The 57,258-nt window shown below is 69.1% G+C and carries 55 protein-coding genes and 1 pseudogene (1 of these 56 only partly in view); 38 read left to right on the forward strand and 18 right to left on the reverse strand.

What is annotated here, in order from left to right; translation table 11 throughout:
• The 4 genes from B4E30_RS06195 to B4E30_RS06210 all read right to left on the reverse strand — a co-directional run.
• Positions 1-764, reverse strand: a 764-nt coding sequence (locus tag B4E30_RS06195) for an alpha/beta fold hydrolase (protein ID WP_286794012.1), incomplete at its 3' end; no start/stop codon positions are given.
• A 309-nt stretch (positions 765-1,073) separates the two neighbouring features.
• Positions 1,074-1,226, reverse strand: coding sequence for a LysE family transporter (locus B4E30_RS06200; protein ID WP_212743478.1), 153 nt, complete (start codon positions 1,224-1,226; stop codon positions 1,074-1,076).
• 774 nt (positions 1,227-2,000) lie between these two features.
• Complete coding sequence (locus B4E30_RS06205) at positions 2,001-2,984, reverse strand: PDR/VanB family oxidoreductase (protein ID WP_286794014.1); 984 nt, start codon at positions 2,982-2,984, stop codon at positions 2,001-2,003.
• Between the two features lies 1 nt (position 2,985).
• Positions 2,986-4,116, reverse strand: coding sequence for an aromatic ring-hydroxylating oxygenase subunit alpha (locus B4E30_RS06210; RefSeq protein WP_286794016.1), 1,131 nt, complete (start codon positions 4,114-4,116; stop codon positions 2,986-2,988).
• Between the two features lie 101 nt (positions 4,117-4,217).
• Between B4E30_RS06210 and B4E30_RS06215 the strand changes: the two genes are divergently transcribed.
• The 9 genes from B4E30_RS06215 to B4E30_RS06255 all read left to right on the forward strand — a co-directional run bounded on the left by B4E30_RS06215 (position 4,218) and on the right by B4E30_RS06255 (position 13,534).
• Complete coding sequence (locus B4E30_RS06215; RefSeq protein WP_286794018.1) at positions 4,218-4,814, forward strand: PadR family transcriptional regulator; 597 nt, start codon at positions 4,218-4,220, stop codon at positions 4,812-4,814.
• Between the two features lie 80 nt (positions 4,815-4,894).
• The gene (locus B4E30_RS06220; RefSeq protein ID WP_286794020.1) at positions 4,895-5,572 is read left to right on the forward strand and encodes a GntR family transcriptional regulator; all 678 of its coding nucleotides are present in this window, start codon (positions 4,895-4,897) and stop codon (positions 5,570-5,572) included.
• Entirely contained in the window at positions 5,569-6,384 is an 816-nt protein-coding gene (locus B4E30_RS06225) for an SDR family NAD(P)-dependent oxidoreductase (protein WP_286794022.1), read from the forward strand. The genes B4E30_RS06220 and B4E30_RS06225 overlap by 4 nt, the downstream gene beginning before the upstream one ends.
• A 189-nt stretch (positions 6,385-6,573) precedes the next feature.
• Entirely contained in the window at positions 6,574-7,686 is a 1,113-nt protein-coding gene (locus tag B4E30_RS06230) for an IS1249 family transposase (protein ID WP_286794024.1), read from the forward strand.
• A gap of 42 nt (positions 7,687-7,728) precedes the next feature.
• Positions 7,729-8,571: an SDR family NAD(P)-dependent oxidoreductase gene (locus B4E30_RS06235; protein WP_286794026.1), complete on the forward strand. Its 843-nt coding sequence runs from the start codon at positions 7,729-7,731 to the stop codon at positions 8,569-8,571.
• On the forward strand, positions 8,568-10,148 hold the full coding sequence (locus tag B4E30_RS06240; protein ID WP_286794028.1) for an FAD-binding oxidoreductase: 1,581 nt from the start codon (positions 8,568-8,570) through the stop codon (positions 10,146-10,148). Before B4E30_RS06235 ends, B4E30_RS06240 begins: the two co-directional genes overlap by 4 nt.
• A gap of 188 nt (positions 10,149-10,336) precedes the next feature.
• A complete protein-coding gene (locus tag B4E30_RS06245) occupies positions 10,337-10,843 on the forward strand; it encodes a flavin reductase family protein (protein WP_286794030.1) in 507 nt (168 codons plus the stop codon).
• 65 nt (positions 10,844-10,908) lie between these two features.
• Positions 10,909-12,444, forward strand: a complete 1,536-nt coding sequence (locus B4E30_RS06250) for a 4-hydroxyphenylacetate 3-hydroxylase N-terminal domain-containing protein (RefSeq protein WP_286794031.1) — start codon at positions 10,909-10,911, stop codon at positions 12,442-12,444.
• A 64-nt stretch (positions 12,445-12,508) separates the two neighbouring features.
• Complete coding sequence (locus B4E30_RS06255) at positions 12,509-13,534, forward strand: helix-turn-helix domain-containing protein (protein WP_286794033.1); 1,026 nt, start codon at positions 12,509-12,511, stop codon at positions 13,532-13,534.
• A 30-nt stretch (positions 13,535-13,564) separates the two neighbouring features.
• On the opposite strand, the gene B4E30_RS06260 is transcribed toward B4E30_RS06255, so the two are convergent.
• From B4E30_RS06260 to B4E30_RS06290, 7 genes are read right to left on the reverse strand one after another with little or no spacing between them, the layout of a single operon-like run.
• On the reverse strand, positions 13,565-14,590 hold the full coding sequence (locus tag B4E30_RS06260) for an MDR family NADP-dependent oxidoreductase (protein WP_286794036.1): 1,026 nt from the start codon (positions 14,588-14,590) through the stop codon (positions 13,565-13,567).
• Positions 14,587-16,149 carry an FAD-binding oxidoreductase gene (locus tag B4E30_RS06265; protein ID WP_286794038.1) on the reverse strand — a complete coding sequence of 521 codons (1,563 nt, stop codon included), beginning with the start codon at positions 16,147-16,149 and terminating at the stop codon, positions 14,587-14,589. Before B4E30_RS06265 ends, B4E30_RS06260 begins: the two co-directional genes overlap by 4 nt.
• A gap of 29 nt (positions 16,150-16,178) precedes the next feature.
• Positions 16,179-17,069: an intradiol ring-cleavage dioxygenase gene (locus tag B4E30_RS06270; protein ID WP_286794040.1), complete on the reverse strand. Its 891-nt coding sequence runs from the start codon at positions 17,067-17,069 to the stop codon at positions 16,179-16,181.
• 25 nt (positions 17,070-17,094) lie between these two features.
• A complete protein-coding gene (locus B4E30_RS06275; protein ID WP_286794042.1) occupies positions 17,095-17,910 on the reverse strand; it encodes an SDR family oxidoreductase in 816 nt (271 codons plus the stop codon).
• Positions 17,907-18,797, reverse strand: coding sequence for an NAD(P)-dependent oxidoreductase (locus B4E30_RS06280; RefSeq protein WP_286794043.1), 891 nt, complete (start codon positions 18,795-18,797; stop codon positions 17,907-17,909). Before B4E30_RS06280 ends, B4E30_RS06275 begins: the two co-directional genes overlap by 4 nt.
• Positions 18,790-19,140, reverse strand: coding sequence for a carboxymuconolactone decarboxylase family protein (locus B4E30_RS06285; RefSeq protein ID WP_414683189.1), 351 nt, complete (start codon positions 19,138-19,140; stop codon positions 18,790-18,792). The genes B4E30_RS06280 and B4E30_RS06285 overlap by 8 nt, the downstream gene beginning before the upstream one ends.
• Before the next feature lie 44 nt (positions 19,141-19,184).
• The gene (locus B4E30_RS06290) at positions 19,185-20,039 is read right to left on the reverse strand and encodes an N-acyl homoserine lactonase family protein (protein ID WP_286794047.1); all 855 of its coding nucleotides are present in this window, start codon (positions 20,037-20,039) and stop codon (positions 19,185-19,187) included.
• A 92-nt stretch (positions 20,040-20,131) separates the two neighbouring features.
• On the opposite strand from B4E30_RS06290, the pseudogene B4E30_RS06295 reads away from it, so the two are divergent.
• The 9 genes and pseudogenes from B4E30_RS06295 (at position 20,132) to B4E30_RS06335 (ending at position 30,596) form a co-directional block, all read left to right on the forward strand.
• Positions 20,132-21,010 (forward strand): annotated as a pseudogene (locus tag B4E30_RS06295) (SMP-30/gluconolactonase/LRE family protein).
• 93 nt (positions 21,011-21,103) lie between these two features.
• Positions 21,104-22,315, forward strand: coding sequence for an FAD-dependent oxidoreductase (locus B4E30_RS06300; protein WP_286794049.1), 1,212 nt, complete (start codon positions 21,104-21,106; stop codon positions 22,313-22,315).
• Positions 22,312-23,463, forward strand: coding sequence for a serine hydrolase domain-containing protein (locus B4E30_RS06305; RefSeq protein ID WP_286794052.1), 1,152 nt, complete (start codon positions 22,312-22,314; stop codon positions 23,461-23,463). The genes B4E30_RS06300 and B4E30_RS06305 overlap by 4 nt, the downstream gene beginning before the upstream one ends.
• The gene (locus tag B4E30_RS06310) at positions 23,460-24,476 is read left to right on the forward strand and encodes an alpha/beta fold hydrolase (protein ID WP_286794055.1); all 1,017 of its coding nucleotides are present in this window, start codon (positions 23,460-23,462) and stop codon (positions 24,474-24,476) included. Before B4E30_RS06305 ends, B4E30_RS06310 begins: the two co-directional genes overlap by 4 nt.
• Complete coding sequence (locus tag B4E30_RS06315) at positions 24,473-25,264, forward strand: SDR family NAD(P)-dependent oxidoreductase (RefSeq protein ID WP_286794057.1); 792 nt, start codon at positions 24,473-24,475, stop codon at positions 25,262-25,264. Before B4E30_RS06310 ends, B4E30_RS06315 begins: the two co-directional genes overlap by 4 nt.
• Before the next feature lie 99 nt (positions 25,265-25,363).
• Positions 25,364-26,566, forward strand: coding sequence for an ABC transporter substrate-binding protein (locus B4E30_RS06320; RefSeq protein ID WP_286794059.1), 1,203 nt, complete (start codon positions 25,364-25,366; stop codon positions 26,564-26,566).
• Between the two features lie 99 nt (positions 26,567-26,665).
• Positions 26,666-29,419, forward strand: coding sequence for an ABC transporter permease subunit (locus B4E30_RS06325; protein ID WP_286794061.1), 2,754 nt, complete (start codon positions 26,666-26,668; stop codon positions 29,417-29,419).
• Positions 29,416-30,108, forward strand: a complete 693-nt coding sequence (locus B4E30_RS06330) for an ABC transporter ATP-binding protein (RefSeq protein ID WP_286794063.1) — start codon at positions 29,416-29,418, stop codon at positions 30,106-30,108. The genes B4E30_RS06325 and B4E30_RS06330 overlap by 4 nt, the downstream gene beginning before the upstream one ends.
• An 11-nt stretch (positions 30,109-30,119) precedes the next feature.
• A complete protein-coding gene (locus B4E30_RS06335) occupies positions 30,120-30,596 on the forward strand; it encodes a nuclear transport factor 2 family protein (protein ID WP_286794065.1) in 477 nt (158 codons plus the stop codon).
• A gap of 12 nt (positions 30,597-30,608) precedes the next feature.
• Here B4E30_RS06335 and B4E30_RS06340 read toward each other — a convergent pair whose 3' ends face one another.
• Genes B4E30_RS06340 through B4E30_RS06355 form a run of 4 tightly spaced genes read right to left on the reverse strand, consistent with a single transcriptional unit; the run spans position 30,609 to position 34,924 of the window.
• Positions 30,609-31,817: a Bcr/CflA family efflux MFS transporter gene (locus tag B4E30_RS06340; RefSeq protein WP_286794067.1), complete on the reverse strand. Its 1,209-nt coding sequence runs from the start codon at positions 31,815-31,817 to the stop codon at positions 30,609-30,611.
• Positions 31,814-32,665, reverse strand: a complete 852-nt coding sequence (locus tag B4E30_RS06345) for a citryl-CoA lyase (RefSeq protein WP_286794070.1) — start codon at positions 32,663-32,665, stop codon at positions 31,814-31,816. Before B4E30_RS06345 ends, B4E30_RS06340 begins: the two co-directional genes overlap by 4 nt.
• Positions 32,658-33,836 carry a CaiB/BaiF CoA transferase family protein gene (locus B4E30_RS06350; RefSeq protein ID WP_286794072.1) on the reverse strand — a complete coding sequence of 393 codons (1,179 nt, stop codon included), beginning with the start codon at positions 33,834-33,836 and terminating at the stop codon, positions 32,658-32,660. Before B4E30_RS06350 ends, B4E30_RS06345 begins: the two co-directional genes overlap by 8 nt.
• Complete coding sequence (locus tag B4E30_RS06355) at positions 33,833-34,924, reverse strand: maleylacetate reductase (protein WP_414683188.1); 1,092 nt, start codon at positions 34,922-34,924, stop codon at positions 33,833-33,835. Before B4E30_RS06355 ends, B4E30_RS06350 begins: the two co-directional genes overlap by 4 nt.
• 242 nt (positions 34,925-35,166) lie before the next feature.
• On the opposite strand from B4E30_RS06355, the gene B4E30_RS06360 reads away from it, so the two are divergent.
• Both B4E30_RS06360 and B4E30_RS06365 read left to right on the forward strand, forming a co-directional pair.
• Entirely contained in the window at positions 35,167-36,120 is a 954-nt protein-coding gene (locus B4E30_RS06360) for a VOC family protein (RefSeq protein ID WP_286794077.1), read from the forward strand.
• A gap of 70 nt (positions 36,121-36,190) precedes the next feature.
• On the forward strand, positions 36,191-36,826 hold the full coding sequence (locus tag B4E30_RS06365; RefSeq protein WP_286794079.1) for an alpha/beta hydrolase: 636 nt from the start codon (positions 36,191-36,193) through the stop codon (positions 36,824-36,826).
• Here the strand turns inward: B4E30_RS06365 and B4E30_RS06370 are convergent.
• Positions 36,765-37,634, reverse strand: a complete 870-nt coding sequence (locus tag B4E30_RS06370) for a helix-turn-helix transcriptional regulator (RefSeq protein WP_286794081.1) — start codon at positions 37,632-37,634, stop codon at positions 36,765-36,767. The genes B4E30_RS06365 and B4E30_RS06370 overlap by 62 nt on opposite strands.
• Positions 37,635-38,084: 450 nt before the next feature.
• Between B4E30_RS06370 and B4E30_RS06375 the strand changes: the two genes are divergently transcribed.
• From B4E30_RS06375 to B4E30_RS06390, 4 genes are all read left to right on the forward strand, one after another.
• Complete coding sequence (locus B4E30_RS06375) at positions 38,085-39,377, forward strand: MFS transporter (protein ID WP_286794083.1); 1,293 nt, start codon at positions 38,085-38,087, stop codon at positions 39,375-39,377.
• 70 nt (positions 39,378-39,447) lie between these two features.
• Positions 39,448-40,218, forward strand: a complete 771-nt coding sequence (locus tag B4E30_RS06380) for a 3-oxoacid CoA-transferase subunit A (protein WP_286794084.1) — start codon at positions 39,448-39,450, stop codon at positions 40,216-40,218.
• Positions 40,215-40,886: a 3-oxoacid CoA-transferase subunit B gene (locus B4E30_RS06385; protein WP_286794085.1), complete on the forward strand. Its 672-nt coding sequence runs from the start codon at positions 40,215-40,217 to the stop codon at positions 40,884-40,886. The genes B4E30_RS06380 and B4E30_RS06385 overlap by 4 nt, the downstream gene beginning before the upstream one ends.
• The gene (locus B4E30_RS06390) at positions 40,883-42,052 is read left to right on the forward strand and encodes a thiolase family protein (protein WP_286794087.1); all 1,170 of its coding nucleotides are present in this window, start codon (positions 40,883-40,885) and stop codon (positions 42,050-42,052) included. The genes B4E30_RS06385 and B4E30_RS06390 overlap by 4 nt, the downstream gene beginning before the upstream one ends.
• Before the next feature lie 379 nt (positions 42,053-42,431).
• Here B4E30_RS06390 and B4E30_RS06395 read toward each other — a convergent pair whose 3' ends face one another.
• Positions 42,432-43,463: a hypothetical protein gene (locus B4E30_RS06395; RefSeq protein ID WP_286794088.1), complete on the reverse strand. Its 1,032-nt coding sequence runs from the start codon at positions 43,461-43,463 to the stop codon at positions 42,432-42,434.
• A gap of 137 nt (positions 43,464-43,600) precedes the next feature.
• On the opposite strand from B4E30_RS06395, the gene B4E30_RS06400 reads away from it, so the two are divergent.
• The 10 genes from B4E30_RS06400 (at position 43,601) to B4E30_RS06445 (ending at position 52,518) form a co-directional block, all read left to right on the forward strand.
• Positions 43,601-44,725, forward strand: coding sequence for an ImmA/IrrE family metallo-endopeptidase (locus B4E30_RS06400; protein WP_286794089.1), 1,125 nt, complete (start codon positions 43,601-43,603; stop codon positions 44,723-44,725).
• A gap of 8 nt (positions 44,726-44,733) precedes the next feature.
• Positions 44,734-45,273: a hypothetical protein gene (locus tag B4E30_RS06405; RefSeq protein WP_286794090.1), complete on the forward strand. Its 540-nt coding sequence runs from the start codon at positions 44,734-44,736 to the stop codon at positions 45,271-45,273.
• Positions 45,274-45,413: 140 nt separating this feature from the next.
• Positions 45,414-46,061 (forward strand): multiubiquitin domain-containing protein, encoded by a 648-nt coding sequence (locus B4E30_RS06410; protein WP_286794091.1) that lies wholly within the window; start codon positions 45,414-45,416, stop codon positions 46,059-46,061.
• Positions 46,036-47,223 (forward strand): ThiF family adenylyltransferase, encoded by a 1,188-nt coding sequence (locus B4E30_RS06415; protein WP_286794092.1) that lies wholly within the window; start codon positions 46,036-46,038, stop codon positions 47,221-47,223. The genes B4E30_RS06410 and B4E30_RS06415 overlap by 26 nt, the downstream gene beginning before the upstream one ends.
• Positions 47,220-47,651 carry a DUF6527 family protein gene (locus B4E30_RS06420; RefSeq protein WP_286794093.1) on the forward strand — a complete coding sequence of 144 codons (432 nt, stop codon included), beginning with the start codon at positions 47,220-47,222 and terminating at the stop codon, positions 47,649-47,651. The genes B4E30_RS06415 and B4E30_RS06420 overlap by 4 nt, the downstream gene beginning before the upstream one ends.
• A gap of 122 nt (positions 47,652-47,773) precedes the next feature.
• Positions 47,774-48,712 carry a UvrD-helicase domain-containing protein gene (locus tag B4E30_RS06425; RefSeq protein WP_286794094.1) on the forward strand — a complete coding sequence of 313 codons (939 nt, stop codon included), beginning with the start codon at positions 47,774-47,776 and terminating at the stop codon, positions 48,710-48,712.
• Positions 48,709-49,176, forward strand: a complete 468-nt coding sequence (locus B4E30_RS06430) for a flavin reductase family protein (protein WP_286794096.1) — start codon at positions 48,709-48,711, stop codon at positions 49,174-49,176. The genes B4E30_RS06425 and B4E30_RS06430 overlap by 4 nt, the downstream gene beginning before the upstream one ends.
• Positions 49,177-49,186: 10 nt before the next feature.
• Entirely contained in the window at positions 49,187-51,109 is a 1,923-nt protein-coding gene (locus B4E30_RS06435) for an MFS transporter (RefSeq protein ID WP_286794098.1), read from the forward strand.
• A gap of 55 nt (positions 51,110-51,164) precedes the next feature.
• Positions 51,165-51,803, forward strand: a complete 639-nt coding sequence (locus B4E30_RS06440; RefSeq protein WP_286794100.1) for an NAD(P)-dependent oxidoreductase — start codon at positions 51,165-51,167, stop codon at positions 51,801-51,803.
• Positions 51,804-52,152: 349 nt separating this feature from the next.
• Positions 52,153-52,518 (forward strand): hypothetical protein, encoded by a 366-nt coding sequence (locus B4E30_RS06445; protein WP_286794101.1) that lies wholly within the window; start codon positions 52,153-52,155, stop codon positions 52,516-52,518.
• Here the strand turns inward: B4E30_RS06445 and B4E30_RS06450 are convergent.
• A complete protein-coding gene (locus B4E30_RS06450) occupies positions 52,515-53,423 on the reverse strand; it encodes a LysR family transcriptional regulator (protein ID WP_286794102.1) in 909 nt (302 codons plus the stop codon). The genes B4E30_RS06445 and B4E30_RS06450 overlap by 4 nt on opposite strands.
• Positions 53,424-53,543: 120 nt before the next feature.
• Between B4E30_RS06450 and B4E30_RS06455 the strand changes: the two genes are divergently transcribed.
• The 4 genes in view from B4E30_RS06455 to B4E30_RS06470 are tightly spaced (at most 19 nt apart) and all read left to right on the forward strand, a layout consistent with a single transcriptional unit that may run on beyond the window.
• On the forward strand, positions 53,544-54,572 hold the full coding sequence (locus tag B4E30_RS06455) for an amidohydrolase family protein (protein WP_286794104.1): 1,029 nt from the start codon (positions 53,544-53,546) through the stop codon (positions 54,570-54,572).
• A gap of 19 nt (positions 54,573-54,591) precedes the next feature.
• Positions 54,592-55,290 carry a 4-carboxy-4-hydroxy-2-oxoadipate aldolase/oxaloacetate decarboxylase gene (gene ligK / locus B4E30_RS06460; protein WP_286794106.1) on the forward strand — a complete coding sequence of 233 codons (699 nt, stop codon included), beginning with the start codon at positions 54,592-54,594 and terminating at the stop codon, positions 55,288-55,290.
• 2 nt (positions 55,291-55,292) lie between these two features.
• A complete protein-coding gene (locus tag B4E30_RS06465; protein WP_286794107.1) occupies positions 55,293-56,246 on the forward strand; it encodes an amidohydrolase family protein in 954 nt (317 codons plus the stop codon).
• Position 56,247: 1 nt separating this feature from the next.
• A protein-coding gene (locus B4E30_RS06470; protein ID WP_286794108.1) for a protocatechuate 4,5-dioxygenase subunit alpha/beta crosses the window boundary here: on the forward strand, positions 56,248-57,258 show its 5' portion. It continues 369 nt past the right edge of the window; only the first 1,011 of its 1,380 coding nucleotides appear in the window; it begins with the start codon at positions 56,248-56,250; its stop codon lies off the right edge, out of view.

Here is a 57,258-nt window from a genome sequence, read left to right on the forward strand (position 1 = left end):
TGGCTCCCCGGCGAGCTCGCGGTCGTGGGGTTCGTGAGCCGGTCTGCTGATGCGCGGTACAACTCCTGCGGCACAGCCCGATCCTCTTGCAGGAAGATGTAGCCGCTCGGCACGTCACCGGTGCCGGCCGTCCGAAGACGGATCGGCTCGTCGAGCCAACCGCCAGGCGACGGCACCAGACGAGGCTCGACCTGCGCGTGAAGCTCCTCCGATCCGTCCTGCAAGAAAGCCGTCATGAATAGCTGCGGCGGGATCGGCACGCTCTGGTCGGGCGAGGACGCGGCTGTGCCACGGGCGAAATTCGCCAACTCGGCGGGGAGGATCGCATTGATCGACTCGCCGTCGGCGAGTACCCACGCGTCGATGAAGATCGCCTGCTCCACCTGCTCCGGCATCGCCTCAGCTACGAGTTGGATGAGCGGGCCGCCGCCACTGTGGCCGACTACGACGAACCGGTCCCACCCCTTGTCGGCGATCCGGCCGATGAGATTGTCCGCCATGGTCGAGAGCGTGACACCTGCACGGTCGTCGTTGTCACCGTGACCCTGCAAGGTTGGGGCCCATACCTCGTGGCCTGCCTTCGTGAGCTCAGCGACAACGCCGTCCCACGCCCAACCACCCTGCCAACCTCCATGAACCAAGACGATGCGCATTCTGGAACTCCTTTGTTCACCGACGGCGGGTTCCGTCGGATGGAATCCCACTCTACCTAGCAGAATCTGTGCAGAACAACAGTCCTGTTCAATCCCTTCAGAAAGGGTCATTCGTACTCGTCGAGCTTCCGGAGGACGGTCTATCTGAGCGGCGTCTCACGGAGGTCCTGCAGCATGATCGCCCGGTTCAGGGGCGAGATGCATTGCGGGACCTCTCTGGCCAGCGTGACCGCCACTGCGCCGAGCGGGGTGCCGGATCCATGTGAGTCGCGTCGACACGAATCCGGAGATTGTGCCGGCGCCCAGCACGATGAGGGAGTTGACGATCATCCTGACGATGATCTGAACTCCGCCGAGAACGAATCCCTGAGCGGTCGTGTTTCCCTGCCCGTGATCTATGAACTGCGGGATGATCGCGAGTTACATGACAGCGGCCTTGGGGTTGAGCAGGTTGGTGACGAGCCCCATCCGGAACAGCTTCGACCGGGAGTCGCGCGCGTGGGATTGTGTCTCGAATAGCCCGTTGCCGCCGGGGCGCAGGGTTGCGGACGCCAGCCACGCGAGATAGAGCACTCCAGCGGCTGTCCCGGTCCAGCTCACCTTGACAGGGCTCTCAGGGGTGAGTGCTCGACCGGACGATCCCCCGCGGACTCGCCATGGAGCCACGGCCAAGGAATGCGGAGATCGAGGACGCCGGTCGCGCTGAGCAACACCGGGATGAGGAGAAGAGTGAGCCGCCCCGTCGGCGATCGCCCTCGCCTCTGAACGGCGCGGCTGCTCACTCGTTAACACACTCTAGGTCGATCTGCCTGCCGCAAGCGGGCATCTGAGTTGAGTCGGACCAACTGTAGGAAAATGCCATTTCGCGTGGAATCCTGGCCCTGAAACCGTTGCCAACTACCGTGGAATCGCGAGGGGTTCATGCCATCTCGAGCGGGAACCCACAACGGGGCGCGTCCGTCGACCGCGTGGAGCGGCGGTGAGTTCCGACGCTCCTGAGGACGACGAACCGAACCTCCATCTCGACACGATGCAGTGACAGCTCTGGGTGGACAGACAGGCCCTGGTCTGCACCACCTGGCGCCGCTGTTCATGGAGCTCACGTCAGCGAAGACCGCGCCGAGATGGGCGCGTTTTGGGGTGAAGGTCACCCATCGGTGCACCCGTGAGCACGGCGAACCGCCGACGCTCGCGAGCGGTTCACTGACCTCGCCGCACAAAACCCCAACGTCGCCGACCATGAGGAGAAGTGGTCATCTCGGGTGGTCCGTCGCCTCGCGATGGTGCATTGGCGCAAGCAGGAATGGGTTCTGGCCGCCGGCTCGGATCAAACCGTCGAGGGCACGGTCAGGTGGCGATGATCGTGACGATGGCGTGAGTCCCGGCGGGGGCGACGACGCGGGAGACGCAGCAGCACATCTTCTCGCGGGCGTTGCGCTGCCGCTCGCTGTAAAACACGTCACGATGGTCGATCTCGCCGTCGAGCGCCGCGATGCGCACCTCGCACAGGCCGCACTCGCCCTTGCGGCAGTCCGAGAGCATGTCGGCGCCGGCGTGCTCGAGCGCCTCGAGCATCGTCTGGTTGGGCTTGACCTTCGTCTCCAGACCGATCGCGGGGATGCGGACGGTGAATTCCTGCGCGTCGAACCAACCGCTGTTGCCGAACGTCTCCATGCGGAGGTCCGCGATCGGCAGACCGCGGTCGAGCCAGGCCCGACGCACGGCATCCATCAGGCGGATCGGTCCACATACGTATACCTCGGTGCCGGGTTGGATCGTCCCCACGATCTCCGGCACCGACATCGACGTGCCCTCGTCCCGCACGAACACCGACATCCGCCCGCCGTGGCGCTCCGAGAGGTCGTCGAGGTATGCCATCAGGGGGCGACTGCGGCCCGCGTACAGCAGCCGGTAGTCCGCGTTCCGTGCGCGCAGGCTCTCCGCCATGCCTGCCATTGCTGTGATACCGACGCCGCCCGCGAGCAGGACGTAGCGCGGCGCGCCGGGACGGAGCGGGAAGTCGTTGAGCGGCTGGGTGATCTCGATCTCATCGCCGACCCCGAGCGCGTTCATGGCGGTGGCACCACCGCGGGTCACCGGCGACGTGTATACGCTGAGCGAGATACGCGAGCCGTCCGGCGATGCGTCGACGATCGAGTACGACCGGCGCTCCACCTCGCCGCCGATCGTGACGCGCACGTCGACGTGGGCGCCCGGCTCGACGCGCACCGGCTGCGGCACGTCGATCTCGATGCGGCGGATGTCGGGGGTCAGTGGGCGGGTCGCGGCGATCGTGCCCTGCTGCCAGACCTCGGTGTGGGCGACGGCCATGTCAGCTTGCCCGCGGCAGGACGCCCCGCGGACCGGTCGTGCGCACCGGACCGACATTCGTATCCTCGCGGCCCTCGGCGGCGAGCATCCGCTCGAGGAGCTTCCGCACCCACATCCCGCCGGCGTCGATGTTGAGGCTGTAGAACTCGTAGTCGGGGTTCGCGTCGATCGCCTGCTGCTGGGCCGTGAGCATCGCCTCGTCCTCGCCGAAGACGCCGTGCACGCCGTCGCGCAGCTGCGTCGTGATGAGCTGGCTCTCCAGGCGGTAATTGCGCTGGAACGACCAGAAGTAGTGGCTCGTGCGGTCGGTCTCCGGCGTAATGGTGTTCATGACATAGCCGTTGACGCCCTGCGAGCGGTCGCCCTCGGGGGCGCCCGTCCCCGCCTTCGCGACGCCGACGTCGATGCAGATGGTCGACGGCGCCTCGTAGTGGATGATCTGCCAGCGGTCGACGCGCCCCTCGAAGCCGGGGAACTTGTCGCGCATGTTCTTGCGCCAGAAGGGTGGGGCCTCGATGTCGTGCATCCACCGCTCGACCGTGACGGTCGTGTCGGTGTGCGAGGTGATGAAGTCCGACTCGCTCAGCTCCTTCTGGCCGATGCTCGACGAGTGTACGAACTCCTCGTGGGTCAGGTCCATGAGGTTGTCGAGGATCAGCTGGTAGTTGCACGGCGCCTCGATCGTGAGGCCGTCGCCGGCCCAGGCCGGGTCGGTCATCTGGTGCATGTCGGGGATGAGGTCGGGGTCGGCGAGTGCCGGGTCGCCCACCCACACCCAGATGTAGCGGTAGCGGTCCTCCGCCGGGAAGGACGGCACGAGCGCGCTCGGGTTGATCGTCTCCTGGGCGGGCATCGAGGTGCAGCGCCCGCGCGAGTCGTACGTGATGCCGTGGTAGGGGCAGCGGATGTCCTCGGATCCGACGAGGGCCCCCTGGGACAGCGGCGCGAGGCGGTGCCAGCAGGCGTCGGCAAGCGCCACCGGGCGGCCGTCCTCGGTGCGGTAGAGCGCGAGCGGGCGCCCTGCGATGGTGCGCGAGAGGATGCCCTTGCGTCCGACCTCGTGGTCCCACGCCGCCACATACCAGGCGTTGCGCGGGAAATCGAGCAGCTTCGCCGTCACTGTCTCGGCCATCGGGACCTCCTCGTCCAAATAACTATCGGGATAGATATATCGAGGAAGATACCCTAGGGATGCCGTCACGCGCAACAGCGCGCGAGCGGGGAAGGAGCGGCATGAGTCTTCGGTACGCGTTGCTGGCCCTGCTCACCGCACAGCCCATGACCGGCTACGACCTCGCCAAGTCCTTCCACGTCTCCGTCGGGCATGTCTGGCACGCGCCCGACTCGCAGATCTACCCCGAGCTGAAGCGCATGCTCGCCGACGGCCTCATCGAGGGCGAGTCGGTGCCGTGGGGGCCGAGGTCCACGAAGACGCTCTACACGATCACGGACGAGGGCGCGGAGGCGTTCCGCCGGTGGATGGGCGAGCCCGTCGAGTACGCGCACGAGCGCGACCCCCTGCACCTGCGCGCCGCCTACTTCGAATGGGCGGACCCGGATGCCGCGCGGAACCGCCTGCGCGACCACATCGCGCACTACCGCGCGCGGCGCGCCCAGTGGCAGGCGCAGCTCGACGCGATCCAGGCGCGCACCCACCCCATCCTCGCGCGGCGGCTCGAGACTGACGCCGACCACGACCCGCGCGCGATCGTCGCGTTCAAGGTCTACACGTACGAGGGCTTCATCCAGCAGGCCGACCACGAGATCGCCTGGGCCGAGCGCGGCCTGGCGCTGCTCGACTCGCTGGAGGGCGACGCATCGGCATCCTGACCCCGAGTCGACGCGGCGATCCTCCCCGAATCGGACGCCGACCCGTAAGGTGTATGACAGATATACATTTGGGAGGCAGGATGTCTGACGTTCCGGATCTCGCCGTGAGGCGGCACCCGCCCATCCGCGACCAGATCGCCACGACTCTGCGCAACGCGATCATCAACCAGGACTTCGCACCCGGCCAGGTGCTCGTCGAGCGCGAGCTCTGCGAGAGGACCGGCGCGTCCCGCCCCTCCGTGCGGGAGGCTCTGCGTCAGCTCGAGACCGAGGGGCTCGTGGAGTCGCGCAACGGCCGGGGGACCGTCGTGCGCGTCCTGACCGCGCAGGAGACCGAGAACGTCTACGAGGTCCGTGCCGACCTGGAGGGACTCGCCGCGCGCCTGTTCTGCGAACGGGCGATCGAGTCGGAGCGCGAGGCTCTGCAGGACGCGGTGCGCCGGCTCGACGACGCGACGCACGGCGGCCTCGGCCGCAACTCCGAGATCCTCGCGGCGCAGCGCGCCTTCTACGCCGTGCTGTTCGCCGGCACGCGCAACCCGGTCCTCGAGCAGCTCGTCCAGGGGCTGATGTCGAGGGTCGCCCAGCTGCGCGCCACGACCCTGTCCGCCCCGGGACGTGCTGAGCAGTCCCTCGCGGAGTTCCACGAGATCGCCGCCGCCATCGACGCGCGCGATGCGGCTCGCGCCGGAGCTCTCGCCGCCGAGCACGTCGAGAGGGCGGCGGCGGCGATGCGCACGGTGCGTCCCGCCGAATGATGGCGGCCGACCCGGCGCCGGACGACCCGCCGGTCGCGATCGTCACGGGCGCAGCCCACGGCATCGGCCGCGCCACGGCGCACGTGCTGCTGGAGAACGGCTACCGGGTCGTCGCGGTGGACGTCGACCTCGAAGGCGCCCGGGAGACGCTCGCCGGTGGGCCCGAGCGCGGTCTCGCGATCGCGGCCGACATCGCCGACCCCGCTCAGGTCGCCGCGGCGTTCGCCGCCGCCGAACAGGCGTTCGGGCGCATCGATGCCGCGCACCTCAACGCCGGTATCGTCTCGAGTCTCGATCCGTTCGAAGACGTCGACCTCGACGAGTTCGACCGGGTCATGCGCGTCAACGTGCGCGGCACCTTCGTCTGCCTGCAGGAGGTGTTCCGGCACTGCCGGCGCCGCGGCGCGGGCGCCGCAGTCGTCGTGACGGGATCGATCCACGGGCACCGCGCGGCGACCGACCTCGCCGCGTACCAGGTGTCCAAGCACGCCCTCGTGGGTCTCGTGGGCACGGCGGCCATGGCGGGGGCGGCCCGCGGTATCCGCGTCAACGGCGTCGCCCCTGGCGTCGTCCCCACCGCGCGCGACGACGGAGTACGCGCAGACATGCGCCGCCGCAGCGCGACGACCCCGATCGGGCGCGCGGGCACCGAGCGCGAGGTTGCCGAGGTCGTCGCCTTCCTCCTCTCCGATGCGTCGTCCTACATCGTCGGGCAGATGATCGCCGTCGACGGCGGCGCCTCGATCGTCAACACGGTGCGCCCTTCGGGCGGGGCGGGCGCATGGGCGCCGCCGTGGTCGCCGCAGACCTGATCCGAGCCTCGCACTGGCGAATTGCTGCTGTCGCCTCTATATTTGTCTGACAGATGTTCGTCTCCCGCGCAATGGAGGGCAAGGATGACGCAGTTGCGGGTTATAGGCCAAAACGTGTGGATGGGATGTTGATCTAACCGTGTGATTCCGCGGTGATTCGGGGATTGGTATGGTCCGCGACGCTTAGTCGTGGACCTTCCCTCGAATTCAACGTCGTGTCTGGTATGCGGTTCGCGGCTGGTGAAGAACGGGAAGACCGCGGCCGGGACGCAGCGGTGGCGGTGCCCGGGGTGCGGGTCTTCGTCGGTGCGTCGACGCCCGGACGTGACGCGTCGGGAGCAGTTGCGCCGGTTCGTGATCTGGCTGACCGGAAAGCTCACCCAGGCCGAGATCGATGGCACCGCGACCGGACGGACGTTCCGTCGCGACACCGCGTGGTGCTGGGCCGTGCAGCCCCGTCTGGAACCGGCAACCGAGATCCATCACGCCGTGCTGGTCGACGGGATCTGGGTCGGGACCTGGTGCCTGCTGATCGCGATCAGCGACAACGGTGAACTGCTGGCCTGGCAATGGTGCGGACGCGAGACAACCGCCGCATGGACGGCACTGTTGGAACAAGTCCCCGCTCCCGCGGTGATCGTCTCCGACGGCGGCTCCGGACTGCCGTCCGCCCTCCGCGCCTGCTGGCCCGAGACAGCGCATCAACGGTGCATCTTCCACCTGCAGATGAACACCACCCGTCACCTGACCCGCAACCCTCGCACTGACGCCGGGAAAGCCCTGCGCGGACTGGTGATGAACCTCAGCGACGTCGATGACGAGGACACCGCGATCGGCTGGCAACTCCAGCTCGAACAGTGGTGGCAGACCTTCGGTCACCTCACCCGGGAACGCACCATGTTCCGCAACGGACAGTTCGGGTTCACCCACGACCGACTCCGCAAAGCATGGATACTGATCCGGAAAGTCACCCGCGACGGCGTCCTATTCACCTGGATCAGCTACGGCAACCCGCGCACCACCTCACCTCTCGAGGGCGGCATCAACAGCCAAATCCGCGACCTGCTCCGCCGCCACCGCGGCATGACCGAGGAACACCGCCGCCGCGCCGTCGAGTGGTTCCTCGTGCTCCACAAGCACCACATCGACCACGCGATCAGCCTCGCGACCACCGCCCCGACGACACCATCAGAAACAGCAACCGAACCCGACGACGAGCCCCTCGGCCCCACGCTCTACGACACCGGCCTCGACGCCACCGAAGGTCTCTGGCTCAGAACCGGATGGGCAGGACGCGCATGACACGCCCGACCCCATCCACACGTTTTGGCCGATAACCCGCAGTTGCAGGACGCCGTCGCCGTTATCACGGGCGGTGCCACAGGGATCGGCCGCGGCATCGCCGAGGAGTTCCTCGCCCAGGGCGCGACGGTCGTCATCGCCGACATCGAGCAGGACGCGCTCGATCGCGCCGCCGATGAGCTTGGCGTCGTCGGCATCCGCACCGACGTCGCCGACGCCGCATCGGTGCAGGCGCTCGCCGACGCCGTCGTCGCGCGGTACGGCCGCGTCGACGTCGTGGTCAATAACGCCGGCGTGGGCCCCGCGGCCCGCATGGCCGACCTCACGATCGACGACTGGCGCTGGATCCTCGACGTCAACCTCTTCGGCGTCATCAACGGCGTGACCTCGTTCCTGCCGCTGCTGCGGGCCAACGCGCGCGGCGGCCACATCGTCAACACCGCCTCGATGTCCTCCTTCGCGCCGCTTCCCGGACTCGGCGCCTACGCGGCGTCTAAGGCGGGCGTCGCCGCGCTCTCGGAGGTCCTCGCGGCCGAGCTCGCCGAAGACGGATCGGCCGTGCACGTCACGCTCCTCACTCCCGGCAGCGTCCGCACCGACATCGCGCGGAGCCTCCGCAACCGGCCGGAGGGATCCGCCGGCGCCCTCGCCGACATCGACCTGGCCGCCGATCCCGAGCGCGCCGCACGCTCGATGTGGCTGACCCCGCGCGAGGCGGGCGCGGTCGTCGCGCGTGCCGTGCTCGCCGACGACTTCTACGCCATCACCCACCCCGGTCTGCTGCATCGGGTCGACGAGCGTCACGAGCAGATCCGCCGAGCCTTCCTCGCCTACCCGCCCATCGACCAGAGCCGCACGCCCGACTCGGACAAGGAGATCCGATGACCGACGCACCCACCACCCTGCCGACCCTCGACGCCGAGGTCGTCGACGCCCTCGCCGCCGTGGTCGGCGCCGACGCCGTGTACGTCGAGCGACAGAAGGTCGACGAGTTCAAGGACGCCTACTGGATCCCCGGCGACGAGACCTACGCTGCCGCGGCCGTCGTCCAGCCGACGACGACCGAACAGGTGCAGGAGATCATGCGCATCGCGAATCGGTATGGGATCCCGGTGTGGCCGCACGGCCAGGGCCGCAACGTCGGCTACGGTGGCCCGTCGCCGCGCGTGCGCGGGTCGATCCAGATCGGCTTCCAGAACATGAACCGCGTGCTCGAGATCAACGAGGAGCTGGCCTACGCCGTCGTCGAGCCGGGCGTGCGCTGGTTCGACCTCTACGACGCCGTGAAGGAGGCGGGCTACGCCCTGATGACCCCGTGCCCCGATCTCGGGTGGGGCTCGGTCATCGGAAACTCGATGGACAGCGGCATCACGTACCAGTTCTACGGCGCCGACTACATGTTCCCCACCGGGTTCGAGGTCGTGCTCCCCGACGGCGACCTCATGCGCACCGGCCCGGGCGCGATCCCCGGCAGCAAGGCGTGGCACCTGTACAAGCGGAGCCTCGGACCCTCGCTCGACCCGTTGTTCGTGCAGTCGAACCTCGGCATCGTCACGAAGATGGGCGTCTGGCTCAAGCGCCTGCCCGAGGCGTACGCGCCCGTCATGCTCGCCATCGGCGAGGACGAAGACCTCGAGCAGGCCATCGACACCATCCGCGAGCTGCGGCTCGGCGGTCACCTCGAGGGTGTGCCGACGTTCTACCCGACGCTGCGCGCCGCGGTCATGCTGAAGGACGACCTCGTCGTCGATGCGCGGACGCAGCTCACCCCCGAGGAGGTGCGTGCGATCGGCGAGCGCACCGGCGTCGGCGCGTGGGCCGCGCGCGCGGGCGTGTGGGGGGATGCCGACATCGTCGAGCTCCAGCTGAAGAAGATCCGCACCGCGTGGGAGAAGATCCCGAGCGGGCGCATGGAGGCGCCGCGCACGTACGCGCCCGACGAGTACGACCAGATCGTGTACTCCGCCGACCAGATCATGATCGGCATCCCGACACTGAAGGCGATCGAGAACACGCCGTCGCACGTCGCGCACGTCGGCTTCTCGCCGGTCGTGCCGATGCAGGGCACCGAGGTGCGCTACGTCATCGACCAGATGCGCAGGCTCATCACGGAGGCGGGTCTGAACTTCTCCGGCGGCATCATGGTCACCGGCGAGCGCGCCGGCGTCGTCGTCGCGGGCATGCAGTACGACCGCACCGACCCGGCCGCCGTGCGCAATGCCTTCGACCTCGCCAAGCGCCTCGTCGCCGAGATCGGCAAGCTCGGCTACGGGGAGTACCGCGCCCACCTGGAGTTCATGGACCTGGCGGCCGACCAGTACTCGTTCAACGATCACGCCTACCGGCGGTTCGTCGAGAAGATCAAGGATGCCGTCGACCCGCGCGGCATCCTCTCGCCCGGCCGCCACGGCATCTGGCCGGCGGCCTACCGCGACGGCGGGGAGCTGTCGGCGCGCCGCTGAGCGCGCGCACGGAGGGCCGGGGAGCGATTCCCCGGCCCTCCCGCGTTGCGCGCGCACCCACCGGTCTGGTCGCCGGAACGGGAGTGCGCAAACCTGCAAGTCGGCCACGTCGCCGTCCAAGTCCCGAGTCGCTCGTGCTCGCGACAATCGATCATCGATCACCGTCGACCACCATCGAGGAGGATGCCATGTCACTGATCACCGCCGAACGCACCGACCAGCCCTTCGACTTCGACCCGCGCGATTTCCGCCGCACGCTCGGCCGATTCGCCACCGGGGTCACCGTCGTCAGCTACGAGCTCGACGGCGCCTGCTTCGGGGCGACCGTGAACTCGTTCACGTCGGTCTCGATCGACCCGCCGCTCGTGCTGGTCTCGCTCGCGACCGGCAGCCGTGCCGCACACGCGCTGCCCGACCGCCCCTTCGCGATCAACGTGCTGCACCACGACCAGCACCCCGTCGCGATGCAGTTCGCCGGCAAGCCCGCGCTCGCGGAGCCCGTGGAGTGGCGCATGGACCACGCCGCGCCGCGGCTGGCCGAATCGCACGCGTCGTTCGTCTGCACCCCCTGGAGCGTCCACGAGGCGGGAGACCACGTCCTGGTGCTCGGCCGCGTCGAGCACTATGAGACGAGCGAGAGCGACGCGCTCGTCTTCTACCAGGGCCAGTTCCAGCGCGTCGGCCGCTCCGACTGACCCCGACCGCGTCACCCGACCCAGCCGACACGCCCCACCCGACACGCCCACCCAAGGAGACACCGATGTCCCTCACCGAGACCACGACCACCGCGACCGGCGGAGCGTCCGCGTCGCGCCCCCTCACCGGCGCCGAGTACATCGAGAGCCTGCGCGACGATCGGGAGGTGTACATCTACGGCGAGCGCGTCAAGGACGTCACGACCCACCCGGCGTTCAAGACGCCCGTCCGCTCGATGGCACGCCTGTACGACGCCCTGCACGACCGCGAGGGCGGCATGAAGGTCGTGCCGACCGACACCGGCAACGGCGGGTACACGCATCCCTTCTTCAAGATGGCGCGCAGCTCGGACGACCTCCTCGACGCGCGCGACGCGATCGCGCACTGGGCGCGGATGACCTACGGATGGATGGGGCGTACCCCCGACTACAAGGCGGCGTTTCTCGGCACCCTCGCCGTCAACGACGAGTTCTACGGCGAGTACCGGATCAACGCCCAGCGCTGGTACCGCGAGTCGCAGGAGAAGGTCCTCTACTGGAACCACGCCCTCATCAACCCGCCGATCGACCGCAATCTGCCGCCGGACGAGATCGGCGACGTGTTCGTGCACGTCGAGAAGGAGACCGACGCCGGCATCGTGCTCTCGGGCGCCAAGGTCGTCGCGACGGGCTCCGCGACGACGCACATGGCCTTCATCGCGCACGCGGGCGCACCGGTGCGTGACCGGAAGTTCGCGGTCGTGGCCGGCGTCGAGATGAACACGCCCGGCGTGAAGCTGATCAGCCGCACCTCCTACGCGCAGACCGCCGACACGACCTCCTCGCCGTTCGACTACCCGCTGTCGAGCCGCTTCGACGAGAACGACGCGATCCTCGTGCTCGACAAGGTGCTCGTGCCGTGGGAGAACGTCTTCCTCTACGGCGACGTCGAGCAGTTCAACCAGTTCGGCGTGAAGTCCGGGTTCGCCGCGCGCCTGACGCTGCAGGGCGCGACGCGTCTCGCCGTCAAGGTCGACTTCATCGCGGGGCTGCTGCTGAAGTCGCTCGAGCTGACGGGAACGCGCGACTTTCGCGGCGTCGAGGCGCGCCTGGGTGAAGTGCTGTCGTGGCGGTCGACGTTCTGGGCGATCACCTCCGAGATGGCGCGCAACCCCGAGCCGTGGCTGGGCGGCAGTGTGCAGCCGAACCCCGACGCGGTGAACTCCTACCGCTGGCTCAGCATGGTCGGCTACGCGCGCATCCGCGAGATCGTCCTGCAGGACCTGGGATCGGCGCTCATCTACCTGCCCTCGAGCGTGAAGGACTTCGACAGCCCCGACATCCGCCCCTACCTCGACCAGTACGTGCGGGGCTCCGGCGGCGTCGACGCCGAGTCGCGCGTCAAGACGCTGAAACTGCTGTGGGATGCCGTAGGCACCGAGTTCGGCGGGCGCCACGAGCTGTACGAGCGCAACTACCAGGGCAGCCACGAGCAGGTGCGCCTGCTGGTCGCGTGGGACCACGCCGGCCGCGGCACGAGCAAGAAGCTGATGGAGTTCGCCGACCAGGCCATGAGCGAGTACGACCGGGACGGCTGGACCCTGCCGGAATTACGGGACTGAGCGGCGGGCGCGACCGGAGGCCGCGGCGTCCGGTCGCGCCGCGTTCGCTGGTTAGGCTCGGCCCATGAGCGGAAGCTATCAGGAGATCCGCGGCCACGCCGACGACCTCAACAGCTGGCGTGCGCTGATCACCGGCGACCTGCCGGCCTTTCAGCGCGTCGAGAATCCCGGTGGTGAGGAGTTCGAGGGCACCCTGTCGCGTCAGATCCTCGACCGGATCAGCGCGCACCTCATCCAGATCCGCACCACCCGGCACGTCATCCACCGGACCGCCGAGCACATCCGGCACACACCGGAGCCGCTGTACGTGGTCATGTTCCAGATCGCGGGCACGTCGATGTTCACCCAGGCCGGCAGCAGCGCACCGCTCGGTCCCGGCGACTACACGGTGTCGACCTCGAGCGTGCCCTTCGACTGGGACTTCCACGGCGACTTCACCGTGTTCATGCTGCGCTTTCCGCAGGCGTTCATCGACGCGCCGCCGCAGTCCTTCCTTCCGCTGCTCGGGCGCGCCATCACGCCTCGCGACGGCTTCGGCCGCCACCTCTCGCCCTTCGTCGCCTCGGTCGCCGCCGACCCCGACCTGCTGCGCGGACCGGTCGGGCGCCGAGTCGCGCAGAACCTCGTCGACCTGTTCACGACGAGCTTCATCTCCGAGGCGCGCCTCGCCGAGCATATCGACGACGCCTCCTCCTCGCTCTTCCAGCGACTGACCGGCTACATCGCGGCACACCTGCGCGATCCGGAGCTCGACCCCGGCTCGATCGCCGCCGCGAACTTCATCTCCACCCGCTACCTGCAGGCGGTCTTCCAGGAGCACGGGACGACGGTCACCTCATGGGTACGGGAGCGCCGCCTGGCCGGCATCCGCCGGGATCTGGGCGATCCGATGCTGCGCGAGCGCTCGATCGGCGAACTCGCCGAGCACTGGGGCTTCCTCGACCAGGCCTACTTCTCCCGGGTGTTCCGTGCCGCGTTCGGCGAGAGCCCCAAGCAGTGGCGGGCGCGGTCGACGCGCGCCGAGACGGCGACGGACCGCGACCCGGCGCGGTGGGCGGGGAGGGGCGACGCAGGGGCCGGGTGGTCCTAGCCACCCGGCCCCCGGCCTGCCTGCGGAGCCCTAGGCGAGGGGCGCCGACGGCTCTCCCACGCGCACCATCACCTTGCCTCGATTGGAGCCGTCGAGGTTGATGCGCACGGCCGTCGCGGCGTTCTCGAGTCCCGCGACGACGTGCGAGCGCCCGCGCAAACCACCGTCCGCCCACGCCTGTCGCAGCACGTCGTCGAACTCGGCGAAGCGGTCGGCGAAGTCGGGCACGACGTAGCCCTCGATCCGCGCCCGCCGCCACAGCATGAGGGGCAGGTTCCGCACGCCGTAGGCCTCGGACGGGTCGCTCAGGTCGTACTGCGACATCGCGCCGCACAGCGCGATGCGGCATCCCACCGCCATGTGCGCCAGGACGGCGTCGAGCGTCGCGCCGCCGACGTTGTCGAAGTACACGTCGACGCCGTCCGGGCAGAGCTCGCCGAGGCGCGTCGCGACGTCCTCGCTGCGGTAGTCGATGGACTCCGCGGCGCCGATCTCGCGCGCGTACGCGCACTTCTCGGCGCCACCGGCGATCGCGATGACCCGGTTCCCGCGTGCGGCCGCCAGCTGCACCGCGATCGACCCGGTCGCCCCCGCGGCGCCGGAGACGACGACGACGTCGCCGTCCCGCAGTGCCGCGACCTCGAGGAGGCCGATCGTCGCGGCGCGCCCGACGTGCGAGAACACCGACAGCAGCGCCTCGTCGCCCACCTCGGCCGCCTCGGGACGTCGCTCCAGCAGCGCGGGGTCGGCGCGGGCGTACTCCGCGCACTCCCAGAGGCCGACGACCGTGTCGCCGGCCGTGAAGCCGGGATGCCGGGACTCGACGACCTCGCCGACGGCGCTGCCGATGACGGCGTCGCCGACCCCGAACGGGATGAACTGCTTCGCCGGGTCGAGGGTGAGCCAGTTGCGGGTGGTGGGGTCAATCGACAGCAGCAGGGTGCGGACGACGACCTCGCCCTCAGCGGCGACGGGGGCGGGGCGCGTCTGCAGGTCGATGCAGTCCGGCGAGTACTCGCCGACGACCGGCTCCCGGACGATCCACCCCCGGTTCACCGGGCGTCCGCCGCGTCGCCCTCCCGGTACTGCTTCGGCCAGATGCCGTGGCGACCGGGAGAGAGGATGCCCTTCGGGTCGATGGCGTCCTTCAGCGTCTCCGCGAACCGGCGGTAGGCGCCGTCGTTCCAGTTGTAGACGGCCTGCGCCTCGTCCATGTAGTCGATGTGCGCGCGGTACTCGCCGTACCCGAGGGCGCCGACCTCCTTCACGAGGCGGCGCACCGCATTGAATGCGCGTTCCGCTTGCTCCCTGTCGGTCACGTCGAACGGGATGCCGCCGACGACGCACGCGGAGCGCTCGTTGAACGCCATGACGCCGCCGAGGAAGTTCAGCCCCGCCTCCTCGACGCGCTTGCGCATCTCGTCGACGACGAAGCGGACCTCGCGCCCCTGCAGCGGCACGATCGGCGAAAAGCCGATGTGACCCATGTTCGGCGGGGTCGCCTCGATCAGCTGAAGGGTCGGGATACCGGCGTGGATCTGATCCGACGAGTTGGTGAGGCCCTTGTAGTCCTCGGGCGTGTAGAGCGGCGAATGGATGACGGTGGCGCCGGGGATCGCCTCCCACACCTCCTTCACGCGCTCGAGCTTGTACTCGACGATCTTCGTCGGGCCCCACAGCGCCGCGCGGGTCGCCCAGCGGCCGAGCCCGGTCCTGTCGGCGATCTCCTGGATCTGCTCCTCGGTCATGAGCGCCGGGCCATCGATGTCCGCGTCGATCAGCTGCGGAGCGGCGGTGAGGATCGTGTAGATGCTCGGCACGCCCTCAAGGATGCCCTCAAGGCGCAGCTCGCGGATCGCGTCGACGCCGGCCTCGAGATCGGCGTCCTTGGCGAGCGTGAGGCCGAGCGTCATGTAGCCCGCCGGCTTGCGCTTGAGCCAGACGCCGGCGCTGACGACGATGCCGTAGTTCGACTGCGCGAACAGCGGCTCGATGACCGGGCCGAGGCCGCGGCGGTACAGGTGCCAGGCCTTGTTGTCGGGGATCGCGCCCATTCCGGTGCGCACGAGCGACCCGTCCGGCAGCACCACCTCCAGGCCGCACAGGATCTGAAAGTCCGCGCCGTACGGCTGATAGGTCATGCCGTTGTCCATCGAGTTGCCGATGACCGAGCCCCAGCCGAGGTCGGGGACCGACAGCATGAGGGAGTGGCCCCCGGCCTCGATCGCGTCGTACAGGTCGAACCAACGCACACCCGGCTCGACGACCGCGTAGGCGAGCTCCTCGTTGATCTCGAGGACGCGGTTCATCTTCTTGAGACTGATCTGCAGCGACCCCCGCACGACGGGCGACGGGCCGCCGTAACCGTAGTTGCGTCCCTGGCTGTGCGGCCAGACCGGGACGCCGAATTCCGTGGCGATCCGCATGACCGCCTGCACCTCCTCCGTCGAGGTGGGCTCGACGACGGCGGATGCCGTGAAGGTGTCGTCACCGGGGATGTAGTACGGGTCCTTGAACTCGTCGACCGCGGCGGGGTCGACGATGACGCGCTCGTCGTCGAGAGCGTCCACGAGACGGGCCAGGACGGTCTCGTTGAGGGTGGGGCGATCGGCCATGATGCTTCCTGTCGGGGTTGGGTGGGCGGTCAGTCGTGGGCGGGCGGAAGGACGATGTCGAAGCGGACGGATGCCCACTGCGCGTCGGGGCTGGTGCCGTCGGGGGCGGTGGTCCCCGCGGGGTGGTGCGTGAACGTCTTGATGAGCGACTCCTTCACGCCGAACACCGAGTCGTCGGCGAGCTGCGGGTCGCCCTCGACGAAGATGTGCGTGACGAGGCGCCGGTAGCCGGGTGCGGTCACCATGAAGTGCAGGTGCGACGCGCGCCAGGGCGAGCGCGCGCACGCGGCGAGCATGTCGCCGACGGGACCGTCGTGCGGGATCGGGTAGGGCGTCGGGAACACGCCCCAGAACCGGTAGTCGCCCTCGGCGTCCGAGTACAGATGCGCGCGGCCGGCCGTGCGGTCGTCGTCGTACTGCACGTCGTAGAAGCCGTCCTCGTCGGCCTCCCACACCTCGATACGGGCGCCGGCGATGGGCTCGCCGGTCGTCGAGCGCACCGACCCCTCGACCCAGCAGGGTTCGCCCGTCGCGCCGGCGGCGATGTCGCCGCCGAGGGGGACGAGGGGGGCGTCGTCGACGAAGAACGGACCGAACACCGTCGCCTCGGTCGCGTCGCCCTCGACGGGCTGGTTGATCCCCACCGTCAGCATCGACAGGCCGAGCACGTCGGAGAGCAGGATGAACTCCTGCCGGCGGTCGTCGGTGATGTGGCCGACCCGGGTGAGGAAGCCGATCGCGTGCTCCCACTCGGCCTCGGTGAGGCGCACCTCGCGCGTGAACGCATGCAGGTGCCTGACGAGCGACTGCATGATCTCGCGCAGGCGCGGATCGGGCGTGCCCTCGAAGCTGCGCAGGACGGTCTCGGTGACGAGCGCCTCGGCGCGGTCCTGCTGGTCGGATATGGCGGTGTGCGTCATTGCTCCTCCTCCTTCGCCCGTCGTCCTAGATGACCTCGGGCGGGTACTTGTCGAACTCCGCCCGGAGGCGGTCGACCCTCGCCTGCACGAGCGGCCACCACTGAGGGTGGGTGATCGCGTACAGGTCGTCGTTCTCGACGGCGCGGGCGACGATGCCCCCGGCCGTCCGCGGATCCATCCACGGCAGCTCATCAGCGCCCTCCGTCGAGGTGAGGTCGACGTCCTTGAGCGCGCCCGCCTCGCCCGCCGGGCGCGCCTGCAGGCTGTTCTTGATGTTGGTGCGCACGGGGCCCGGAGGCAGCACCGTCACGTGGACGTCGGGGTGCTTCTCGGCGAGCTCGAGGGCAAGCGACTCGGACAGGCCCTGCACGCCGAACTTAGCCGCCGTGTAGGCGCCGAGCCCCGGCATGGGGTTGAAGACGGCGAACGAGGCGGTGTTGACGATGTGGCCGCCGCGCTCGTTGCCGAGCAGGAGCGGCAGGAACGAGTGGATGCCGTGGATCACGCCCCACAGGTTCACGTCGATCATCCAGCGCCAGTCCGCGAGGGTCAGATCCTGGATCAGCGCGGTCGGCCCGACGCCGGCGTTGTTGACGACGATGTCCACGCGGCCGTACTCCGCGACGGCGGCGTCGGCGAGAGCCTGCACGCTGTCGGCATCCGTGACGTCGGTGGGAACGGCGAACGCGCCGATCTCGGCGGCCGTGCGCGCCAGCGCCTCGGCGTTGATGTCGGCGATGACGACCCGCGCACCGCGGGCGAGGAACTCCTCCGCGATGCCGCGGCCGATCCCCGAGGCGCCGCCCGTGACGACGGCGACGCTTCCTTCGATGCGGGTCATGAAGCCCTCGCTCCTTCGCGCTCGCGGATCCAGCGGGCGATCTCGGTGTGATCGGCCGTGGGCGGCAGCTCCGCCACCGCGACCTCCCATTCTCCGACGAGCTCGTCGCCGAGGCCGCTCGGCAGCCCGAGCCCGCTCATGAGCGTCGTGGCGATCCGGGCATCCTTCAGCATGAGACGCGCGGAGAAGCCGGAGTCGTAGGTCTCGGGCAGCACGAACTTCGGCCACTTCGCCTCGCTCGAGCCGCTGCGCCCGCTCGACCCGTTGATGACGCGCAGCAGGACCCCCGGGTCGATCCCGAAGCGCTCGCCGGCCGTGACCGCTTCGCTCGTCGCCCAGAAGTGGATCGCGGAGAGCAGGTTGTTGAGCGCCTTGGCCGCGTGACCCGCGCCGACCTCCCCGACGCGGACGACGGTGCCGAGGGCGCCGAGCAGCGGCTCGATCTCGGTGACCGTCGATTCGTCTCCGCCCACCATCACCGTGAGCCGGCCCTCGGCCGCGCCGCGCACGCCGCCCGAGACGGGCGAATCGACGAAGCGGATGCCGCGGCCCGCCGCAGCGACGGCGTTGCGGCGCGTGTGCTCCGGCTCCGACGAGCTCATGTCCACGAGGATCGCCCCATCGGCGATCGCACCGGAGTCCAGCAGCGACGACAGGACGGCGTCGACGACCCGCGAGTCGGGCAGCAGCAGGACGATGACGTCGGCCCCGGCGACCGCGCCGACGACGTCGTCGGCGACCGCACCGCCCTCCGCGGCGAAGGCCTCACGGGCCGCGTCGCTGAGGTCGAAGCCGGTGACGGTGCGGCCCTCGGCGATCCAGCGCCCGCCGATCGGCAGGCCCATGTTCCCGAGACCGATGAGTGCGACGGCGGCCAGGTCAGACATCGACGCCCAGCTCCTTCAGCGTGCTCTCCGCGACCCGGAACGACTCCAGCGCCGCCGGCACGCCGACGTAGATCGCCGTCTGCAGCAGCACCTCTTGGATCTCGCTCGTCGTGACGCCGTTGTTGACGGCGCCCTTCACGTGCACGGCGAGCTCGTGGTTCCGGCCGAGTGCCGTCAGCATGGCGAGGTTGATGATGCTGCGATCGCGCGGGGCGAGTCCCTCACGCGTCCAGACCTCTCCCCAGCAGTACTGGGTCACGAGCTCCTGGATGGGGCGCCCGAACTCCGTCGCGGCGGCCAGGGAGCGATCCACGTGCGCGTCGCCGAGCACGGTGCGCCGCATGCGCTGCCCCGCCTCGAAGACCTCGGCTCGGGTGGTGTCGTCGGTCACAATGCCGCCTCTTCTCTGGGGTGGATCCGGTTTCTGGCCTCTGGGGGTGTGCCGACCACGACGGCGAGGCCGTCGAGCACGTCGACGAGCGGTCCGTAACGACGGCTGACCTCGTCCTCGTGCCCCGCCACGACATGGTCGACGTCGCCGCCGGCGGCCATCGCGCGGATCTCGCGGTACACGTCGCGGGCGCCGGCGAGGTCGCACATGTGCCGGAACGGACGGTCGTGGGCGAGCTCCTCGTCGAAGTGGACGGCGTCGGAGGTGAGCAGGACGGTGCCGTGATCGGTCCCGGCGCGGACCATGAGCTGGCCGGGGGTGTGGCCGCTCGCGGGCAGCAGCTCGATCCCGGGCGCGATCTCGACACGCCCGGTCACCGGCACGAGGCGGCCGTCGGCATCGATGCGGTCGAGGGCGTCGAGCTCGGCAGGCTCCACGAGCGCGGCGAACTCCGCGGCGGCGGAGCTGCGCCAGAACGACCGCTCGGGGGCGCCGATCCACACGCGGGCACGCCGCAGATGCTCCGTGCTGCCGATGTGGTCGTAGTGGGCGTGGGTGAGGACGAGGTCGACGTTGTCGTCGGCGCCGATGCCGAGGGCGTCGAGCGCGTCGGCGAAGGCGACGAGAGCCGTCCGGCCGCGCCGATCGGCGACGGCGGGGTCGAACCCGGTGTCGACGACGACGGTGCGATCGGGTGTCTCGACGATCCAGAAGTAGTACGCCAGCACGAAGGGGGCGGCGGGAGCGCCGGCCTCGACACCGTCGTGGAAGACCTCGGAGCGCGTCGTCGCCCACTCGCCGTACCGCACGGCGACGACTCGCCGGGGGGAGTGAACGCGACTCTGCGTCATGACTGCTCGCTATCCTTTGAATGCTGTCAGACAAATGTATAGCCGACGACAGCAAATGATCAAGCCATCGACGATGACGACGAGGGAGTGCCATGCGGACGACGATCGTGCCGGGAGTGAAGACGGCGGTGGGAGAGAGTCCCGTCTGGGACGACGCGCGCGGGGCGCTTTGGATGGTCGACATCCTCGCACCCTCCTTGCTGTGCGTCGCGCCGGGCGGTGAGGTGACGCAGTGGACGGCGCCCGAGCAGATCGGCGCCGTCGCGCGGTCAGCCGACGGGCGCGTCGCCGTCGCGCTCGCGAGCGGATTTTGCGTGTTCGATCCGAAGTAGGGGACGTTCGGCCTGGTGACCCCCGCCCGGTGCGCGGCCGGAGCGGTGATCAGCGAGGGCAAGGCCGACCGCGACGGCAGGCTCGTCGGCCTCTCCGGCGACAGCCGCTTCCGGGATCCGCTCGGCCGGATCCACCGCTGGGAGCCCGACGGCTCGGTGACGGTGTTCGGCGACGGGTACGTGCTCGGCAACGGTCTCTGTTGGAATCGTGAGGGCTCGGTGATGTACGCCGCCGACAGCCTGCGCGGCACGATCTTCGCGTACGACTACACGGCCGAGGTGCCGTCCCGCCCCGTCGTGTTCGCCCAGCCAGAGGGTCCCGGCTTCCCCGACGGGGCGACGGTCGACGCCGACGATCACCTCTGGGTGGTCATGCACAACGGCGGCGTCGTCCTCCGACTCGACCCCCGCGGCCGGGAGGTCGAACGGCACGCACTGCCCGGCCCCCACGTGACGAGCCTCGCCTTCCGCGGCGCCGCGGCGGAGGTCTTCCTCACCTCGCTCGACCACCACGCGATCCCGGGCGAGGCGGCGCCGGCGCTGGATGTCGGCGAGGCCGCCGGCGTGCTCTATCGTGCGGAGGGGATCGGACCCGGCGGGATCGCCGAGACCTACGCCCGCGCCCCGGCTGCGCGCTGACCTGTCATTCAGGTTGCCAGAAATCTGTCTGACAGGTATCGTCATGCCACCGATGTGTTGCGACGCCGCGCGCGTCCTCGAGGAGGAGGAATCGTGAATCAATCCGTCTTGGTCGTCGGGGCGGGTCCCGCCGGAGCGGCGACCGCGCTCTCCCTCGCCCGTGAGGGGATGCGTGTCGTCCTCATCGACGCCGAGCGCGAGCCGAACCTGTCCCCCCGCGCGATCGTCTACCTTCATCCGCTGTTGCCCGACCTCGACCGGCTCGGCATCCTCGACGACATGCGCTCGCGCGGTCACATCGACCACGAGGGATTCAACATGCACCTCGTGGCGCTCGATGAGATCCTCTCGGCGCCGAACTCGGAACTGGAGGGCGCGAGCCCGACGCCGTACAACATCCACATGGGCCAGGGCGAGTTCACGCAGATCGTGATCGAGCACCTCGCGAAGCTCGACACCGTCGACGTGCGCTGGGGGTCGCGCCTGGTCGGGTTCGAGCAGGACGACTCCGGCGTCACGGCGACGATCGAGACGGATGCCGGCACCGAGCAGCTCCGCGTCGGCTGGCTCATCGGCGCCGACGGCGGCCGCAGCACGGTGCGCGACCTCATCGGCGCGACCCTCGAGGGCTCCACCTGGGACGAGCGCTTCGTCGCGGTCAACCTCCGCTACGACTTCCGCTCGATCGGCATGCGCAGCTCCAACCTGTACGTGCACCCGACCCTGCCGGCCGTCATCGCCCAGATCGACAAGAGCGGCCTGTGGCGCTGCACCTTCCAGGAAAGCGCCGACCTGCCCGAGGAGACGGTCGAGGAGCGGGTGCACGCCTACCTCCACGCGCTGCTCGGCGAGGATGCCGAGTACGAGCTCGTCGCCTTCCGTCCGTACCGCATGCACCAGCGGCTCGCCTCGAAGCTGCGCGAGGGCCGCGTGCTGCTCGTCGGCGATGCGGCGCACCTCACGAACCCGACCGGCGGCCTCGGTCTCACGACCGGCCTCTACGACGTCCTCGCCCTCGAAGAGGTGCTGCCCGCCGTGGCGCGCGGCGAGGCCGGCGAGGAGGCGCTCGACCGCTTCGCCGCCGACCGCTCGCGCGTCTTCAGCGAGATCACGTCGCCGACAGCGTCGATGCTGAAGAACGTCGTCTACGGCGGGCTCGAGCCGGAGGCGCTGCGCGAGGCCACGGCCATGCAGCGGCAGTTCACGTCGACGCACGAGCAGCGCGTCGCCATGCTCCTCGGTCTCGACGCCGTGCGCAGCCCCTCGCTCCTGCAGCCGGAGTCGCCCGTGGGGGCGGTTTCGTGACCGGCACCGACGCCCGACGCGAGCGGCTCGAGGTCCTGCGCGACACCGTCGCCCAGGACATCGCGGACCGCAAGTACTGGGGTGCCGCGCTGCGGATCACGCAGGGCGGCGAGACGCTGCTCGACATCGCGCTCGGCCACGCCGACTCGGCGGCGACGCGGGCGCTGCACACCGACGACGTCTTCTCGATCTTTTCGGTCACCAAGGCGTTCATCAACGTCCTGATCCTGCGCTCCGTCGAGCTCGGCCGCATCGCGCTCACGACCCGCATGTCCGAGATCGTCCCGGAGTTCCGCGGCGCGCCGCGCGAGCGCGCCACGATCCTGCACTTCCTGACCCATACGACGGGGATGCCGGGGGTGTGGGAGCCGAAGCCCGGTCTCTACTTCGACGACCTCAGCGAGATGGTCGACGCCGTCATCGAGAACATCCACGGGACGACCGAGCCGGGAGCGCGGTGCGACTACGCGCCGATGGCCAACCACGTCCTCCTCGCGGAGGCGTTGCGGCGCATCGACCCGCAGCGGCGGTCGATCAACGACATCCTCGAGCAGGACCTGTTCATCCCGCTCAGCATGGACGACACGCGCCTCGGCATCCGCCCGCACATGCGCGACCGCCACATCTTCCCGGACTTCCGCGGCATCGTGCCCATCAAGGAGCTCTCCCGCACGCACCCGGGCGATCACGGCATCTTCGGCGCGGAGCGCCAGGAGGCGACGTGGATGGGCGCGGCATCGACGACGGCCGACCTCACCCGCTTCGCTGAGATGCTCCGGCGCGGCGGCGAGCTCGACGGCGTGCGCATCCTTTCGCCTGTCATGGTCGCCCTCGCGCGCCGCAACCACACCGGCGATCTGCCGAATGAGCTCTACCGCTCGGTCGCGCTGCGCGCCGGCTACCCCGCACCCCCCGCCTACATCGGTCTCGGGTTCAGCGTTCGCGGCACGGCGCTCGTGCGGCACCAGTTCGGCACCCTGACCAGCCCCGAGACCTTCGGAAACTACGGCGCCGGCAGCACCGAGTTCTGGATCGACCCCGTGCTCGACGTCACCTTCGTGGGCCTGTCGGCGGGCCTTCTCGGCCAGGCGCCGAACATCGAGCGCTATCAGCGTCTGTCCGACATCGTCGTAGGAGCACTGTCATGACCACCGTCCCGCGGCCCCACGAGGCCGACATCCCCGCGCTGCTGCTGCGCCGCGGCTCCTTCTGGATCACCGGCGAGCTCACCGAGACGGCGCAGGGCCATGTGCAGCGCGGCCAGATGTACGTCGAATGGCTCGCCCCCGAGACGGTCACCGAACCGCACCCCGTCGTCCTCGTCCACGGCGGCGGCGGTCAGGGCACCGACTGGCTCACGACCCCCGACGGTCGCCCCGGCTGGGCGTATCGCTTCGCGGCGGAGGGCTTCGCGGTCTACGTCGTGGACCGCCCCGGTCACGGCCGATCGCCGTACCATCCCGATCAGCTGGGCGAGCCGGGCGGCCCCACCTCGTCGGAGGTGGCCGGGTTCCTCTTCGCCCCCGGCGATGCCGCCGACGCGCAGACCCGCTGGCCGTGGGGACGCACCCCGGGCTCGCCGGAGCTGGAGCAGCTCGCCGCGGGCATGGCCTTCCTCCTGCCCGACGCCGCCACCAGCCAGAGCCTCGACGGCGCGGCGATGGTGCGGCTGCTGGAGCGCGTCGGCCCCGCCGTGATCGTGACCCACTCGGCGGGCGCGCCGGCGGGCTGGCTCGTGTTGAACCGCGCACCCGAGCAGGTCGCCGGGGTCGTGGCGGTCGAGCCCATGGGACCGCCGTTCATGGACATGCCGGGCTTCCCATCGCTCGCCTGGGGGCTCACCGCGGCGCCCCTCGAGCTCGACCCGCCCGCGCACGACGCGGCGGAACTGGCCGGGAGCCTCGACGGCCGCCGCGTCGTCGGCTTCGACGCGGCTCCCGTGCTCGTCGTCGCAGGCGCCGCGTCGGGTTTCGGCGCCGGCGTCGCGCCGCTCGTGCACGAGCACCTCCGCTCGGCGGGGACGGATGCCGAGCTCCTGCCGCTGGGATCCATCGGCATCGAGGGCAACGGGCACGGTCTGATCTTCGAGACGAACAGTGACGAGACCGTTGTGCCGTTGATCGCGTGGATCCGCGGTGTGAGTGAGAGGAACGACAAGTGAATGTGACGTACGACTTCGGGGGCCGCGTGGCCCTCGTCACAGGGGGAGGCTCCGGCATCGGCCGTGCCAGTGCCGAGGCCTTCGGGCGTGCCGGGGCGACCGTCGCCGTCGCCGACATCTCCCTGCCGAGCGCCGAGGCGACCGTTGGGGCCATCCGCGCGGCGGGAGGAGCGGCGCACGCATATCGGGCGGATGTGTCCGCCCCGGAGGCTGTCCGCGGACTCATCACCGACATCGTCGCCGACCTCGGCGGACTCGACTTCGCCCACAACAACGCGGGCATCGAGGGGGAGCACGTTCCGACCGCCGACATCGCGATCGACGACTGGCGCCGAGTCGTCGACATCGATCTCAACGCGGTGTTCTATTGCATGAAGGCCGAGATCGAGGTCATGGCGCTGCGCGGTCACGGCGTGATCGTCAACACCTCGTCGGCATCCGGCCTCATCGGCGGGTACAACCTGGGCGCCTACACCGCCGCCAAGCACGGCGTCATCGGCCTCACGAAGGCGGCAGCAGCCGACCACGCCCGCAGCGGAGTGCGCATCAACGCGGTGTGCCCGGGCGCGATCGACACCCCGTTCATCGCGGAGCTGCCGCCGGCGGCGCTGCAGCGGCTGATGCTCGGCACCCCGATGGACCGGGCGGGACAGCCCGACGAGATCGCCCAGGGCGTGCTCTGGCTGTGCTCGGACGGCGCATCCTACGTCACCGGCACGGCACTCTCGATCGACGGCGGGGTGCTCATCGGCGGCACCGGAACACGCTTCGACGACATCGAGTTCTGAGGCCGCGGCATCCTATCTTTCTCTTGTGCTGTCTGACAGCTGACTATAAGATCTAAGACCAACGCCGGAATGGCCCGGTGGCAAAGCAAGGAGGCTTTTGTGAAAAGGACCACGTGGAGTGCCGCTCTCGCGGCCGCGGCCGTTCTAACCGTCGCGTTGAGCGGCTGTGCGGGTGAATCCGGCCCGGCCGCAGGCCCCGGGGATGCCTCGGGCGACTCGGTCAAGGTCATGGTGTTCGGCTCGTTCACCCAGCCGCCGTTCCCCCTGTCGCAGATCAAGACCGCCGCCGAGGCGGCCGTCGGTCGTGTCAACGGCGACGGCGGCGTCGCCGGCCAACAGATCGACCTGATCGCTTGCGACGACCAGATGAGCGCGAACGGCGCGGCCGCCTGCGGTCGCCAGGCCGTCCAGGAGGGGGTCATCGCCGTCGTCGGTGCCTTCACCCTCTTCGGCGACTCGATCGTCCCCCAGCTCGCGACCGCGGGCATCCCGTACCTCGGCAACGTCGCGATCAGCGCGGAGGAGTCGACCAACGACGTCTCCTTCCCGGTCATGACCGCCGGCGCCCCGAACCTCGCCGCCGTCGTCAGCCTGAAGGAGCAGGGCTGCGAGGCCGCGGTGATCACCGCGGTCGACACCGCGGCCTCGCAGGGCGCATACACCGACTTCGGTGAGCCCGTCGGCGAGCAACTGGGCGTCGAGATGACATTCGTGCCCTACCCGGCGAACACCACCGACTTCACGTCGGTCGCCGCGCGCATCGCCGACGCGAGCAACTGCGTGATCTACGGCGGCGGCGCGCAGGACTCGGCCGCCATCATCAACGCGCTCGCGCAGACCGGCGACCACTTCATCAACGTCGCCCTCTCGACGATCGCCTTCCCCGAGTCCTCCCTCGCCCAGCTCGGCGACGGCGCCGAGGGCGTGCAGGTGCTCTCCCCGTTCGACTTCCCGTCCACGAAGACCGAGGGCATCACGCAGGCGATCGCGGACATGAAGGCGAAGGACGACAAGGTCACGATCGATGAGACCGCGATCAACTCGTACAACGCCGTCCTGATGCTCAAGGCGGCCGGCGAGAAGGTCTCGGGCGACCTCACCGCCGCATCGCTCCTCGAGACGCTCCAGGCGAAGGGCACGACGCTCGACACCGGGCTGACCGCGCCGGTCGACTTCGCGACCGACTCAGGCTTCTTCCCGCCGATCCCGCGCGCCGCGGGCAGCGTCTACCAGCCCTACGTCGCCAAGGACGGGGTGTTTGTCCCGAACGGCGACAAGCTCGATCTGAGCGGCCTGTTCTGAGCGACGCGTTCTGACCGTCAGGTTCCGAACGCCCCGTTCCGACCCGGTGGTCGGGGGAGGCGCCGCCTCCCCCGACCACCACCCCGAAAGGACCCGTCGATGATCGACATCCTCCGATTCACGGTCAACGGAGCGGCCGCCGGCGTGATCATCGCGCTGCTGGCCCTCGGCGTGAACGTCATCTTTCGCTCGTCGCGGGTGATCAACTTCTCGCACGCCGCGATCGCCCTGACCGCCGCCTACGCCTACAACGAGTTCCTCTCCTTCTCGCCCGCGCCGATCGCCCTCGCACTGTCGGTGCTGGTGGGTGTCGCCGTCGGGCTCCTCGTCGAGACGCTCGTCATGCGGCCGCTGCGTCACGCGAGCCCGCTCACCAAGGCGATCGCCACGATCGGTGTGCTGCTGACGTTGCAGTCGATCCTGAACCTCCGCTACGGCTACAACCCCATCATCGTGCCGCCGCTGTTCCCGACCGCGACCGTGTCGCTGGCCGGCGTGCCGGTCGGCATCGACCGGCTCATCATCATCGGGATCGGCGTCGTGCTCACGGCGGCCCTGTGGGCCGTCTACCGCTTCACCGGCTTCGGGCTGGCCACGACCGCGCTGTCGGTCAACGAGCGGGCCCTCTCGGCGCTCGGCTCCTGGTCGCCCCGCCGCGTCGGCCTCATCAACTGGGCGCTCGCCGGCGGCCTCGCCGCCTTCGCCGGCGCGATGCTCGCCCCGATCACCTCGCTCGCCCCGACCCTGTCGCTGACCCTCATCGTCCCGATCCTCTCGGCGGCGCTGCTCGGACGGCTGAGCGCCTTCTGGCTCACGCTCGTCGGCGCGGTCGTCATCGGCATCGCGCAGGCGCAGATCTCCCGCCTGACGACCATCCCGGGCCTCACCGAGGCGCTGCCCTTCCTCGTCATCGTCGTGCTCCTCGCCCTGCAGGGCAGCTCGCTCCCGGCACGCGGCGAATCCAACGAGCGGCTGCCGAAGATCGGCTCGGGACGGATCCCGTGGATGCCGATCGGCATCGCCACCGCCGTGACGCTCGTCCTCGTGATGTGGGTGCTCCCCGAGGCCTGGGTCGCCGCGCTGACCGCCGGCCTGGTCGCGGCCACGGTGCTGCTGTCCCTCGTCGTCGTCACCGGCTACGCCGGCCAGCTCTCGCTCGTCTCGTTCGGCCTGGCCGGCGTCGCCGCCCTCGTCGCCGCGCAGCTCGTCGCGAACCTCGGGTGGTCCTTCCTCCCGGCGGCGATCGTCGGCGTTCTCGCGACGGCGCCCGTGGGCCTCCTCGTCGGCCTCCCCGCCGTCCGCACCCGGGGAACGGCGCTCGCTGTCGTCACCCTCGGCCTCGCGGTGGCGCTGCAGGCCCTCGTCTTCGACAACAGCGTCATCACGAACGGCATCGCCGGGCTCAACGTCGGCAACCCGACGATCTTCGGGCTCGACATCAGCGCCATCTACTACCCGCGCCGGTACGCGATCTTCACCCTCATCGTCTTCGTCCTCACCTCGCTCGCGGTGCTGAACCTCCGTCGCTCCGCCGTCGGTCGCCGGCTCGTGGCGGTGCGCGGCAACGAGCGGGCCGCGGCGGCGGTGGGGATCTCCGTCCCGCGGACGAAGCTCTACGCGTTCGTCGTCTCCGGCCTCATCGCCGGCATCGGCGGCATCCTCATCGCGTTCACAAACCTCGTCGTGACCCTCGGCAACCCCGGCGGACGCTTCGACCCGTCGTACTCGATCAACGCGATCGCCCAGAGCACGGTCGGCGGCATCGGCTACGTCGGCGGCACGATCGTCGCCAGCGCCATGGAGCCCGGCGCGATCGTCAACAAGCTGCTGAGCTTCATCTCCACTGGCAGCTGGTTCAACCTCATCGGCGGTCTGTTGCTGCTCGTCACGGTCGTGACGGCCCCCAGCGGCGTCGCGGCGAACCTGCAACGCGACTTCTCGAACCTGTGGCGCAGGATCAACCCGCGGGCGGCCGAGCGCACCCGCGCCCGCAGTCGTGTCGAGATCGGCGAGGTGGAGCCCCACCGGGTCGAGCCCGCGACGCTGCGCGTATCGGGGCTCGATGTCGTCTTCGGGGCCGCGCGGGTGCTGAAGGCGGTCGACATCGAGGTGCGACCCGGCTCCGTGCTCGGGATCATCGGCCCGAACGGCGCCGGCAAGACGACCCTCGTCGACGCCATCACCGGGTTCGCCCCGGTGCGCGCCGGGACGATCACGCTCGACGGTCGCGACTTCACCCACCTCACCCCCGCGGCGCGCGGCCGGGCAGGGGTCGGCCGCTCCTTCCAGTCGCTCGAGCTGTTCGAGGACCTCACGATCCTCGACAACCTACTCGTCGCGTCGGAGCAGCGCCGCTGGTACGACACGCTGATCGCCGGGATCGTCCCGGGCAAGCCGCGGCTGAGCTCCGCCGCGCGGACGGCCGTGCGCACCTTCCAGTTCGAGCACCGGCTCGACGACGCCCCCGCCGACCTCTCCTACGGCGAGCGCCGGCTCCTCGCGATCGCCCGCGCCCTCGCGGCGCGGCCGCAGGTGTTGCTGCTCGACGAGCCGGCCGCGGGGCTCGGTGCCCAGGAGCGTGCGGAGCTTCGGACCCTGGTGCGCGCGCTCGCCGAGGACTGGGGCATCGCGGTCCTCATCATCGAGCACGACGTCGAGCTCGTCCTCGGGGTCTCCGACGAGGTCATCGCGATGGACTTCGGCAGCGTGATCGCACGCGGCACGCCGGACGAGGTGCGCGGCGACCCGGCCGTCATCGCCGCCTATCTCGGCGCCGACGACTCCGCGGGCGGCAACTCCGCGGCAGGCGACTCCGCGGCTGATCCCATCGCTTCGGGGAAGGTGACGTCATGACCGGTGAAGTGCTGCTGTCGGCGAAGGGTCTGGATGCCGGCTACAACGGCCAGGCGATCGTCTCGGGCGTCGACCTCGATTTGCGCGCGGGCGAGATGATCGGCGTGTTCGGCGCCAACGGCGCGGGGAAGACGACGACGGTGCTGACCCTCGCCGGCTCACAGCGCGCCGTCGCGGGGGAGCTGACACTGCTCGGCGCCGCCCACCCGGGCTCGCTGTACAAGGCGGCGCGGTCCGGCCTCGCGCTCCTTACCGACGACCGCAGCATCTTCGCGCCGCTGTCGGTCCGGGACAACCTGAGGCTCGGCCGCGGCGGCGTCGAGGCGGCGCTGCAGATCTTCCCCGAGCTGCGCGAGCACGTCGATCGGCGCGCGGGCCTCCTCTCGGGCGGGCAGCAGCAGATGCTCTCGGTGGGCCGCATCCTCGCCGCCCGGCCGCGCGTCATCCTCGCCGACGAGCTCTCGCTGGGTCTCGCACCGCTGATCGTGAAGCGGTTGCTGGCGGCGCTGCGCGCCGCGGCGGACGACGGCGCCGCGGTCCTCATCGTCGAGCAGCACGTCCCGGTGGCGCTCGCGATGGTCGACACGGCCGTCGTGCTCGCCCGCGGCACGGTCGCCCTTTCGGCCCCCGCCGCCGAGCTGCGCGACGACCCGCACGCGATCAGCGATCTCTACCTCGCCTCGGCCTGATCGTAGCGGGGATGCCGATGGACATCGCCGAGATCTCCGACCGACTCGAGATCCTCGACCTGTACGCGCGCTACGTCAACTGCGTCGATCTGCCCGACTACGACGCCCTCGCCGAGCGCGTCTTCGTCGACGACACGCGGTTTGACTACCGCGACGCCGCAGGGCCGGTCATGACGTTCGCGCAGATGCGCGCGGGAGGGTTCTTCGACGGCGGCGGGATGCACCGCTTCCACATCACGTCGAATCTCGTGATCGACTTCGGTGCGGACCGCCACACGGCCGGCACCGTGTCCAAGACGCTCAATCCGTGGGCGGTGTCGGATGATCGCGGGACGCGTCTCTACCAGGTGCACGGCCGCTATATCGACGAGCTCACCCGGCTGCCGCGGGGGTGGCGCATCACGGCGCGGCGGTGGGAGCACGCGTGGGTGTCCGGCTGGACGGGCGACGCGGCCTCGATCCTCATGACGATGGGCGACGTCGTCTGACGGCAGCCGGGTTCAGCTGGCGCTCTGCGCCGAGCGGCGCCCGAGTGCGAACGAGACGGCGGCGAGGGCGGCACACGCGCCCACGACGACCGCGAAGCCCACCGCGCCGCCGCCGGCGAGCGGCGCGGCGACGGCCGCCGCGATGAACTGGACGCAGCCGATGAGCGCCATCGCGGTGCCCGCCCGCGGCCGGTTGTGAGCGACGGCGAGGGCGGTCGCGGGACCGAAGACGAGACCCATGCTCGCGTTGAGCAGGAGCATGCCGACCGCCGCCAGCCACAGCCATCCGGCCGCGACCGCGACCGACAGCGCCGCGCCGACGGCGATCACGGCCGCGCCGGCGCACATCAGGGCGAGGCCGGTCGCGACGAGCCGCGGCGGCCCGACGCGGGTCGCCGCGAGCGCGGTGAGGAGGCTGACGCCGATGAGGGCGACGCCGTTGACGGCGAACACGAGGGCGAACGTGCCCGGAGAGAGGCCGAGGGTCTCCTGGAACAGGAACGGCGATGCCGAGATGTAGGCGAACACCGCGCCGAAGCCGAACCACACGACAGCCGCGTTCGGCAGGTATCCCTCGGCGCGGACGACCAGCGCCCAGTCGCGCAGGAGGTGCGTTCGGCGCCCCGGAGCCCGCGGCGCCGTCGTCTCGGGCACGCCGATCCACACCGCGACGGCGAGGATCGCCGCGAATACGGCGAGAGCGGCGAAGATGCCGCGCCACCCCCAGAGCGCGAGCGCGAGCGCTCCGCCGAGCGGCCCGAGGACCGGGCCGGTGGAGGTGATCATGCCGAGCAGCGAGAAGACGCGGGGCGCGGTGCGGGCATCGGTGACGTCGGCCGCCGCCGCGCGGCCCACGACCATTCCCGCCGACGCGCTCACTCCGATCGCGGCGCAGGCCGCGACGAGCACGGGGAGCGACCCCGTGAGCGCGGCGCCGGCGGATGCCGCGGCCGCGGCCGCCGGCCCCGCGATCAGCAGCAGCCGTCGTCCGATGCGGTCCGAGATCGGGCCGAGGATCAGCTGTCCGGCGGCCATGCCGAGCGTGAAGGCCGACAGGGTCAGCTGCACGCGATCGGCCGGCACGGCGAAATCGGCCGCGATCGCGGGGAGGGCGGGGAGGAAGGTGTCGGTCCCGAAGGGGCCGAGGAGCGACAGCCCGCCGAGCACGGCGATCAGCGCGGCGAACCGCGGCGACGCCGGCTCGGGCCTGGTCGCCGTCACGCGAGGTCTCCGTGGCCGCCGTGGCCACTGTCGCCGCGCTCGCCGGACGCGGACGCGGGGCCGGCGTCGGGCGGCGCGTACACCGCGGCGTCCGAGACGTCGGCGTAGAGGAGCGGGGCGATCGGGTCGATCTCCTCCTCCGCGAGCTGCCCGATGAGACCGGCGGTGCGGGCGAGGAGTGCGAAGCCGCGCAGCATCGTGACGGGGAGTCCGGCGTCGACGAGCGCCGCGCCGCACACGCCCGCGCCGTTGAGCGGCAGCCGGACGCCGAGCACGTCGGGATGGACGCGCCCGATCCCCTCGAACAGAGCCAGGTGCGGGCCGTACACGCCCTCGGCGCGCGCGATCCCGACGAGCGCCGCGACGCGCGGGTCGGAGGTGTGCACGGGGTGGCCGAGCCCCGGGACCCGCCGCCGGCCCTCGGCGCGACTGCGCGCGAGGATGCCGCGCGCCGCGGCATCCCACCCCGCCGCGTCGTCGGCGGCGAGGTGCCCGTGCGATGCGACGGCGTCGCTCAGGTAGCGCCCGGTGTCCTCCGTTACGCCGAGGAAGCGGGACCCGCCGCCGAGCAGCCCAGCCGCGATCGCGCCCTGCAGGGCGTCGGGCGCGCTGTAGTACGTCAGGCGTGCGGCGAGCGCGGTGGGGGTGAAGCCGTGGTCGGCGAGGCCGACCAGTACGGCCTCGAAAACGCGACGCTGCCCGGCCGTCGGTCGCCGTCTCGCGGCGAGCCAGTAGGCGAGCTCGCCGAAGGACACGTCCCGCATGAGGTCGCCGATGTCGGTTCCCATCACGCGGATGCCGGTCGGGGTGCTCTCGCCGATCGCCGTGCGGTATTGCCGGTCACCCATCGCGGGCACCGCCTCTCGTCTCGTCGCGGAGCTCGTCGCGGACCGTCGCCGTGTGCTCGCCGAGGACCGGAGGTGCGCCCCGATACCGCGGCGGCGTCGCCGACAGCCGCAGCGGCGAGCGGATGCCGGGGATCGCGCCGACCGCGCCATCCGCGCCGTCCGCGCCCAGTCGCAGGACGGGGTCGAGGCCGAGGCGCTCCGCCAGGGCGATCCCCTCATCGAGCGTGTTGATCGGTCCGCACGGGACACCGGCCGCGGTGAGTGCCGCGAACCAGTCCGCACTCGTCCGCGTCGCCAGCGCGGCGGTGAGGAGCCTTCGGAGCGCCTCGCGGTTCGTGTTGCGGTCGGCGCTCGAGGCGAAGCGGGCGTCGTCCACCCACTCGGGGTGCCCGAGGGTCTCCGCCAGCCGCGCGAACTGGCGGTCATTGGCGGCGACGACGACGAGCAGCCCGTCGGACGTCGGCAGCGGCTCGTAGGGGAACAGACTCGGGTGCGCGTTCCCCCACCGGCGCGGGGGAGCGCCGGTCGCGACGGTCGCCACCGCGTGGTTCGCCATCGCCGCGAGGGCGGTCGAGAGGAGGTTCACCTCGACGTGCTGACCCTCGCCGGTGCGGTCGCGGTGCCGCAGCGCGGCGAGGATGCCGATCACCGCGTTCATGCCCGTCATCACGTCAAACACCGACACGGCGCTGCGCTGCGGGTCGCCGTCGGGCGCACCAGTCATGCTCATGAGCCCCGACATCGCCTGCACGATGAGGTCGTACCCGGGGAGCGCGGCGCCCGCGCCGGAGCCGAAGCCGCTGATCGAGCAGTAGACGACCGCGGGGTTGAGCTTCGCGACGGAGGCGTGGTCGAGTCCGAAGCGGGCGAGGGCGCCGGGGCGGAAGTTCTCGATGACGACGTCGGCACGGGCCACCAGTCGGTGGGCCGTGCCGCGGTCGTCCGGATCGGCGAAGTCGAGGACGACCGAGCGCTTGCCGCGGTTGACCGACAGGTAGTACGTCGACACGCCGCCCGTCTCCGGCGGCATCCAGTGCCGTGTCTCGTCGCCCGCGGGCGACTCCACTTTGAAGACGTCGGCGCCGAGGTCGGCCAGCAGCTGGGTGGCGTAGGGACCGGCGAGCACGCGCGAGAGGTCGGCGACGACGATGCCGTCGAGGGCGCCCGTCACCGCGCTCTCAGCTCCGCCGGGTCGGTGCCGGCCCACGCGGCGCGGAGGATGCGCACGAGGTCGGCGGCCGCGACGGGACGCGGATTGGTCGGCGGCACCGACGGGAGGATGATCTCCGCCGCCTCCTCGATGGACGCCTCCTCGAACCCGAGGTCCCGCAGCGCCCGCGGCGCGTCTAGCTCCTCTCGGAGGGCGACGAGACCGGCGAGAGGGTCGTCGGCGCCGAAGGCCGCCTGCAGCCGCCGGGCAGCGTCCGGGGCCGAGTCGACGTTGAACGCCGTGACGTACGGGAGGACGACGGCGTGCGTCTGCGCGTGCGGCAGGCCGTATGTGCCGCCGAGCGCGTGGCAGATCTTGTGGTGCAGCCCTGACCCCGCCGACGCGAACGACACGGCGGCGAGGTACGCGCCGTAGAGCGCCTCGTCGCGTCCCGGTAGCCCCTGCGGGTCGGCGACGATGCCGCGGAGGCCGCCGGCGAGGGCACGGATGGCCTCGGCGCCGAGGGCAGCGTTGATCGGGTCGGCGCGCGGCGCCCACAGCGCGTCGACGCAGTGCGCGATGCCGTTGAGTCCGGATGCTACCGACAGCGCGACCGGAAGGCTGAGGGTGAGTTCGGAGTCGTAGACGACGCTGACGGGCAGCACGCGGGGTTCGACGCCGGTCGTTTTGCGCTCGGCCTCGGTCAGGCCCCACACGTTCGTCGCCTCGGAGCCGGCGTAGGTCGTCGGGACCGCGATGATGGGGAGTCCCGTCTCGAGCGCGATGGCCTTCGCCATCCCCGTCGTCGAGCCGCCGCCGACGGACACAAGCAGGTCGACCGACGCCTCGATCGCCGCCGCGCGGGCCGCGACGGCGATGTCGACCGGAACATGCTGGGCGATCTCGGTCCACTCGAGCACCGGCTCGATCCGGCCGGCCGCCCGCGCGACGAGCTGCGCCTCGTCGGCGCTCGCGAGCACCATGACGCGCCGGGCGCCGAGTCGCTCGACCTCGTCTCGCACATGCTCGGACGCCGCTCCGGCGCCGAACAGCACGCGCTGCGGCAGGGCGTCGTGCACGAAGCGGAGGGGAGTGGACTGCGCTGACATCATCGTCTCCTCGTCGGGGAAGGTCCTGCTGGGGAAGGGTGCGAGTGCTTTCCAGCATCCCGCGCGGGACGGCTCGGGGGGCGCCTGGGCGGTCCGATGTGACTAAGCGTGCCGTCTCGCGTGAACGAGTCGGCCGCTTCCGGACGACAGGCTGATTCACGCGCATACGATCTCGGCAAGCGGTCGACGACGATGCGCGAACGCTGCTTCGAAGAAGAAGAACACAGGCGAAAGGACTCTCCGTGACCTATCTCACCGGTTCCCACCACGTGACGCTGTCGGTCGGCGGCGCCCAGGAGGACGTCGACTTCCACACCCGCGTGCTGGGCTTGCGATTCATCAAGAAGACGGTGCTGTACGACGGGTCGACCCCCGTCTACCACCTCTACTACTCCAACGCCGCCGGCGACCCCTCGTCGGTCGTGACGACGTTCCCGTGGGCGCAGCACGGCATCTACGGCAGCCGCGGCACCAACCAGGCGCGCGAGGTCATGCTCTCGGTTCCGGTCGACTCGCTCGAGTACTGGAGCAGGCGCCTCACCGAGCACGGCGTGGACAACGTCCGCACCGACGCGTTCGGCACGCCGCGCGTGGAGTTCGCTCACCCCTGCGGCATCGAGTACGTGCTGATCGAGCAGCCCGGAGACACCCGCGTCGGCTACACCGAGAACGGCGTCCCGGCCGAGTACGCGATCCACGGTCTCTACGGCGTCGGCATCCACGTCTACGACCAGGACCGCATGGTCGACTTCGCCGAGCAGGTGTTCTTCGCCTCGAGCGCGATCGAGGAGGAGGGCGACCGTGCCCGCTTCCGCGTCGGGACGGCCGAGTTCGGAAACTTCATCGAGTTGACCGGCAACCGCACCGAGGACCAGGGCACCTGGCGCTACGGCGCGGGCGCCTACCACCACTTCGCGTGGAACCTCGACACCCTGGAGAACCAGGAGGCGGTCAAGTTCGACATCGAGGGCGCCGGGTACACAGACATCTCCGAACTCAAGAACCGCACCTACTTCAAGTCGCACTACGTCCGTACGCCGGGCGGCGCGCTGTTCGAGCTCGCCGTCACCCACAACGAGGGCGGCTGGGACTGCGACGAGTCGCCCGAGGAGCTCGGCAAGGCCTTCATGCTCCCGCCGCAGTTCGAGAACGAGCGGGTGTCGATCATGTCGCAGCTCGAGCCCATCACCACCTGAGCAGGCTCCGGGGGCCGGCCGATCGCGCCGCCGAGCCGGCCGGCCCCCGGTCCACCCGAACGGAGCGACCATGGTCCACGACCCCTCCGCCGCACTCGCCGAATGGGGCGAGCCCGCCGCCACGGCCACCGTCGCCGTGCTCGCGGTGCACGGCCGCGGACTGTCGCCGGAATGGATGCGGGAGGCCTCGGCGCGCTTCGCCGCGGCGCCGACCCGGTTCTTCGCCCCCGCGGCGGCCGGCGGCACGTGGTACCCGCACCCGTTCCAGCGGCCGCGCGAGGAGAACGAGCCCGCGCTGACCTCGGCTCTCGCCGTCGTCGATGCGGCGCACGAGCGGATCGCGCGGGTGGGGTTCCCACCCGCGCGGATCGTCGTGTGGGGGTTCTCGCAGGGCGCGTGCCTGCTGAGCGACTGGCTGCTTTCCCGCGAGCCCACGGCCGGTTCCGCCCTGCTGTTCACGGGCGGGTTCCTGGCGGCGGAGCCGCCGGCGGCATCCGTTGCGGGGACTCCCGCGCGGCGCGTCGTGATGAGGAGCATCTCGGAGGACCCCTTCGTCCCCGCCGATCGCGTGCGGCAGACGGCGGCGGAGCTGCGTCGACGCGGCAGCGACGTCGACGTCCGCATCGATCCGGGCATCGAGCACATCATCTCGGACGAGGCATTCGCCACGGGCTCGGCTCTGATCGCCGAGGCGGGGTCAATCTGACCGGCGCCGGGCGGGTCTCGGAGGTGCGAGGACGCTCGTCGCTCGGGGAGTGCCCGTACTGACGGCGGAACACATGCGCGAAGCTCGACGGCGACCCGAACCCGACCTTCTCCGCGATCTCGCCGATCGTGTGCGTCCGCCACGCCGGATCGCGAAGCATCGCGCGCCCCCGGGCGAGCCGGAGTTCGGTGATCGTCGCGGCAACGGTGGCGTTCTCGGCGGCGAAGGATCTCGCCAGCTGGCGCTCGCTCACTGACAGGCCCTGCGCGACGCGTCGGACGCTCAGCCCTGTATCGGCTAAATGGTCGAGGATAAACTGTCGCGCGAGGGTTACGTGGCGCTTTCCGCCGCACGCCGCGACAAGGCAGGCGATCGCGTCGTCGCGCACGTGGTCGGCGGCGATTCGGCCGCGCAGGGCGCCCCGCAGCCGCGCGATGCGTTCGTCGTCGGGGCCGTGACCGCCGGAGGTGACCATCCGGCGCACGATCCGCGGCTCCGGGATCGCACGCTCGCCGGTGCGGAGGGTGAACAGGGCGCGCGGCAGCCGGATCGACAGGACGCGGCTCGCGGTGGAGTACCCCTGGATGCCGGGTTGGTCGGAGTCCAGGACGAGCGCGTCCCCGGGCTCGAGCACGACTGTGCCGCCGCGGTGGTGGTGGAAGGCCGACCCCGATAACAGCAGGGTGAGCATCACCGTGTCGGACGGGTGCGCGCTGATGTCGGCGGGCGTCCGCTGCACGATGAACTCGTTGCTGGCCCCCTCCGAAATGAGCACGCCATCGGGTTCAATCTGTCGGAGAGAGATCACGGCTCCGTCAGCGGACAGCGACGTCGATTGCGTGGCGAGCACCCGTTCCCGGGCGAACGCTGCCCAGGCCTGGGTACGCTCCGCGCTGCGGCGGTTTGACGTCGTGAACCCCCGCACGGGGAACGCCTCCGGTGCATCGCTCGACTGTGGAGACATCATCGTTCCTCGGACAAGATCAGGCAGTTGTGCCAGAGCCGGCGCTGCCGGCATCTTCAGTCTGCCATATATCTGTCTGACAGGAGAGGCCCCCTGAGGATGGCTCGATGTGCTTCGCAGTTCTCGGACGACCGCGCTGTCGACTTTCCTCTGGGCTGGGCGTGTGAACACCCTCGCGCTTGGCGCCGGAGGAAACAAGTCCAAGCTAGCTGACAGCAAGCTAGCAATCTTGCTGACATCTCAGTAGTGTGGCAGGCGAGTGCTACCCACGCGCCCGCTCGAAGGAGAGAAAACATGGCAACCTTGCAGCACGTCAGCACCGCGCGCGAGGCACGTCGAGCTGCTTTTGGCAGCTATCTCGGTGCCACTCTGGAGTTCTACGACTTCACCCTTTATGCCACGGCATCCGCCCTGGTATTCCCTGCGGTGTTCTTTACTGGCGTCAGTCCTGCGCTCGGCGCGGTGCTGTCCTACGTCACTCTCGCGATCGGCTACGTGGCTCGACCGGCCGGCGCTATCCTTTTCGGGCACTTCGGCGATCGCATCGGGCGCAAGCGGATGCTGGTCATCACGATCGTCGTGATGGGGGTGGCGTCGATCGGAATCGGGCTCATCCCACCAGCGGCGTCGATCGGCGCTGCTGCGCCAATCCTGCTTGTGGTGTTGCGCCTCGTGCAGGGCGTGGCCGTCGGCGGCGAGTGGGCTGGTGCGAGCCTTATGTCCATCGAACACGCTCAGGAAAAGCGCCGGGGGCTTGCCGGAGCTGTCGTGCAGAGCGGTGGCCCGAGCGGTGCTGTCCTCGCGACCCTTGTGTTCGCGCTCATCTCTCTGATGCCGCCAGAGCAGCTACTCTCCTGGGGCTGGCGCATACCGTTCCTCGCGTCGATCCTCGTCGTCATCCTCGCCGTGCTGATCCGGCTCACCGTGACTGAGTCACCGGAGTTCGAGCGCGCCAAGGAACATCTCGACATTGCCCGCATCCCGATAATCAGCGCGTTCGCAGAAAACTGGCGCAGCATCCTTCTCGTCATTCTCACGGCTCTATCTCCCTTCTTCCTGCAGTCGCTCACAGCGACATTCGGCCTGGGCTTTGCGGTGGCGCACGGCAACTCACAGGCCGACACTCTGTGGATGCTCACGATCTCGAACTTCTTGACCATTTTCGCGACGCTGGCCTTCGCGGCGCTGTCTGACCGTGTCGGGCGCACGAAGGTCATGATCGTCGGATTCATTCTCGGAGCCGTCCTTGTATGGATCGCATTCGCCCTGCTGACGCTGCCGAGCCTCGCTGCCGTGCTCGTCGCGTTCGTCCTGCTCACGCCTATCGGTAACGCGATGGTGACTGGACCTCTCGCCGCATACATGGCAGACCTCTTCCCGGTGCACAACCGCTTCACGGGCGTCGGCATCTCGTACCAGGTCGCGGCCACCCTCGCGGCGGGCTTCGCCCCGCTGGTCGCCACCGGCCTGGTCGGAGCAGCGGGCGGCGCGACGTTCCTCCTGACCGGGCTCGTCTCCGTGCTCGGCTTGGTCGGCGTTGTCGCAGTGATTCTCAGCCGCACGGTTCGGATGGCGGGCAAGGCCTGAGCCGCACGGCACGTGCACGCTGGACTTACGCCAAGCGCATATACGCGAACGAGGAGAGGAGCCGGTCACCGTGATCGACAAGACCGTGCCGGATGCCGCGACGGCGATCTCCGGCATCCGCGACGGCGCGACGATCATGATCGGCGGGTTCGGTCGCGCCGGACAGCCCGTCGAGCTCATCGACGCCCTCATCGCGCACGGCGCAGGCGACCTCGTGATCGTGAGTAACAACGCGGGGAACGGCGACACGGGGCTCGCGGCGTTGCTCGCCGCTGGGCGCGTGCGCAGGGTCGTCTGCTCCTTCCCGCGGCAGCACGACTCGTGGGTGTTCGACGACCTATACCGCTCCGGGAGGATCGAGCTCGAGCTCGTCCCGCAGGGCAACCTCGCCGAGCGCATCCGCGCCGCGGGTGCCGGCATCGGCGCCTTCTACACGCCGACCGGCGTCGGCACGCAGCTCGCCGACGGCAAGGAGACGCGGGTCATCGACGGGCGCACCTACCTGCTCGAGTACACGTTGCGCGCCGATGTCGCGCTCGTCTCGGCGCTGCGGGCGGACCGGTGGGGCAACCTCGTCTACCGTGAGACGGCACGGAACTTCGGTCCGATCATGGCCGCCGCCGCGACGACGACCGTCGCGCAGGTCGACGAGGTCGTGTCTCTCGGCGCGCTCGACCCCGAGTCGATCGTCACCCCCGGGATCTTCGTCGACCGCGTCGTCGCGGTGGGGGAGCGGGCCTGGCTGCGGGATGGCCGGTTCGTCGGAGGCGTCGACATCGAGGGCGCGCCGCTCGCGGCGGCCGCGGGCGAAGGGCAGAGCGACGACGAGGGCGCCCGATGAGCACGCGGATCAGTCGTGACGATCTGGCGGCACGGATCGCCGCCGACATCCCGGAGGGCTCCTACGTCAACCTGGGCATCGGCGCTCCGACGCTCGTGGCGAACTTCCTGCCGGCGGGCCAGGAGATCATCCTGCACACCGAGAACGGCCTGCTCGGCATGGGCGAGGCGCCCGCGGCGGGGCTCGTCGACCCCGACCTGATCAACGCGGGCAAGCAGCCGGTCACCGCCCTGCACGGCGCGGCGTACTTCCACCACGCCGACTCCTTCGCGATGATGCGCGGCGGTCACCTCGACGTGTGCGTGCTCGGCGCGTTCCAGGTCGCGCAGAACGGCGACCTCGCCAACTGGTCGACCGGAGCGCCCGGCGCGATCCCGGCGATCGGGGGCGCGATGGACCTCGCGATCGGTGCGAAGAACGTCTACGTCATGACCGATCTGCTCACGCGCGACGGCGTCTCCAAGCTCGTCGAGCGCTGCACCTATCCGCTCACCGGAGCCGCCTGCGTCACCCGCGTCTACACCGATCACGCGATCTTCGACGTCACCGAGCGCGGCTTCGCCGTGCGCGAGGCATTCGGGGACAACACGACGGCCTCGCTCGCGGCGCTGACGGGCCTCGACCTGACCGAACCGCGTCCGACCGAAACCGAACCGGAGCACCGATGACCGCCTCCTTCATCTACGACGCCGTCCGCACGCCCTTCGGCCGCGCCGGGGGCGCGCTCTCCGGCATCCGCCCCGACGACCTCGCCGCGCTGGTGATGCGGGCATCCGTCGAGCGCGCCGGGATCGACCCGGCGCGGATCGACGACGTCGTCTTCGGCGACGCCAACCAGGCTGGCGAGGACAACCGCAACGTCGCGCGCTTCGGCGCACTGCTCGCGGGCTTCCCGACGAGCGTCACCGGCGTGACGGTCAACCGGCTCTGCGCGTCGAGCGTCGAGGCCGTCGTCCAGGGGTCGCGGGCGATCGAGGCGGGGGACGCCGACATCGTGCTCGCGGGCGGTGTCGAGTCGATGAGCCGTGCGCCGTTCGTCGTGGAGAAGTCGCCGAAGCCGTGGCCGAGCGTCGGCAACCAGACGCTGTGGAACACCTCCATCGGCTGGCGGATGACGAACCCGGCGCTGCCGACGCACTGGAGCATCAGCAACGGGGAGTCGGCCGAGAAGATCGCCCGCGAGTGGGGCATCTCCCGCGATGCGCAGGACACCTTCGCCGTGCGCTCGCACCGACTCGCCGCGCAGGCGTGGGCCGACGGCGTGCACGACGACGAGATCGTCGCGGTCCCCGGAGCGGCACTGACGCGCGACGAGGGCATCCGCGACGACACATCGGTCGAGAAGCTCGCGGGGCTCCGCGCGCTGTTCGCCGCCGACGGCACGGTGACGGCCGGCAACTCCTCGTCGATCAACGACGGCGCCTCGGCGGTCCTGCTCGGCGCGGAGGGCGCGGTGGATGCCGAGCCGCTCGCCCGCATCGCGGGGCGCGGTGCGCACGGCGTCAACCCCGACGACTTCCCGATCGCGCCCATCGAGGCGGCGAACAAGGCCCTCGCTCGAGCGGGCCGCTCGTGGGCGGACGTCGACATCGTCGAGCTCAACGAGGCGTTCGCCTCGCAGTCGCTGGCGTGCCTCGCGGGATGGCCGGACCTCGACCCGGCGAAGCTCAACATCCATGGCGGCGCCCTCGCTATCGGTCACCCGCTCGGCGCGTCGGGCGGGCGCATCATCGGCCACGCCGCGCACGAGCTCGCCCGCCGCGGCGGAGGCGTCGCCGTCGCGGCGATCTGCATCGGCGTCGGGCAGGGCCTCGCGGTCGTCCTCGAGCGCTGAGACAGTGCTCACTCCCGCTGGCTGGGGTCGGCTCCGCAGACAATGGGCGCAGTGAGCCGTCAGCGTTTGCTTCACCCTAATCGAAGTGGCTGAGTCGACGAACGTGGCCGGTGGATGGCCGCAAGGGTGAATCAGTGCCAGGGAGCGGGGGCATCGAACCTTCCGTGATCCGGCCGCCATCGCCTGTGCCGAGGGATCGATCGCATCTGTGACCGGGACTCTCTCCTCGATCTATTGGTGGTGATCTGGGGCCGCGACCCTCGAGTAGGATCTGCCACTTCGCTTGGAATCGTGGGGCGGGACATTTCGAGACAACGAGCCTCGCTCGCGCTTTCCCAGATTCGATGGTGCTGAGGAGCGAGTGGACCGACCGATGCTCTCAAATAGCGCGGATGGCCTGACCGGCGAGGTCGGTGAGCATTCGGTTGGGTGCGACGATGCTGGTGACGAGTTCGAGGGCGGAGCGGACCCACCGATCTGGATCGGCGTCGAACCTGTAGCCGAGGGCTGATCGGAACTGTTCGCGCAGGTTGACGGGCAGCGTTTGCGAGAGTTCCTCGGCAAAGCGCTGGGCTCGATGCATCTCCGGCGTGAGGGTCACCCGCGCAGTGTGCATCCCCATCGGGCGGGGCGGGACCTCGGTTGCGGTGCGGATGTCGTCGGTGGTGGAGGTGGCCCAGTCCTCATCGAGGTTCGTGGCTGTCGGTATGGCAACCTGTTGCGTCGCGGCGATCGCATCCCGGCCCAACGCGAGAGAAAGCCCGCCGGGGTCCTCATGATAGTTGAGGTAGCGGGCGACGTCGATGCCGGGTGGGCAGACCTCGGCGAGTTCTACATCGCCGACGAAGTTGCTCGGGTCGATCAGCCAGCTCTCGCGCACGACGATGTCCTGTCTGAGGTGCACCCGATACGGGTAGAACTGCTTTCCGTCATCGCCCTGATCGTCGAGGCGGCGCAGCATGTTGTGAATTGCCGCCTCATACGTGCCCACGTGGAGCGCCTTCGCCCGCTGTCGGTCAGCCCACGCTGCGACCCGGGCGTCGCCACCCATCATGAGCCTGGTCTGTGGTGTGAGTCCTGCCGCGGGGTCGATCCCTACGGGAGGCCAGTCGGCATGCGTGCTTGTGTGGTACCAGGAGAACCGCGGGACGTTCTCGTCGACGAGGGCTGGATCGTTCGGGTCGACGGTGACTCGCGGTGCGTTCTCCTCGGTGCAGTCGACGCCACATCCCGGGCACCTCTCGTGGCCCTGAGCCCAACGTTCAATCCAGTCAAGATCGACAGTCCACCGGTGTCCGCACTTTGTGCAGAGGAAGTGGCGGTCACGGTGGAAGTCGATCGGTCGCTCAACCCGCGCGTCAGACCCCTGCGCGGGAGTCCGGATCGGCTTCATTCCAGCGGCGTCCTCCACAGCATGATTCTCGCCCATCTCCGATGCTCGCAGAGCGCCCTTTGGCACGTTGCTGGTGGCGCGAGGGACGCATTTCGGCTGGCTGTCTCACTTACCATGAGATTGTGATTTTCGCAATTCTCTGCGAGGATTGGCGTATGGCTGATGACCCGGTAGTCGCGCGCGTCAACGAAGTGATCGAGCGCACGGGCCTAAGCAAGAAGGATTTCGCCAAAGCGATCGGCATTGACGGTCCGAAGCTTGCGAAGTCGCTGGTTGGCAAACGCAGGTTTACCTCTCTCGAGTTGGCGCTGGTCGCGGAGCAGGGAGATACCACCGTCGATTGGCTGCTGACTGGTGATTCGACGCGCGAGTTGGTGCTCGCGCACCGGGCCGCTGAGCATGCGATCGAGGCGAGTGACTTGCTCGGGCGGGAGACGATCGAGATGCTCGTCGAAAAGCTCGAGGGTCTTCAGTTCTTGGGGCGCCCGCTGCCGTTCCCTGCATTGCCGTCGAAGCCCACGGTGGGTGGATACGTAAAGCAGGCGCAGAGACTCGCCGATGAGTACCTGCAGATGCTGGGTTCCCTCGTGGGAGGTCTGACGAACTCGGAACTGATCGGGTTGATCGAGGACAGGTTCGGCATCGACGTGGTCGTTACGAGCTTGCCGGAGGCCTGCGATGGGCTGTCCTTCTCGGACGGGGGTGTGCGAGCGATCGTCCTTGCCACTTCGGACGCGCCGTTCCGGCAACGGTTCACCCTTGCGCACGAGATTGCGCACTTGGCATTCGGTGATTCCAAGGACGCGGTTATCGAGGAGCGGCTGTGGTCGGACAAGACGCAAACGGAGAGCCGAGCGAACACCTTCGCTGCCAGCTTCCTCGCCCCGAAGAGTGAGATCGTCGCGCGGCTTGCGGGACGTTCTGCGGTGGATGCGTTCGACGATCTGGTGTTGCACTTCCAGATGTCGCCGAGTGCGATGTCGTGGCGGCTACTCAACGAGCAGTTGATCTCTCAAGAGGACCAGCGGCGACTGGAGTCGCAGACCGCTCGCGCAACGGCAATGCGCGCGGGGGAGGCAGCGGAGCACACGAACCGTGCCCGGCTCGCAGGAGTTCCCAGGCCGGCACAGCGTTTGGTCGACGCGTATCTCGACGCCTATCGTGATGGAGCCACAACGCTAAGGCCCGCCGCCAATCTGCTTGGCCAGCCGGTGGAACAGCTCGAGTTGTACTTCGTCGACAGCGCGTCTGCGGATGACAGCGCGCTGCACTTTGCCTAGGCGCTGCGTTGCAGTACCTGTTCCCGGACAACTCGGTCATCGTCTGCTTCGCTCGCGCTGAAGAGCTCGACGTTCTCGAACAGTATCTGCGGGGCAAGGGGCGCGTCGTTGAAGCGGTCTCCCGGGAGATTTCAGACTCTGCCGGGCACGTCCCGGCGCTCAGCGGGCTAGACCAGCAGGTGTGGTTCGGCGATCCGATCCCGGTCGTCGGCGCCGCGAACATCCGGGCCGTGGAAGGCGTTCGCATCGCCGTGTTCGGTGGAGGCAAGGCCAAGCCTCGCGAACACCTGGGCGAAAGCCAGACGCTTCACCTTCTACGCACGGACGTCGACTACCAGGACTCGATCTGGCTCACGGAAGATCGAGAGGCCTTCCGGTTCGCGCAACGCCAGCACATCACTACTCGCGACGCATTCGGGATCCTCTGTGACATGGTCGGCTACCTCGATCTGTCCATCGAGCGGGCGTTCGAGGTGGCCCAGCACATCCTCGATGCCGGTGAGCCTATGCTCCGCGAACCGTCATCGCCTCGCGACTTCCTCGTCTGACTCACGCCACCCCCATGCCCCGGCGGGGGCATCCTTGTCGTGTTGCGATTATCGCAAGCCGTGGTAGCATTGCGATTATCGCAAGCAACCCGATTGCGTGGGCGGCTCCGGCCGTGCGGCACGAGACAAGGAGCCCGGACGTGGCATCTCCGATTCACATCTACATCGACGGGGAACAGGTACGAGTGCCGCGGCGCCGCCTGTCCGGGGCGGAACTGCGGGCACTGGTCTCGCCGCCCGCGGACACCATCTGGGTCGACGTCCCGGACGCGCAGGACCGGCCGGTCGCCCCGGACCAGGTCATCGAGCTGGAGGACGGCGTCCGGTTCTTCACCGACCGCTCACGCACGATCTACCTCGACAAGGTCCCCTACGAGGTGCGATCGGCGGTGATCTCCGAGACCGACCTGCGTGCCCTGCTGACCCCGCCGGTCGGACCCGAACGTGGCGTGTGGAAGGACATCCCCGACGACATCGACGACCCGCTCTCGCCGGGAGAACTGGTCCGCGTCACCGATGGCGATCGCTTCTTCACCAAGCTGCTGCCGCAGCGCGAGATCCACATCGTCGTGAACGGCCGCCGGAAGACCGTCGCCGACCGGGTGGTCAGCTACGAGCAGGTCGTGGCCATCGCCTTCCCCGACGGCCCCACCGGCGAGAACGTCACCTACAGCGTCGTCTACAGCAAGGCGGTCGCGCCCAAGCCGGAGGGCACGCTCGCCGAGGGCGGCCAGGTCACCGTGAAGGACGGAACCCGCTTCAATGTCACACCCACTGATAAGTCGTAACCCCGACCTGCGGCGACTGCGCGACGAGGGGTACGAGGTCTCCATCCTCAACGCACACCTCCTCGTCAGGCACGTCCCCTACGTCGACAGCGCCAAGCAGGTGAGGTACGGCACGCTCGTATCCGATCTCACCCTCGCCGGCGACGACACGAAGACACCGGAGAACCACGTCGCCTACTTCGTCGGGGATCAGCCGTGCGATGCTGACGGTCGCCCGCTGAGCAAGCTGATCCTCGACGGACAGTCGCCCTACCCGGTTGGCGCGGGCGTCACAGCCACCTGGTGGTTCTCAAGCAAGCCGATCCCGCCGGCACGCTACGAGGACTACCACGAGAAGATGACCACCTACGCTGCCGCTCTCAGCGGCCACGCCGAGTTGCTCGACCTCACCGCGACCGCCCGCACCTTCCGCGTGGTCGATGCGGCCGAGGACGATGTGTTCAGCTATCACGACACTGCGAGCTCCCGTGCTGGCATCGCCGCGATCAGCCAGACACTTCGGACAGGACCGGTCGCCGTCATAGGGCTCGGTGGGACGGGCGCCTACCTGCTGGACTTCCTGGCCAAGACCCCCGCGGCGGAGATCCACCTGTTTGACCCGGATACGTTTCTGCAACACAACGCATTCCGCAGCCCCGGCGCCGCCACCATCGAGCAACTGCAGGCTCAACCGGCCAAGGTCGACTACCTCGCCAGCGCGTACGCCGCGATGCGCCGCAGCATCATCCCGCATCCGGTCGAGATCACCACAGAGAACCTCCAGCTGCTGGAAGGGATGCAGTTCGTGTTCCTCGCGATCGACAACGGTCCCGCGAAGGCTCCGATCATCGAACATCTCGAGTTGCGCGGCATCCCATTCGTGGACGTCGGAATGGGCCTGTACGCCACCGAGTCCCGCATCGGCGGCATCGTACGCAGCACGCTCAGCACCGACCGTCCCGGCAGCCGCACCGCCGCCCGCGCCCGGATCTCGACCAGCGACGCCGGCCCCGGCGAGTACAACACGAACATTCAGATCGCCGAGCTCAACGCCCTCAACGCCGCCCTCGCGATCATCCAGTACAAGAAGCACCTCGGCTTCTACGACGACGCAGACGACACCCACTTCGCTGGATATGTCATCGACGCGAACAGCATCGTGAACGAAGACGGTCCCCAATGACCGACACATTCCATCCCGTCTTCGTCGACGAGATCCCCGAGGACCTCGCCCCCGACACCCTGTACATCTGCATCCCGTACGCGACAGCGGTGCACCGGTGCGCTTGCGGGTGCGGCAACGAGGTCGTGACGCCACTCACTCCGGTCGACTGGCGTCTCAGCTTCAACGGCCGCGTCTCGCTGTCGCCCTCGATCGGCAACTGGAGCTTCCCCTGCCGATCCCACTACTGGATCACCGACGAGCGCGTGCACTGGTCGACCACCTGGGACGACGAACGGATCGAGCGCAACCGTGCACGCGACCGCATCGCCAAGGAAGAGTTCTTCGGCGACGGCGCAGAGCGCGTCGAACCACCCGCAACAGCGGAGAAGCGACGTTGGTGGAGGTTGTGGCGACGGCCGGCAGCCACACGAAGAGGATCCTTGTGAACGGACCAACGGCTACAGCATGAGAACTGGCGTCGTTCACGGAACGCTCCAGCTTCGCTCAGGTTCATGCCGCATCTCGTATGGTGAGCGGAGAAAAGCGGTCGGATGGTGCGGAGGTCGGGATGGGGAGGGTGACGTCTGGGGCGCGTGTGGTGCGCCTACCCACGCCTGTTGGGAGACAGAGCGAAGTGGTCTATCTGGACTCGGATCGGGACCAGGTCGTCTTGGGTACCGCAGGGTCGGGAAAGACAACGATGGCCGTCCATCGCGCCATCTATCTCGCGAACTCCATGCTCGGCCACGGAGGGCGCACGCTGCTGGTGACATGCAACACGGCACTCACGGGGTACCTGAAGCACCTTGCAGGCAACTCGGGCGACCTCGACATCCGCACGTACCACCATGTCGCGCGGGGCTACCTCAACAGTCGGAATCTGATGCACTACGGCGCGATCGTCGACGATCGCCCTCGACGGACACTCCTCACGAAAGCGCTCGAAGACGCTCAGGTGGCGTCCAAACCGTCCGAGATGTTCTCAAAGCCGCTGGACTTCTTCAAGGACGAGTTCGACTGGATCTCAGGTCACGGCTATCGAGAACGGGCCGCGTACATGGCGGTGGAGCGGCGGGGGCGGATCGACCCCTTGCGTACGTCCCAGCGGGAGGTGGTGTGGGCAGCCCGTGAGGCGTATCTGGCGCGTCGCGCGGCGGCGGGCCTCTCTTATGACTGGTGGGACCTTCCCTCCGCGATGCTCAACGCGCTGACGGCGGATGCGTCGCCGAGGATGTACCGCCATGTGGTGATCGACGAGGCTCAGGATCTGCCACCAGAGGCGATCCGTTCGCTGAAGCATCTTGTGCAGCCCGGCGGAACGGTGACACTGTTCGCGGACTATGCGCAGCAGCTGTACGGGCAACGCAGCTCCTACGCGGCCTGCGGACTCAAGATCTCGAAGGTCGAGGAGTTCAAGGAGAACTACCGCAACAGCGCGGGGATCGCGAAGCTGGCGATTGCGACCGCGGATCTGCCCCACTTCCGCGACCGTACGACGGGCGGGTGACGCTCGTCGCCCGCGATCAAGCTCCCCGGCTCGACCTCGAGAGTCTCGTCACACAGTCCGACCCGAAGGCGCTCGTCTACGCCTGCGGACCGGACCGCATGCTCACATCGCTCGAGGAGCTCCTGGGGCGACGCGGCGAGATCGATCGCCTGAGAACGGAGCGCTTCGAACCTGTGGAACTGGGTGACACCGCCGACGAGCCGTTCGAGATCGAGGTCGCGTCGTCCGGGGAGGTCATTCCCGTGGCCGGTGACGAGACCGCGCTCGACGCTCTCGAACGCGCCGGCGTGTACGTCCCGTATTCCTGCCGCGAAGGAACCTGCGGAACCTGTGAAGTGGCGGTCGCGATCGGGATACCGGAGCACCGCGATTCGATCCTCACCGAACGCGAGAGACGCGCGAACGACGTGATGTACCCGTGCGTGTCGCGCGCAGTCACACCGCGACTCACCCTGGACCTATGAGCCTGTACACATGATCATCCGAGGGCGCGTTCCCCTGTGGCTGACGACGACTGTGCTCGCTGTGAGCGGGATGGCGGCTGCGTTCCAGTTCACGATGACGCTCCCGCTGTTGCCGGAGATGCCTGATCTGCTCGGAGTGACCGCGAACGATGCGTCGTGGATTGTGACTGTCACGCTTCTGGCCAGTGCGGTCGCAACTCCCGTGCTGTCGCGGATGGCGGACATGTACGGCAAGAGAAGGATGATCATCGTCGCGCTTCTCGCGATGACGGCGGGAAGCTTCATCATCGCCATCGGAGGCACGTTTCCGACGATGATCATCGGGCGCACGCTGCAAGGCTTCGCACAATCCGTGATCCCGATCGGGATCAGTCTGTTGCGCGACCTTCTTCCGAGGGAGCGCGTCGGGGCGGCTGTTGCGCTCATGAGCGCCACGCTCGGCATAGGCAGTGCTATGGGTTTGCCGCTGTCGGGCGTGTTCTACGAAACGCTGGGCTGGCAATCAGTCCTCTGGTTCGGAGGGATCACCGGAGCGATCTTTGTCGTGGGCATCTTGCTCGTCGTCGATGAGTCTCCCGTACGGGCGCCCGGAAAGTTCGATGCGCTCGGAGCGGTGTTGCTCTCCGTCATCCTCACGGCGGTACTCCTCGTGGTGTCAAAGGCAGGTCGCTGGGAGATCCCCGTCATCGTCTCCCTCGCTGGTGTCGCGGTGGTCGGCCTCGTCGGATGGGTGCCACTGCAGCTGAGAACCAACAACCCCATGGTGGATCTGCGGACGACCGCGCGTCGGCCCGTTCTGCTCACCAACGTGTCGACGCTGTTCTCCACGGCTGCCACGTTCGCGAACATGCTACTCACTGTCCAGCAGGTACAGGCGCCTGCCGAGACCGGGTACGGATTCGGACTGACCGTGATTGGTGCGGGGTTGGTGATGCTCCCCGCGGGGTTGGTGATGGTCATCCTGTCACCTTTCGCCGGGGGACGCCTGAACCGATGGGGCGCGCAGCGCGTGCTCGTGTGGGGAAACGTGACGATCGCCGGCGCCTTCGTCTTCCGTGTCTTCGTCTATGACAGCGTGCCCGTTGTCATCGTCGGTGCTGCGATCGCGAGTGTTGGATCAGCGCTCGCATTCGCAGCACTCCCGACACTGCTGATGGCGGCCGTGCCGCTGACGGAAACGGCATCCGCCAACGGGATCAACTCGCTCGTGCGCTCCATCGCAATGTCCGGCAGCAGTGCTCTGATCGCCTTGCTGCTGACAACGTCGGTGGCCGTCACAATCAACGACCATGACTTCCTCTCGACCGAAGCACTCCATCTCTGCTTCTGGATCGCTGCGACTTTCGGTCTCGTCGCGGCCGCGATCGCGTGGTTCATACCCGTCGATACAAGGGTCGCGCCCGCGTCGGCAGGCGGTACGCACCCCGAAGTGCTCCTTCGCGGTCGAGTGATCCTCGGCGATGATGTTCAGCCGCGCAATCCGGCCATCGTGACCTTCATGAATCTTGATGGCACGCCTGTGGATTGGTCACGCGCCGATCTCGATGGCAGCTACTCGGCCGTGCTTCCCGCGCCGGGTCGGTACCTCGCGGTGGCAAACGCGGCGGGATGGGCGCCGCAGACTCATGTCGTCGAGGTGAACGGAACAGAAGTCGAATGGGACGCCACGATCTCGGAGCAACTCATGCTCTCCGGACGTGTGACCAAGGCGGGGGAGACGGTTGCCGGTGCTGTCGTCGCGATCCATCGGGTCGACGGCGGCTATTCCGGCTCGGTGCGCACAGTCGACGGCGGGCGATACGCCGCGCCGCTCCCGCCATCCGGCCCGTACATGATCACAGCGATCGCCCCGGACGCAGAGTGGGCGCATTCGCGCAAGCTCATCGTGGGGGTTCAGCTCACCGTGCTCGACATCGAAGTGCTGGACTCGTGAACCGGGTGGCAGTGGGCCGCCCGGGCGCGACTCGAGGGACAAGGAAAGAGGAACCATGACTCGCATTGCCGTGATCGGAGGAACCGGCTATGCCGGCGGGCGCGTGATCGCAGAGGCGGTAGCCCGCAATCACGAGGCGGTATCGATTGCCCGCTCCGCCCCCTCGGCGCGCATCGACGGTGCGGTCTATGTCGAGGGAACGCTCCTAGATGTTCCCGCGCTGATGGCTGAGCTCGAGAGTGTAGAGGTCGTGGTCGTGTCGGTGCCCGCACGCGGGGACATGCTCGGCCGAGTGCAACCCGGCGTTGAACATCTTCTCGCCTTGCTCCCGGGCCATGTGCGCCTGGGTGTGATCGGCGGCGCCGGAGGCAGCCTTGTCGCACCGGGGGGCGTGCGTGTGATCGACGACGGATTCCCCGAGGCCTTCAGGGCGGAGGCGCTGGAGGCGATCGACATCCTGGAACTGCTGCGGGGTGCCGATGGCGCGCGCGACTGGTTCTTGATTCACCCGGCGCGCGGATTCGGCGCGTGGAATCCAGGCGAGCGCACGGGTTCGTATCGGGACGGCGGCGACGTCGTGGTGACGGACCAGAATGGCGTGTCGTTCATCTCGGCCGACGATCTCGCCGTTGCCGTCCTCGATGAGATCGAGACCCCCCGTCACCGGCGGGAACGCTTCAGCGTCGGATACTGAAGGCGCGTCAGCGTCAAGACGAGGCTGGAGCAACGCGCGCCGTGGGCAGCGGTAGCCTCTACACATGTCCACTCCGGTGCCGATCGCAGAGACGCCGTGGGAGCCTCTCATGCCACGGGACGCATCGGATCTGCTCGGTGTGACCCCCGTGCGATGGTGGCTGTCCGGGGGAGTGGCACTAGATCATTGGCTCCGAAGACCGATCAGGTCACGACCCAACACCGATGTCAGCACGACGACCGATCAGCTTCCCCTGATAGTCCCAGCGCTCCCGACGGGGTTCAGTGCATGGGCTTCGGTAGGCGACGACGAGGTCATCCCCTGGGAGGAGGTATCCGAGGACGCGGACGTGCAGCCGATACTCGTCCGCGATGACCACGTCGGAGCATGGGCGCTTCGGATCAACCTCGAAGATGGTACGGACGCGTTCTGGCTGTACAGGCGCGACCCGCGACTGCAGCTGCCGTGGGACCGTGCGGTGCTCGATGTCGACGGTATCCCGACTGGCGCGCCTGAGGTGCAGCTGGTCTGGAAGGCGCTCCGCCCGCGCCCGGAGGACGACCTCGACAAGGACGCGGTGCTCCCGCACCTCTCCGACGAGGCCAGGTCGTGGTTCGAGCGTGCGATCCTGTCGATCCACCCTCATTCGAACTGGTCCATCCACGTCCGCAGCCCTCTGACCCCGGCCAAGGCGAGTTGGAACCGGAAGGGCTAGTCGGGCCGGTGTTCGCCGGCGGCCACCGCGTCGAGCACGACGGAGCGGAACCACGACTGCGCGGGGGACAGACTCAGCTCGCGCCGCGTGTAGAGGGCGACTGGCGTGCTCTGGCTGGGCCAGGGGAGTTCGGCGATACGCAGGCCGGGGAACCAGCCGCAGAACACTTCGGCCACGTGTCGGGGCAGGAGCACCACGAGGTCCGTGGCCTCGAGCACGGCGGGAACCGTCGCATATTCTTCCACCGTCAGCGCGACCTGCGGCATGAGGCCCTGCTCGATCATCGCCTGCGCCGGGTACACATGGCCGCCGCGGGACGACACCCGAACGAACCGGCGCCCGGCGAACATCCCCGGATCAGTCGCCGGCAGCGGGTACGCGTTGGAGGACAGCGCCACGTACTCCACGCTGCGCACGGGAGTACGCCACAGCCGCGGTGAGCCCAGCAGCGACACCGTTATCGCGAGGTCGATCGTTCCCCGGGTCAGCCCATCCTCCACTTGGTCTGCATCCAGCCGCTGTACTTGCAGATGCAGAGCGGGTGCCTCGCGCGCGATCACGGGCATGATCGGCGGCAGGAAGGTCTGCTCGCCGATCGAGGTCAACGCCAGCGCGAGCTCACCATCAAAGGTCGCGGGGTCGAACACGGCAGGAGTGCTCACCACGGCATCGATGCGCGACAGCGCTTCGTGCAGCGGACCGAACAGCTGCGTCGCTCGCGCCGTGGGCACCATGACTTGGCCGTCCCGCCGGAACAGGTCATCGCCGAACCGCTGCCGGAGCCGCCTCAGTGTGTAGCTGACGGTGGGCTGGGTGACGTGCAGCTGCTCGGCGGTAGCGGTCAGGCTGCGCGACTCGTAGAGCACGACGAACGTGCGGAGCTGGTTGAGATCCGCGGTCGACATGAATAGATCCCATCTATGGCGGCTGACTCTCGTATCTATTGGACCACAGCTTATCGGCCGCCTAACCTCGAATCGAGGGGGTGCGTCCCGCGCCCGATCTGTCAACGACGAGGACCTCGCGTGATCATCGATATCCATGGGCACTACACCACGGCCCCCGCGCAGCTCGGGGCCTGGCGTGATCTGCAGATCGCCTTCGCGGCGGGAGACAGGGATGCGCCGGACCCCGTGGCGCTGCGGATCAGCGACGATGACATCCGCGAGACCATCGAGGCGAACCAGCTGCGGCTGATGAACGAACGCGGCAGCGACCTCACCGTCTTCAGTCCCCGCGCCTCGTTCATGGCTCATCACATCGGCGATCTCGCCGTCAGTGAGATGTGGGCGCGGATCTGCAACGACCTCGTCGCACGCGTCGTGGGGCTGTTCCCTGACCGGTTCTTGCCCGGGGCGATGCTGCCGCAGTCCCCCGGGGCCGATCCGAAGACCACGCTCGCCGAACTCGACCGTGCGGTGAACGACCTGGGCGTGGTGACGGCGAATCTCAACCCCGACCCGTCGGGCGGATTGTGGACGTCGCCGCCGCTGACCGACAACAGCTGGTATCCGATCTACGAGAAGCTCGTCGAGTACGAGCTGCCCGCGATGATTCACGTGAGCACGTCGTGCAAGCCGCAGTTCCATACGACCGGCGATCACTACCTGGGTGCCGACACGACCGCGTTCATGCAGCTGCTCAAGGGCGACCTGTTCCGCGACTTTCCCGACCTGAAGTTCGTCATCCCGCACGGCGGTGGCGCGGTCCCCTATCACTGGGGTCGATTCCGCGGCCTCGCGATGGCGCTCGGCAAGCCCGAGCTCGAGGAGCACCTGCTGGGCAACGTGTACTTCGACACGTGCGTGTACCACCAGCCGGGCATCGACCTTCTCACCGACGTCATCCCGACGGGCAACATCCTGTTCGCGAGCGAGATGATCGGCGCCGTCCGCGACATCGACCCGCGCACCGGGCACTACTTCGACGACACCAAAAGGTACGTGGATGTCACGCCGAATCTCGACGAGAACCAGCGGGTCCAGGTGTTCGAGGGCAACGCCCGCCGCGTGTACCCGCGCCTGAACCGTGCCCTGGAAGCTCGCGGCCTGTGAGCCCCACCCCGGAGAACCCATGACCCAGCGACTGAACAACCTCGGCATCGTCCGAACCCGCATCGACCGTCCCGACTCCGCCGACGTCGAGCGCCTCTCGCAGTTCGGCGTCGCCACGATCCACGAGGCGATGGGCCGCGTGGGGCTGCTGCGCCCCTACATCCGTCCCGCCTACACCGGCGCGAAGCTGTGCGGTCCCGCTGTAACCGTGTTGCTGCAGCCGGGCGACAACTGGATGTTCCACGTCGCCGCCGAGCAGGTGCAGGAAGGCGACGTCATCGTCGCCGGCTGCACGACCGAGAGCGAGGACGGCTTCTTCGGCGAGTTGCTCGCGACCTCGCTCACTGCGCGCGGCTGCAAGGGACTCGTCATCGACGGCGGCGTCCGCGACGTGGCCGACCTCGAGCGGATGGACTTCCCGGTCTTCTCGCGGGCGATCAACGCCAAGGGCACGGTCAAGGCCACCCTCGGCTCGGTCAACATCCCCGTGGTCGTGGCCAATGCGCTGGTAAACCCGGGCGACGTCGTCGTCGCCGACGTCGACGGCGTCGTAGTGGTGTCACGTGAACTGGTCGGCGCGGTCGCCGACGCCTCGCAGAAGCGCGAGGGCAACGAGGAGGCCAAGCGCCAGAAGTTCCGCGAGGGCGTGCTGGGTCTCGACATCTATGGCATGCGTGAGCCGCTCGCCGCGGCCGGCCTGGAGTACGTGGAGGACTGACGATGGCGGATGCGAAGACGACTGAGCACGGGGCCACCAGCGGTGGCTTCGAGAAGACCCCCGGCTGGCTGGACTGGTTCGACGGCCCGGCGACCCCGACCTTCCGGCTCCCCGCCGGGGCAGTCGACGCGCACTGCCACGTGTTCGGCCCGGGGGGCATGTTCCCCTATGCCCCCGAGCGCAAGTACACGCCGTGCGACGCGTCGGCGGAGCAGCTGTTCGCTCTGCGCGACCAACTGGGCTTCGACCGCAACGTCATCGTGCAGGCGACCTGCCACGGCGCCGACAACCGAGCCCTCGTCGACGCCCTCCGCCGCGGCGACGGCCGTGCGCGCGGCGTCGCGACCGTGCGGCGCGACGTCACGCCCGAGGAACTGGCCGAGCTGCATGAGGCAGGGGTTCGCGGCGTGCGGTTCAACTTCGTGAAGCGTCTCGTCGACCGCGTGCCGACCGACTCGCTTGACGAGATCGTCGCGAAGATCGCCCCGCTCGGCTGGCACGTCGTCGTCTACTTCGAGACCGAGGACCTCCCCGACCTCTACGACTTCTTCTCCGCGATCCCGACCGACGTCGTGGTCGACCACATGGGCCGCCCCGACGTGACCAAGGACCCCGACGGTCCCGAGTTCGCCTTGTTCCTGCGCTTCATGCGCGAGAACCCGCAGGTGTGGACCAAGGTGTCGTGCCCCGAGCGGCTCAGCGTCACCGGTCCCCGCGCTCTCGACGGCGAACAGCAGGCGTACACCGACGTCGTGCCGTTCGCCCGACGCGTGGTCGAGGAGTTCCCAGACCGCGTGCTGTGGGGCACCGACTGGCCCCACCCCAACCTCAAGGACCACATGCCCGACGACGGCCTGCTGGTCGACTACGTCCCGCAGATCGCCACCACCCCCGACCTGCAGCGCAGGCTGCTCGTCGACAACCCCCGGCGTCTGTACTGGCCCGAAGGAGATTGACATGGCACTCGACAAGCCGTACAAGAACGTTCCTGGCACCACGATTTTCGATGCCGAGCAGGCCCGCAAGGGCTACCACCTCAACCAGTTCTCGATGTCGCTCATGAAGCCCGAGAATCGTGAGCGCTACCTGGCCGATCGCGAGGCGTACCTCGACGAGTGGCCGCTGACGGAGTTGCAGAGGGAGGCGGTGCTCGATCTCGATCTGAACACCTGCATCCGCGAGGGTGGGAATATTTACTTCCTAAGCAAGATCGGCGCGACGCACGGACTGAGCTTCCAGCAGATGGCTGGCTCAATGACCGGGATGTCCGAAGCCGCCTACCGCGACATGATGATCGGCGGCGGTCGGCGGCCCGAAGGCAACCGGCTGAAGGACCTCGACGGCTGGGCCCCGCCGTCGACCGAGAAGTCCGAAGTGATGCGGCAGGATGCCCCGGCGAAGTTCACGTCGGCGCTGTTCACCTCGCACGTGCCGGCGATCGGGGCGGCGATGGACCTCGGCAAGACCGAGGAGCCGTACTGGAAGATGGTGTTCTCGGGCTATGAGTGGACGCGGAAGTGGGCGAAGGAGAACACGCCGGACGTCATCATCCTCGTGTACAACGACCATGCGACCGCGTTCGACTCGAACATCATCCCCACATTCGTGCTTGGCACGGGTGAGCACTACCCGGTGGCGGACGAGGGCTACGGTCCGCGGCCCGTGCCCGACGTCAAGGGCTTCCCGGAGTTGGCCGCGCACATCGCCCAGTCGGTCATTCAGGACGACTTCGACCTGACCCTCGTCAACGAGATGGTCGTCGACCACGGCCTCACCGTGCCGCTGTCGCTGGTGTTCGGAGACGTGGAGGAGTGGCCGTGCCGGGTCATCCCGCTCCCGGTCAACGTGGTGCAGTATCCCGTGCCGTCGGGGCGCCGCTGCTACGAGCTGGGCAAGGCGATCCGTCGCGCGCTGGACAAGTGGGACGGCGAGCCGCTCGACGTGCAGATCTGGGGCACGGGCGGGATG

This window comes from Microbacterium sp. UBA3394 (assembly GCF_002358725.1).
GTDB lineage: Bacteria > Actinomycetota > Actinomycetes > Actinomycetales > Microbacteriaceae > Microbacterium > Microbacterium luteum.

Coding starts and splice junctions, on each gene's coding strand:
- B4E30_RS06345 (WP_286794070.1), bottom strand. CDS start 32,665: ATGGGTGACCGGCAATACCGCACGGCGATCGGCGAGAGCACCCCGACC.
- B4E30_RS06290 (WP_286794047.1), bottom strand. CDS start 20,039: ATGACGCAGAGTCGCGTTCACTCCCCCCGGCGAGTCGTCGCCGTGCGG.
- B4E30_RS06265 (WP_286794038.1), bottom strand. CDS start 16,149: ATGGCCGATCGCCCCACCCTCAACGAGACCGTCCTGGCCCGTCTCGTG.
- B4E30_RS06330 (WP_286794063.1), top strand. CDS start 29,416: ATGACCGGTGAAGTGCTGCTGTCGGCGAAGGGTCTGGATGCCGGCTAC.
- B4E30_RS06245 (WP_286794030.1), top strand. CDS start 10,337: ATGTCACTGATCACCGCCGAACGCACCGACCAGCCCTTCGACTTCGAC.
- B4E30_RS06335 (WP_286794065.1), top strand. CDS start 30,120: ATGCCGATGGACATCGCCGAGATCTCCGACCGACTCGAGATCCTCGAC.
- B4E30_RS06210 (WP_286794016.1), bottom strand. CDS start 4,116: ATGGCCGAGACAGTGACGGCGAAGCTGCTCGATTTCCCGCGCAACGCC.
- B4E30_RS06400 (WP_286794089.1), top strand. CDS start 43,601: ATGGCTGATGACCCGGTAGTCGCGCGCGTCAACGAAGTGATCGAGCGC.
- B4E30_RS06270 (WP_286794040.1), bottom strand. CDS start 17,069: ATGACGCACACCGCCATATCCGACCAGCAGGACCGCGCCGAGGCGCTC.
- B4E30_RS06310 (WP_286794055.1), top strand. CDS start 23,460: ATGACCACCGTCCCGCGGCCCCACGAGGCCGACATCCCCGCGCTGCTG.
- B4E30_RS06250 (WP_286794031.1), top strand. CDS start 10,909: ATGTCCCTCACCGAGACCACGACCACCGCGACCGGCGGAGCGTCCGCG.
- B4E30_RS06225 (WP_286794022.1), top strand. CDS start 5,569: ATGATGGCGGCCGACCCGGCGCCGGACGACCCGCCGGTCGCGATCGTC.
- B4E30_RS06465 (WP_286794107.1), top strand. CDS start 55,293: ATGGCGGATGCGAAGACGACTGAGCACGGGGCCACCAGCGGTGGCTTC.
- B4E30_RS06355 (WP_414683188.1), bottom strand. CDS start 34,924: ATGTCAGCGCAGTCCACTCCCCTCCGCTTCGTGCACGACGCCCTGCCG.
- B4E30_RS06435 (WP_286794098.1), top strand. CDS start 49,187: ATGATCATCCGAGGGCGCGTTCCCCTGTGGCTGACGACGACTGTGCTC.
- B4E30_RS06220 (WP_286794020.1), top strand. CDS start 4,895: ATGTCTGACGTTCCGGATCTCGCCGTGAGGCGGCACCCGCCCATCCGC.
- B4E30_RS06255 (WP_286794033.1), top strand. CDS start 12,509: ATGAGCGGAAGCTATCAGGAGATCCGCGGCCACGCCGACGACCTCAAC.
- B4E30_RS06425 (WP_286794094.1), top strand. CDS start 47,774: ATGGGGAGGGTGACGTCTGGGGCGCGTGTGGTGCGCCTACCCACGCCT.
- B4E30_RS06420 (WP_286794093.1), top strand. CDS start 47,220: ATGACCGACACATTCCATCCCGTCTTCGTCGACGAGATCCCCGAGGAC.
- B4E30_RS06240 (WP_286794028.1), top strand. CDS start 8,568: ATGACCGACGCACCCACCACCCTGCCGACCCTCGACGCCGAGGTCGTC.
- B4E30_RS06325 (WP_286794061.1), top strand. CDS start 26,666: ATGATCGACATCCTCCGATTCACGGTCAACGGAGCGGCCGCCGGCGTG.
- B4E30_RS06285 (WP_414683189.1), bottom strand. CDS start 19,140: ATGCGGCGCACCGTGCTCGGCGACGCGCACGTGGATCGCTCCCTGGCC.
- B4E30_RS06390 (WP_286794087.1), top strand. CDS start 40,883: ATGACCGCCTCCTTCATCTACGACGCCGTCCGCACGCCCTTCGGCCGC.
- B4E30_RS06215 (WP_286794018.1), top strand. CDS start 4,218: ATGAGTCTTCGGTACGCGTTGCTGGCCCTGCTCACCGCACAGCCCATG.
- B4E30_RS06375 (WP_286794083.1), top strand. CDS start 38,085: ATGGCAACCTTGCAGCACGTCAGCACCGCGCGCGAGGCACGTCGAGCT.
- B4E30_RS06440 (WP_286794100.1), top strand. CDS start 51,165: ATGACTCGCATTGCCGTGATCGGAGGAACCGGCTATGCCGGCGGGCGC.
- B4E30_RS06365 (WP_286794079.1), top strand. CDS start 36,191: ATGGTCCACGACCCCTCCGCCGCACTCGCCGAATGGGGCGAGCCCGCC.
- B4E30_RS06275 (WP_286794042.1), bottom strand. CDS start 17,910: ATGACCCGCATCGAAGGAAGCGTCGCCGTCGTCACGGGCGGCGCCTCG.
- B4E30_RS06385 (WP_286794085.1), top strand. CDS start 40,215: ATGAGCACGCGGATCAGTCGTGACGATCTGGCGGCACGGATCGCCGCC.
- B4E30_RS06280 (WP_286794043.1), bottom strand. CDS start 18,797: ATGTCTGACCTGGCCGCCGTCGCACTCATCGGTCTCGGGAACATGGGC.
- B4E30_RS06415 (WP_286794092.1), top strand. CDS start 46,036: ATGTCACACCCACTGATAAGTCGTAACCCCGACCTGCGGCGACTGCGC.
- B4E30_RS06450 (WP_286794102.1), bottom strand. CDS start 53,423: ATGTCGACCGCGGATCTCAACCAGCTCCGCACGTTCGTCGTGCTCTAC.
- ligK (WP_286794106.1), top strand. CDS start 54,592: ATGACCCAGCGACTGAACAACCTCGGCATCGTCCGAACCCGCATCGAC.
- B4E30_RS06205 (WP_286794014.1), bottom strand. CDS start 2,984: ATGGCCGTCGCCCACACCGAGGTCTGGCAGCAGGGCACGATCGCCGCG.